The sequence below is a fragment of the Comamonas sp. HJ-2 genome (assembly GCF_053615495.1).
Genome location: NZ_JBSIFD010000020.1, coordinates 56,437 through 110,201, shown reverse-complemented (window position 1 = coordinate 110,201; position 53,765 = coordinate 56,437). Strand labels below are relative to the sequence as shown.

Annotated in this window: 64 protein-coding genes and 2 tRNA genes (2 of these 66 only partly in view); 57 read left to right on the top strand and 9 right to left on the bottom strand. The window is 59.9% G+C overall.

The window, feature by feature from the left end; genetic code table 11:
* The 8 genes in view from ACWGXF_RS17125 to ACWGXF_RS17090 are tightly spaced (at most 37 nt apart) and all read left to right on the top strand, a layout consistent with a single transcriptional unit that may run on beyond the window.
* On the top strand, positions 1-135 hold the final stretch of the coding sequence (locus tag ACWGXF_RS17125) for a phage regulatory CII family protein (protein ID WP_452102186.1). 354 nt of this gene lie to the left of the window's left edge; the window shows 135 of its 489 coding nt (coding positions 355-489); its start codon lies beyond the left edge, outside the window; it ends in the stop codon at positions 133-135.
* The gene (locus tag ACWGXF_RS17120) at positions 132-983 is read left to right on the top strand and encodes a hypothetical protein (protein ID WP_452102185.1); all 852 of its coding nucleotides are present in this window, start codon (positions 132-134) and stop codon (positions 981-983) included. The genes ACWGXF_RS17125 and ACWGXF_RS17120 overlap by 4 nt, the downstream gene beginning before the upstream one ends.
* Positions 980-1,546, top strand: a complete 567-nt coding sequence (locus ACWGXF_RS17115; protein WP_452102184.1) for a hypothetical protein — start codon at positions 980-982, stop codon at positions 1,544-1,546. The genes ACWGXF_RS17120 and ACWGXF_RS17115 overlap by 4 nt, the downstream gene beginning before the upstream one ends.
* The gene (locus ACWGXF_RS17110) at positions 1,543-1,935 is read left to right on the top strand and encodes a DUF1064 domain-containing protein (protein WP_452102183.1); all 393 of its coding nucleotides are present in this window, start codon (positions 1,543-1,545) and stop codon (positions 1,933-1,935) included. Before ACWGXF_RS17115 ends, ACWGXF_RS17110 begins: the two co-directional genes overlap by 4 nt.
* Positions 1,932-2,189: a hypothetical protein gene (locus tag ACWGXF_RS17105; RefSeq protein ID WP_452102182.1), complete on the top strand. Its 258-nt coding sequence runs from the start codon at positions 1,932-1,934 to the stop codon at positions 2,187-2,189. Before ACWGXF_RS17110 ends, ACWGXF_RS17105 begins: the two co-directional genes overlap by 4 nt.
* Complete coding sequence (locus tag ACWGXF_RS17100) at positions 2,180-2,425, top strand: DUF3310 domain-containing protein (RefSeq protein WP_325800456.1); 246 nt, start codon at positions 2,180-2,182, stop codon at positions 2,423-2,425. The genes ACWGXF_RS17105 and ACWGXF_RS17100 overlap by 10 nt, the downstream gene beginning before the upstream one ends.
* A complete protein-coding gene (locus tag ACWGXF_RS17095; RefSeq protein ID WP_452102181.1) occupies positions 2,415-2,675 on the top strand; it encodes a hypothetical protein in 261 nt (86 codons plus the stop codon). The genes ACWGXF_RS17100 and ACWGXF_RS17095 overlap by 11 nt, the downstream gene beginning before the upstream one ends.
* Positions 2,676-2,712: 37 nt before the next feature.
* Positions 2,713-3,147, top strand: a complete 435-nt coding sequence (locus ACWGXF_RS17090; RefSeq protein WP_452102180.1) for a hypothetical protein — start codon at positions 2,713-2,715, stop codon at positions 3,145-3,147.
* A gap of 638 nt (positions 3,148-3,785) precedes the next feature.
* On the opposite strand, the gene ACWGXF_RS17085 is transcribed toward ACWGXF_RS17090, so the two are convergent.
* Complete coding sequence (locus ACWGXF_RS17085) at positions 3,786-4,211, bottom strand: hypothetical protein (RefSeq protein WP_452102179.1); 426 nt, start codon at positions 4,209-4,211, stop codon at positions 3,786-3,788.
* Positions 4,212-4,385: 174 nt separating this feature from the next.
* Here ACWGXF_RS17085 and ACWGXF_RS17080 point away from each other — a divergent pair, with 174 nt between their 5' ends.
* The 29 genes from ACWGXF_RS17080 (at position 4,386) to ACWGXF_RS16940 (ending at position 26,251) form a co-directional block, all read left to right on the top strand.
* The gene (locus ACWGXF_RS17080; RefSeq protein WP_452102178.1) at positions 4,386-4,628 is read left to right on the top strand and encodes a hypothetical protein; all 243 of its coding nucleotides are present in this window, start codon (positions 4,386-4,388) and stop codon (positions 4,626-4,628) included.
* Positions 4,625-4,966 (top strand): HNH endonuclease, encoded by a 342-nt coding sequence (locus ACWGXF_RS17075; protein ID WP_452102177.1) that lies wholly within the window; start codon positions 4,625-4,627, stop codon positions 4,964-4,966. Before ACWGXF_RS17080 ends, ACWGXF_RS17075 begins: the two co-directional genes overlap by 4 nt.
* Before the next feature lie 16 nt (positions 4,967-4,982).
* On the top strand, positions 4,983-5,219 hold the full coding sequence (locus tag ACWGXF_RS17070; RefSeq protein WP_452102176.1) for a hypothetical protein: 237 nt from the start codon (positions 4,983-4,985) through the stop codon (positions 5,217-5,219).
* Between the two features lie 497 nt (positions 5,220-5,716).
* Entirely contained in the window at positions 5,717-5,938 is a 222-nt protein-coding gene (locus tag ACWGXF_RS17065) for a hypothetical protein (RefSeq protein ID WP_280030807.1), read from the top strand.
* A 31-nt stretch (positions 5,939-5,969) separates the two neighbouring features.
* A complete protein-coding gene (locus ACWGXF_RS17060) occupies positions 5,970-7,646 on the top strand; it encodes a terminase large subunit (RefSeq protein ID WP_452102175.1) in 1,677 nt (558 codons plus the stop codon).
* Positions 7,643-8,935, top strand: a complete 1,293-nt coding sequence (locus ACWGXF_RS17055; RefSeq protein ID WP_087864474.1) for a phage portal protein — start codon at positions 7,643-7,645, stop codon at positions 8,933-8,935. Before ACWGXF_RS17060 ends, ACWGXF_RS17055 begins: the two co-directional genes overlap by 4 nt.
* Positions 8,932-9,723: a head maturation protease, ClpP-related gene (locus ACWGXF_RS17050; protein ID WP_452102174.1), complete on the top strand. Its 792-nt coding sequence runs from the start codon at positions 8,932-8,934 to the stop codon at positions 9,721-9,723. Before ACWGXF_RS17055 ends, ACWGXF_RS17050 begins: the two co-directional genes overlap by 4 nt.
* A gap of 96 nt (positions 9,724-9,819) precedes the next feature.
* Positions 9,820-11,061, top strand: a complete 1,242-nt coding sequence (locus ACWGXF_RS17045; protein ID WP_452102173.1) for a phage major capsid protein — start codon at positions 9,820-9,822, stop codon at positions 11,059-11,061.
* Between the two features lie 48 nt (positions 11,062-11,109).
* Complete coding sequence (locus tag ACWGXF_RS17040) at positions 11,110-11,658, top strand: hypothetical protein (RefSeq protein ID WP_452102172.1); 549 nt, start codon at positions 11,110-11,112, stop codon at positions 11,656-11,658.
* 4 nt (positions 11,659-11,662) lie between these two features.
* Positions 11,663-11,992, top strand: a complete 330-nt coding sequence (locus tag ACWGXF_RS17035) for a head-tail connector protein (protein ID WP_452102171.1) — start codon at positions 11,663-11,665, stop codon at positions 11,990-11,992.
* Positions 11,992-12,315 carry a phage head closure protein gene (locus ACWGXF_RS17030; RefSeq protein ID WP_452102170.1) on the top strand — a complete coding sequence of 108 codons (324 nt, stop codon included), beginning with the start codon at positions 11,992-11,994 and terminating at the stop codon, positions 12,313-12,315. Before ACWGXF_RS17035 ends, ACWGXF_RS17030 begins: the two co-directional genes overlap by 1 nt.
* Positions 12,308-12,856, top strand: a complete 549-nt coding sequence (locus tag ACWGXF_RS17025; RefSeq protein ID WP_452102169.1) for an HK97 gp10 family phage protein — start codon at positions 12,308-12,310, stop codon at positions 12,854-12,856. The genes ACWGXF_RS17030 and ACWGXF_RS17025 overlap by 8 nt, the downstream gene beginning before the upstream one ends.
* Complete coding sequence (gene gp17, locus ACWGXF_RS17020) at positions 12,856-13,197, top strand: tail completion protein gp17 (protein WP_452102168.1); 342 nt, start codon at positions 12,856-12,858, stop codon at positions 13,195-13,197. Before ACWGXF_RS17025 ends, gp17 begins: the two co-directional genes overlap by 1 nt.
* A gap of 39 nt (positions 13,198-13,236) precedes the next feature.
* Positions 13,237-13,770 carry a hypothetical protein gene (locus ACWGXF_RS17015; protein ID WP_452102167.1) on the top strand — a complete coding sequence of 178 codons (534 nt, stop codon included), beginning with the start codon at positions 13,237-13,239 and terminating at the stop codon, positions 13,768-13,770.
* A gap of 102 nt (positions 13,771-13,872) precedes the next feature.
* Entirely contained in the window at positions 13,873-14,526 is a 654-nt protein-coding gene (locus ACWGXF_RS17010) for a phage tail tube protein (protein WP_452102166.1), read from the top strand.
* Between the two features lie 2 nt (positions 14,527-14,528).
* Entirely contained in the window at positions 14,529-14,924 is a 396-nt protein-coding gene (locus ACWGXF_RS17005) for a phage tail assembly chaperone (protein ID WP_452102165.1), read from the top strand.
* Positions 14,925-14,947: 23 nt separating this feature from the next.
* Positions 14,948-15,244, top strand: a complete 297-nt coding sequence (locus ACWGXF_RS17000; RefSeq protein ID WP_452102164.1) for a DUF1799 domain-containing protein — start codon at positions 14,948-14,950, stop codon at positions 15,242-15,244.
* Positions 15,241-16,809, top strand: coding sequence for a phage tail length tape measure family protein (locus tag ACWGXF_RS16995; protein ID WP_452102163.1), 1,569 nt, complete (start codon positions 15,241-15,243; stop codon positions 16,807-16,809). The genes ACWGXF_RS17000 and ACWGXF_RS16995 overlap by 4 nt, the downstream gene beginning before the upstream one ends.
* Positions 16,781-18,082, top strand: coding sequence for a phage tail tape measure protein (locus tag ACWGXF_RS16990; RefSeq protein ID WP_452102162.1), 1,302 nt, complete (start codon positions 16,781-16,783; stop codon positions 18,080-18,082). The genes ACWGXF_RS16995 and ACWGXF_RS16990 overlap by 29 nt, the downstream gene beginning before the upstream one ends.
* Positions 18,079-18,411, top strand: coding sequence for a phage tail protein (locus ACWGXF_RS16985; protein ID WP_452102161.1), 333 nt, complete (start codon positions 18,079-18,081; stop codon positions 18,409-18,411). The genes ACWGXF_RS16990 and ACWGXF_RS16985 overlap by 4 nt, the downstream gene beginning before the upstream one ends.
* Positions 18,404-19,096, top strand: coding sequence for a phage minor tail protein L (locus tag ACWGXF_RS16980; RefSeq protein WP_370466551.1), 693 nt, complete (start codon positions 18,404-18,406; stop codon positions 19,094-19,096). Before ACWGXF_RS16985 ends, ACWGXF_RS16980 begins: the two co-directional genes overlap by 8 nt.
* A 68-nt stretch (positions 19,097-19,164) precedes the next feature.
* Positions 19,165-19,878, top strand: coding sequence for a C40 family peptidase (locus tag ACWGXF_RS16975; protein ID WP_452102160.1), 714 nt, complete (start codon positions 19,165-19,167; stop codon positions 19,876-19,878).
* On the top strand, positions 19,875-20,423 hold the full coding sequence (locus tag ACWGXF_RS16970; RefSeq protein WP_452102159.1) for a tail assembly protein: 549 nt from the start codon (positions 19,875-19,877) through the stop codon (positions 20,421-20,423). The genes ACWGXF_RS16975 and ACWGXF_RS16970 overlap by 4 nt, the downstream gene beginning before the upstream one ends.
* On the top strand, positions 20,423-23,416 hold the full coding sequence (locus ACWGXF_RS16965; RefSeq protein ID WP_452102158.1) for a host specificity protein J: 2,994 nt from the start codon (positions 20,423-20,425) through the stop codon (positions 23,414-23,416). Before ACWGXF_RS16970 ends, ACWGXF_RS16965 begins: the two co-directional genes overlap by 1 nt.
* Positions 23,417-23,473: 57 nt before the next feature.
* Positions 23,474-24,298 carry a hypothetical protein gene (locus tag ACWGXF_RS16960; RefSeq protein ID WP_452102157.1) on the top strand — a complete coding sequence of 275 codons (825 nt, stop codon included), beginning with the start codon at positions 23,474-23,476 and terminating at the stop codon, positions 24,296-24,298.
* Between the two features lie 2 nt (positions 24,299-24,300).
* Positions 24,301-24,789 carry a hypothetical protein gene (locus tag ACWGXF_RS16955; protein WP_452102156.1) on the top strand — a complete coding sequence of 163 codons (489 nt, stop codon included), beginning with the start codon at positions 24,301-24,303 and terminating at the stop codon, positions 24,787-24,789.
* Between the two features lie 55 nt (positions 24,790-24,844).
* Positions 24,845-25,228 (top strand): hypothetical protein, encoded by a 384-nt coding sequence (locus ACWGXF_RS16950; RefSeq protein WP_452102155.1) that lies wholly within the window; start codon positions 24,845-24,847, stop codon positions 25,226-25,228.
* Positions 25,215-25,736 carry a glycoside hydrolase family 108 protein gene (locus ACWGXF_RS16945; RefSeq protein ID WP_452102154.1) on the top strand — a complete coding sequence of 174 codons (522 nt, stop codon included), beginning with the start codon at positions 25,215-25,217 and terminating at the stop codon, positions 25,734-25,736. The genes ACWGXF_RS16950 and ACWGXF_RS16945 overlap by 14 nt, the downstream gene beginning before the upstream one ends.
* Entirely contained in the window at positions 25,736-26,251 is a 516-nt protein-coding gene (locus tag ACWGXF_RS16940; RefSeq protein ID WP_452102153.1) for a hypothetical protein, read from the top strand. Before ACWGXF_RS16945 ends, ACWGXF_RS16940 begins: the two co-directional genes overlap by 1 nt.
* Before the next feature lie 280 nt (positions 26,252-26,531).
* On the opposite strand, the gene ACWGXF_RS16935 is transcribed toward ACWGXF_RS16940, so the two are convergent.
* From ACWGXF_RS16935 to ACWGXF_RS16925, 3 genes are all read right to left on the bottom strand, one after another.
* Complete coding sequence (locus ACWGXF_RS16935; RefSeq protein ID WP_012839614.1) at positions 26,532-26,900, bottom strand: hypothetical protein; 369 nt, start codon at positions 26,898-26,900, stop codon at positions 26,532-26,534.
* Positions 26,901-27,001: 101 nt separating this feature from the next.
* On the bottom strand, positions 27,002-28,072 hold the full coding sequence (locus ACWGXF_RS16930) for an adenosine deaminase family protein (RefSeq protein WP_012839613.1): 1,071 nt from the start codon (positions 28,070-28,072) through the stop codon (positions 27,002-27,004).
* 50 nt (positions 28,073-28,122) lie between these two features.
* A complete protein-coding gene (locus ACWGXF_RS16925) occupies positions 28,123-28,908 on the bottom strand; it encodes a sulfite exporter TauE/SafE family protein (protein ID WP_034355658.1) in 786 nt (261 codons plus the stop codon).
* A gap of 45 nt (positions 28,909-28,953) precedes the next feature.
* Here ACWGXF_RS16925 and ACWGXF_RS16920 point away from each other — a divergent pair, with 45 nt between their 5' ends.
* Positions 28,954-31,524, top strand: coding sequence for an ABC transporter permease (locus ACWGXF_RS16920; RefSeq protein ID WP_256628466.1), 2,571 nt, complete (start codon positions 28,954-28,956; stop codon positions 31,522-31,524).
* A 13-nt stretch (positions 31,525-31,537) separates the two neighbouring features.
* Here the strand turns inward: ACWGXF_RS16920 and ACWGXF_RS16915 are convergent, their stop codons facing one another.
* Complete coding sequence (locus ACWGXF_RS16915) at positions 31,538-32,413, bottom strand: LysR family transcriptional regulator (protein ID WP_034391633.1); 876 nt, start codon at positions 32,411-32,413, stop codon at positions 31,538-31,540.
* Positions 32,414-32,629: 216 nt separating this feature from the next.
* Here ACWGXF_RS16915 and ACWGXF_RS16910 point away from each other — a divergent pair, with 216 nt between their 5' ends.
* The 5 genes from ACWGXF_RS16910 to ACWGXF_RS16890 all read left to right on the top strand — a co-directional run bounded on the left by ACWGXF_RS16910 (position 32,630) and on the right by ACWGXF_RS16890 (position 38,411).
* Complete coding sequence (locus ACWGXF_RS16910) at positions 32,630-34,114, top strand: MFS transporter (protein ID WP_256631275.1); 1,485 nt, start codon at positions 32,630-32,632, stop codon at positions 34,112-34,114.
* The gene (locus tag ACWGXF_RS16905; RefSeq protein ID WP_003065899.1) at positions 34,104-34,508 is read left to right on the top strand and encodes a group II truncated hemoglobin; all 405 of its coding nucleotides are present in this window, start codon (positions 34,104-34,106) and stop codon (positions 34,506-34,508) included. The genes ACWGXF_RS16910 and ACWGXF_RS16905 overlap by 11 nt, the downstream gene beginning before the upstream one ends.
* A gap of 94 nt (positions 34,509-34,602) precedes the next feature.
* On the top strand, positions 34,603-36,693 hold the full coding sequence (locus ACWGXF_RS16900; protein WP_452102152.1) for a bifunctional 2',3'-cyclic-nucleotide 2'-phosphodiesterase/3'-nucleotidase: 2,091 nt from the start codon (positions 34,603-34,605) through the stop codon (positions 36,691-36,693).
* 97 nt (positions 36,694-36,790) lie between these two features.
* Positions 36,791-37,378, top strand: coding sequence for a LemA family protein (locus ACWGXF_RS16895; RefSeq protein ID WP_034391628.1), 588 nt, complete (start codon positions 36,791-36,793; stop codon positions 37,376-37,378).
* Between the two features lie 4 nt (positions 37,379-37,382).
* Positions 37,383-38,411: a M48 family metalloprotease gene (locus tag ACWGXF_RS16890; protein ID WP_012839605.1), complete on the top strand. Its 1,029-nt coding sequence runs from the start codon at positions 37,383-37,385 to the stop codon at positions 38,409-38,411.
* A 66-nt stretch (positions 38,412-38,477) separates the two neighbouring features.
* On the opposite strand, the gene ACWGXF_RS16885 is transcribed toward ACWGXF_RS16890, so the two are convergent.
* Together ACWGXF_RS16885 and radC are read right to left on the bottom strand one after the other, a co-directional pair.
* Complete coding sequence (locus ACWGXF_RS16885) at positions 38,478-39,134, bottom strand: Smr/MutS family protein (protein WP_202788490.1); 657 nt, start codon at positions 39,132-39,134, stop codon at positions 38,478-38,480.
* Positions 39,131-39,823, bottom strand: coding sequence for a RadC family protein (gene radC, locus ACWGXF_RS16880; RefSeq protein WP_452102151.1), 693 nt, complete (start codon positions 39,821-39,823; stop codon positions 39,131-39,133). The genes ACWGXF_RS16885 and radC overlap by 4 nt, the downstream gene beginning before the upstream one ends.
* A 113-nt stretch (positions 39,824-39,936) precedes the next feature.
* Between radC and ACWGXF_RS16875 the strand changes: the two genes are divergently transcribed.
* From ACWGXF_RS16875 to ACWGXF_RS16825, 11 genes are all read left to right on the top strand, one after another.
* Positions 39,937-40,407, top strand: coding sequence for an FKBP-type peptidyl-prolyl cis-trans isomerase (locus tag ACWGXF_RS16875; RefSeq protein ID WP_003052041.1), 471 nt, complete (start codon positions 39,937-39,939; stop codon positions 40,405-40,407).
* Position 40,408: 1 nt separating this feature from the next.
* Complete coding sequence (gene ispH / locus ACWGXF_RS16870; RefSeq protein WP_452102150.1) at positions 40,409-41,398, top strand: 4-hydroxy-3-methylbut-2-enyl diphosphate reductase; 990 nt, start codon at positions 40,409-40,411, stop codon at positions 41,396-41,398.
* Positions 41,399-41,580: 182 nt separating this feature from the next.
* Positions 41,581-42,897, top strand: coding sequence for a serine--tRNA ligase (serS, locus tag ACWGXF_RS16865; RefSeq protein WP_003065910.1), 1,317 nt, complete (start codon positions 41,581-41,583; stop codon positions 42,895-42,897).
* A 31-nt stretch (positions 42,898-42,928) separates the two neighbouring features.
* A tRNA-Ser gene (locus ACWGXF_RS16860) sits at positions 42,929-43,018 on the top strand.
* Positions 42,991-44,490, top strand: coding sequence for a phage integrase (locus ACWGXF_RS16855; RefSeq protein WP_452102149.1), 1,500 nt, complete (start codon positions 42,991-42,993; stop codon positions 44,488-44,490). The genes ACWGXF_RS16860 and ACWGXF_RS16855 overlap by 28 nt, the downstream gene beginning before the upstream one ends.
* Before the next feature lie 762 nt (positions 44,491-45,252).
* The gene (locus tag ACWGXF_RS16850) at positions 45,253-45,495 is read left to right on the top strand and encodes a hypothetical protein (RefSeq protein ID WP_452102148.1); all 243 of its coding nucleotides are present in this window, start codon (positions 45,253-45,255) and stop codon (positions 45,493-45,495) included.
* A gap of 61 nt (positions 45,496-45,556) precedes the next feature.
* On the top strand, positions 45,557-45,865 hold the full coding sequence (locus ACWGXF_RS16845) for a hypothetical protein (protein ID WP_452102147.1): 309 nt from the start codon (positions 45,557-45,559) through the stop codon (positions 45,863-45,865).
* A gap of 14 nt (positions 45,866-45,879) precedes the next feature.
* Complete coding sequence (locus tag ACWGXF_RS16840) at positions 45,880-46,173, top strand: hypothetical protein (protein WP_452102146.1); 294 nt, start codon at positions 45,880-45,882, stop codon at positions 46,171-46,173.
* Between the two features lie 341 nt (positions 46,174-46,514).
* On the top strand, positions 46,515-47,708 hold the full coding sequence (mobV, locus tag ACWGXF_RS16835) for a MobV family relaxase (RefSeq protein WP_452102145.1): 1,194 nt from the start codon (positions 46,515-46,517) through the stop codon (positions 47,706-47,708).
* 135 nt (positions 47,709-47,843) lie between these two features.
* On the top strand, positions 47,844-48,200 hold the full coding sequence (locus tag ACWGXF_RS16830; protein ID WP_452102144.1) for a hypothetical protein: 357 nt from the start codon (positions 47,844-47,846) through the stop codon (positions 48,198-48,200).
* Positions 48,201-48,404: 204 nt separating this feature from the next.
* Positions 48,405-48,481 (top strand) — tRNA-Arg (locus tag ACWGXF_RS16825).
* A gap of 124 nt (positions 48,482-48,605) precedes the next feature.
* On the opposite strand, the gene ACWGXF_RS16820 is transcribed toward ACWGXF_RS16825, so the two are convergent.
* On the bottom strand, positions 48,606-49,571 hold the full coding sequence (locus ACWGXF_RS16820; RefSeq protein ID WP_452102143.1) for a bifunctional enoyl-CoA hydratase/phosphate acetyltransferase: 966 nt from the start codon (positions 49,569-49,571) through the stop codon (positions 48,606-48,608).
* Positions 49,572-49,794: 223 nt separating this feature from the next.
* Positions 49,795-51,606 (bottom strand): sulfoacetaldehyde acetyltransferase, encoded by a 1,812-nt coding sequence (xsc, locus tag ACWGXF_RS16815; RefSeq protein ID WP_054075540.1) that lies wholly within the window; start codon positions 51,604-51,606, stop codon positions 49,795-49,797.
* A 134-nt stretch (positions 51,607-51,740) separates the two neighbouring features.
* Here xsc and ACWGXF_RS16810 point away from each other — a divergent pair, with 134 nt between their 5' ends.
* The 3 genes in view from ACWGXF_RS16810 to ACWGXF_RS16800 are tightly spaced (each overlapping or abutting the next) and all read left to right on the top strand, a layout consistent with a single transcriptional unit that may run on beyond the window.
* Entirely contained in the window at positions 51,741-52,565 is an 825-nt protein-coding gene (locus ACWGXF_RS16810; protein ID WP_012839593.1) for an IclR family transcriptional regulator, read from the top strand.
* Positions 52,558-53,541 (top strand): AAA family ATPase, encoded by a 984-nt coding sequence (locus tag ACWGXF_RS16805; RefSeq protein WP_039049712.1) that lies wholly within the window; start codon positions 52,558-52,560, stop codon positions 53,539-53,541. The genes ACWGXF_RS16810 and ACWGXF_RS16805 overlap by 8 nt, the downstream gene beginning before the upstream one ends.
* On the top strand, positions 53,538-53,765 hold the beginning of the coding sequence (locus tag ACWGXF_RS16800; protein ID WP_256628463.1) for a cobaltochelatase CobT-related protein. It continues 1,473 nt past the right edge of the window; only the first 228 of its 1,701 coding nucleotides appear in the window; its start codon is at positions 53,538-53,540; the stop codon falls past the right edge of the window. The genes ACWGXF_RS16805 and ACWGXF_RS16800 overlap by 4 nt, the downstream gene beginning before the upstream one ends.

The following is a 53,765-nucleotide window of genomic DNA, read 5'->3' as shown; positions in this document are numbered from 1 at the left end:
ATCTCGGATAACGAGCTGGCGCAGATCGAGCGCGAAATTGCTGAGGCCGAGGAAGTGCTGCGCAAGCTACGCCAGGCTGCCCGTGCTGTGAATGCGGCAGGCAAGCCTGCTGGAGCCGCGAGGGCTGAACGATGAGCAAGCTCCCATGGTTTCGCACCTACACGCGGATGGTCGATGACGACAAGCTCAAGCTGCTGGCCTTTGAGGATCGCTGGCACTTTGTGGCCCTGCTGTGCCTCAAGGGCGAGGGTCTGCTGGACAAGGGCGACACTCCTGCGCTGCTCATGCGCAAGGTCGCTGTGAAGCTGGGGCTGGACGTGCGCAGCCTTGAAGAGGTGGCCCGCCGCCTGGCTGAAGTTGGACTGATTGAGCAGGCCACCCTGCAGCCTTCCAAGTGGGCCGCTTTGCAGATGCGCAGCGACACCGACACAACGGCAGCGGAGCGCAAACGCCGCCAGCGCCAGCGCAAAAAAGACGCTGTTTCAGAGGAAGAAGAGGGTGGCCACGATGAGGTCACGGATGAGTCACGCGTGACGGGTACGAATGTCACGCGTACAGATACAGATATAGATACAGATAAAGAAGAGACAGTTAACGATTTAAAGGCTGTAGGTGCTGCTGACCGTGACGCTTCGCCTCCGGCTCAGCCAGAAGCCAGCAGCGGAAGGGGCAAGACTGCGACAGGAACACGCCTGCCCGAAGACTGGAAGCTGCCCAAGAGCTGGGGTGACTGGGCCATTGCCGAACATGCCGGCCTGACCGAGGAAGAGGTGCGCCGCCAGGCCGCGATGTTTGCCGACCACTGGCGCGCCAAGGCGGGCAAGGACGGGCGCAAGGCGGACTGGGGTGCGACATGGCGCAACTGGATCCGCCGTGCTACGGAGCTGACCACAAACCGCCGTCCATCCATGGCACCAGCGTCCGCCGCAGCAGGCAAGTACGCCGGCGCCGGCAAAGCCATCTTTGAGGGGATCGAGCTATGAGAAGCAGTCACGAAATCTCCAGCCTGGCATCGCGTGCCGTGCGCAGCGCCGGACAGCAGCAAGGCCAGCTGGCGCCGCGGCCCGAAGCATCGCAGCGCATCCGCAAGCTGTTTGTGGTGCTGCAGGGCGCCTACGGCACAGCATTCCTGGCCAAGTTCAGCAGCGGCGAGCTGAACGAACGCCGTGAGGACAAAGGGGTGCGGGCTGCGCAGCTGGTTTGGGATGCGGACTTGGCGAAGTTCACGGATGACGTGATCGAGGCAGCTTTCCAGAACATCAAGCGCGAATGCCCGGAGTTTCCGCCGAGCCTCCCCCAGTTTGAAAAGGTCTGCGAGGCCCTGACACCCCGCAAGACCTACTTTGAAGAGAGCGGCCTGCTGGCGCTGCCAGCGCCCAAGGTGGAGCGCCTGCTGGACGTACCGTTCGAGCTCAAGGGCGACGACAAGGACTGGGCTCGAAAGATCGTTGCGCGTATCAATCACGGTGATCAGACGGTAACGCGCCACACGCGCATGGCTGCCATGGAGACCCTGGGCATGCACCAGCGGGGTGCGGCTGCATGAGCAAGGGCATGAAATTGACAGGGCATGCTCTGAAACTGGTTCCCAAGACCCCAGGCTCCAAGTACGGCAACAGGAAGATCACGGCGGCTGATGGTGGCAAGTTCGACAGCTTGGCCGAGCTCCACCGCTGGTCACACCTGCAGATGCTGCAGCGCGGTGGCTACATCAGTGATCTGCGCCGGCAAGTGGTGTTTGAGATGGTCCCATCGGTGAAATTTGCTGGCGCTGCCCGTGCACGGCCCGCCATTCGCTACATCGCTGACTTCGTGTACCTGGAGAAGGGCATCGAGGTGATTGAGGATGTGAAGGGCGTGGAGACCCCTGAGTTCAAGCTCAAGCGTCACCTGATGAAGGCTCTGCTGGGGCGGGAAGTGCGGGTGATCAAATGACCCAGGCACTCAACCCCGCATTCTTTGGCAAGGTCGTGCCGCTGGCTGGCCAGCGCAAGCCGCCCAGCGCTTCGCGCATCACGCGGCTGGTGTGGCCGACCTATGAGCGCCTGAGCGATGGCCGCTATCTGATCGAGCACTGGATGGAGAACCGCTGCTGCAACCGGGTGCAGGTGGGCAGCAGCATGGTCTGCGTGGTCGATGACTACGGCAGTCTGGTGGCGGTAGAGGACAGGGGGCGCGCATGGTGGTGAAAAGCGCACTCGACACTCAGGCCGGTGGCAGCCATTACAAGGACTGCCGGATTCAGCCCATCGAGTTCATTCATGCCAACGGACTGGACTTTTTTCAGGGAAACATCATCAAGTACGCGACCCGGCACAAGGCCAAGAACGGGGCCGAGGATCTGCGCAAGGTGATCCATTACGCGCAGCTGGCGCTGGAGTTGCAGTACGGCGAAAAGCCCGAGGAGGGCGGCAATGCTCAATAGGCTGAATGAAAAAGAGCGCGCCCACCTGGCGGCCGTCAAGGAACTGCCCTGCAGTGTCTGCGACCAGGCCGGGCCCAGCGAGGCGCACCACATCGAGCAGCGCCAGCAATACACCGTTGTGGCCTTGTGCGAGAGCTGCCACCGTGGCCCGCTGATGGGGCTGCACGGCCAGCGCCGTATGTGGGCAATCAAAAAGATGAGCGAACTGGACGCGCTGAACGTGACCGTGCGTCGTCTGTTGGGTAACTGAAGCAATCAAAGAAAGAGAGGGGCTGATGCGTAGAGACTTGAATTTGAATGTGCCCCAAGACTTGCAGCAGGCCGAGGAGCTGCTGGAGAGGTACGGGCGATGGGCCCAGGATCGGTACAAGAAGCAGCGCTGTGCCAGCGCGGAGGGGAAGTATCGACCGCCGCCACAGGCCCGGAGTGATGACGAACCCCTGATCCCCTTCATGCCGGACTGGAGCGCGCGGCATGTCCAGCTGGCGCTGCAGTCCGTGCCAATGCAGTTTCGACGCGTGCTGTTTGCGATCTACATCCCCCAGAAGGAGCACCCGATGGAGGCCCGTCGACGCATGCGCCTCAAGCGTGATGTGTGGGACGGCAGTCGAATTGAGGGCTTGCGGCACTTCTGGAACATCTACCGCTTGCGCTACTTGACAAAGGGTGTCACAATCGCGCCTATTCTCCGCGACACTGAGTCGTGTGCCCTGGCTGCCTGAAGGTAGCCAGCGGCGTGACCAAAGCCCCAAGCCTTACTCGCTGGGGCTTTTCGTTTGTCTCCTTGCTGGCCGAAAGCCGGCAACTGCCGCCCTGGTTCTACCTCGGCGGTTTTTTTATTCCCGGTTCGCTGCCACCGAGCACGCCCGACGATCACGCACATTGCAATTGGGGCGGATCACTCGGGGCGGCACCTATCTCATAAATCCTCTGAGCTCTTACTGGGGTCAAGCCAGCCTTTGATGCTTTTAAAAATCCACAAGAGCGTGAACAGAGGAGTGCAAACTAGAACGCAGTTAAAAATGAACCCAAATGCATCTTTGTAGTCGCTGCTCGACATGCCGCGCATAAGTAGCAAGCAGAGCGATGCAGACATCCACAGAAGAACAAGGACTACGGTTCTTGGGCGAGAGAGTAGCCGCTTCCAAAGAGCAAACGTGCCTATTAAAACAATTGCCAAAGATGCAATTTTGAGAAGCTTAAAGGCGAATACAGACATTGCCGGAACTTTGGACTGAAGAAAGAAATGATAGGTTGTTCAAGCCCTAAGCTCCAAATTTTCAAGTCATCGCTGCCCGTGCTGGACGCTCGGCGCATCATGGCAAGGGGCGGGTGATGGATAAACGCGCTCTGTAGAAGCCTATAGGAATTTTTCCAGCAACTGGGTTAGTGCTGCCAACAATGCAAATAAAGCGGATAGCTGGATGAGAAGCTGAGCGCGAGATCTACAGCTTATTTCTTTAAGTAGCGACTCCAGAGTTTCAGCTCCCACCTGTTGAGCAGCCTGTGGGTTGTTGCTTCTAATTTCTTCAACATTGCACAGCTCTGCGTATTCGGAAGAGCTGAGTTCAACGCCTAGAGTTTTATTTTTCTCAGCTGTATTAATTAGTAGTCTTGTTAGTCTTTGATGCTTATTACCAAGTTCAATCACGATTGTTGCAATCTTTGTAACTGGGTCTTCGCCGAGCTTTGGAAGGGGAAGCGTTTTGGCTGCAGCATAAAGTGAGAGAGCGACGGAAAGCAGCGTGAGACTAATTGAGATGAGGAAAAGAGTCTTGCCGAGCATTTTGATCTTTGGAATAAAGAATAGGTTTCAATCTTATCGCGAGCATGCAGCATCAAACCAGCGCCACCTTCGGGTGGCTTTTTTGTTTCGCCGCCACCAAACGCACCCGGCAAAGCATGCATCACTTCGTGAGGTGTAAGGCTTGTGTGGCGGTCCTATTCACTGGAGTTCGCAATGCTCTACACCCCAGAGAACGCGCGCGGCGCGAGTGTCTTCGATGTGGATGCAAAGGAAGAAATCCGCAAGGTGCTGGAGGTCAGCACCAGTCAAGGATGGGTGAAGGTTCACAGGCACACCCTCGACACAGACTCGCGAGGTCGATTCCTCAGCGACAAGATCAGGTTCCGTTCTATTTACGCCATCCGCGGCGATGAAGCGGCGCCTTGCTTGTTTCACTGCTATGGGCGGCTGCCATGAGACGCTTGCCCCGCATTTCTGCTGCGCAAGTCCGTGTGCAGATGCTCAAGCCTGCCGCCCTGCAACAAGCGCAGAGGATTGGGGTCACCGCTCGTGACCGCGGTCGTGGGCGCCAAGCTGCGCGCCTGCGCATCTGGTTGCGTGATGGCCCCCACTGCGCTGCATGCGGCGAGTTGGTTGACATCACGCCCGGCACACATCGGCCCTTTGAGCTGGACCACATAGTCCCACTGTGGAAGGGTGGCCAAGACAACGATGGCAATAGGCAGTGCCTGTGCCCTGGTTGCCATAAAGACAAGACGACTGCTGAAGCAGCGGAGCGGGCTGGTGCAAGATAGCGGCATGGAGGCTGCGATGAGTGCGAACGAGATATGGCAAGAGGTGCAATGCGCACAGGGCGACCACGATAGATTCGGAGACGATCTGCTGGTGCTTGGGCAGCGCTTTCATTGCCATATGTGTGGCGGTGAGCATGTGGCCAATCCCGGCACGGTTGAGACGCTGATCGAAATTGATGGCGTGATTGACTATCCAGAACTGCCAGAGACGGCGGAGCAACTGGCAGCACTCAAGGTCATGGCTTCATCGTGATCGAAGCGCCAGCGCCCGCCTGACGCGGCCTGATGGCATCGAAAGGGGAGGGGGTGGTCAAAAGGTCGGAGCCCTCCGGACCGGATACCGCCCTGTTCCGCACGCGCACAAAAATGCCCTCTGTTTGATTGTTTTTCGGCAGTCTGGCGCCTCAAGAGTTGCGTGTAAGTTGTTGTCGTTAATGGAAATTAATGGTCTTTGAATTCCGGCAAGACCGATATTCAAAGAAGTAGGAAATCAAAGAATCAAAGAGGTGAGCCATGCCAAGAGGGGGCTCTCGGCCCGGTGCTGGCCGCCCAAAAAAGACCGCACCCACGGCGCCTACCGTTGAGGCGCCTGCAGCGACTGGCGGTAAGTACAAGAGGCGGGCGCCGCCTGCCGTGGATTCCGAGGGATTCAAGACAGAGGATGCGCCGCAGAGCTGGCCGTTCGGCAAAGATCGGCCAGCACCTCCACCAGCTCCGGCGCCGGCGCCGGCTCCGGATGTGTCTGGCCTCATGCCGCTGGATTACCTGTTGTCGGTGATGCGTGATGAGGAGCTTCCGCAACCCATACGCATGCAGGCAGCGACGCTGGCTGCGCAGTACTGCCATGCCAAGCCTGCGCCTAAAACCGCGAAGCAGGAGGCAGAGGCCAAGCGCAAGGAAGGTTTGCAATCCGGCCGCTTCGGCCGCCGTCAGCCGCCCACGCTAACAGCGGTCCAGGGCGGAAAGTCATAGCCAGTTTCTGGCGTCATCGCCGGAGACCGATATGGAATGGACGACCTCATGCATTGATTGGGAGCGGCGAATAGTCGCGGGCGAGAGCCTGATTGTGTCGCCGCCACTTTTCCCTGATGTGGCTGATGAGGCCTGGGAGATCTGCCGACAGTTCCGCCTGATGGATCTGGGTGGAGTCACGATTGGCGATGTGGCCAGGCCTTGGTTGCGCGACTTGGTGCGAACCATCTTCGGTGCAGAGAGTCCGGAGGGGCGCAGGCTGATCAATGAATACTTCTTCATGGTCAGCAAGAAGAACGCCAAGAGCACGATTGCCGCGGCCATCATGTTGACCGCGCTGCTGATGAACTGGCGCGATGAGGCCGAGCTGCTCATTCTGAGTCCTACTCTCGAGGTGGCAAACAATAGCTACAAGCCGCTGTCGGCCATCATCAAGGCTGATGAAGAGCTGTCCAGCATCCTGAAGGTGCAGGACTATCACAAGCTAGTCACTCACAAAGATACCGGCGCATTCCTCAAGGTGGTGGCTGCCGATGAAGCGACCGTAACCGGCAAGAAGGCCGGCTTCGTGTTCGTGGACGAGTTGCATGAGTTCGGAAAGAAGGGGCGCGCATCGAACATGCTGCTGGAGGCCACCGGCGGCCTGGCGTCACGGCCCGAGGGATTCGTGATCTATGCCACCACACAGTCGGAAGAGCCGCCTGCAGGTGTTTTCAAAGAAAAACTGTCCTACGCCAGGCGTGTGCGCGACGGCGAGAAGGTGGATCGCCGCTTTCTGCCGGTGATCTACGAGTTTCCCGATCACATGCTCAAGGCTGAGGAGCACAAGGACTTGGCCAATGCCTACGTGACAAACCCCAACTGGGGCGCGTCGGTGGACAAGGAGCGCATTGAGCAGCTGTACAGCCAGGCGCAAGAGGCCGGCGAAAAGGGTCTCAAGGAGTTCTTTGCCAAGCACTTGAACGTCGAAGTGGGCATGAACCTGCGCAACGACCGTTGGGCGGGCGCTGACTTCTGGCTCGCTGCAGCCATCCCGGTTTTCACGCTCGAGGAGCTGCTGGAGCGCTCTGAGGTCGTGACCGTGGGTATTGACGGCGGCGGCCTGGATGACTTGCTGGGCCTGGCCGTCATCGGTCGAGAGATCGATACAGGGCGCTGGCTGGTCTGGGGGCGAGGCTGGATCCACAAGATTGCCATGGAGCGGCGCAAGTCGGAGGCGTCCAAGTATCAGGACTTCATCAAGGCAGGAGACCTGGTGTTGGTCGAAGAAGTCGGCCAGGACGTGGACGAGGTGGTCGCCATCGTGGGCCAGATCGAGGAGTCCGGTCTGTTGGACAAGGTGGGCGTGGACCGCTTGGGCCTGGGCGCCATCTATGACGCCCTGGTGGGTACCGACGAGGAACCCGGGCCGATCCAGGCAGAGCAGGTGGTGGGCATTCCTCAAGGCTATCAACTCAATGGGGCCATCAAGACCGCCGAGCGGCATGTGGCCGCCAAAAAGATGGTGCACGGTGGCATCGCCCTTTTGGCATGGTGCGTGGGCAACGCCAAGACCGTGCTACAGGGCAACGCCGTCACGATCACGAAACAGGCCAGCGGCACTGGAAAGATTGACCTGCTGATGGCCATGTTCGACGCCGTGTACCTCATGGCTCTCAATCCGGAGGCGAAGGCCGGCCCGGCCATCTACTCCATGGAGCTGGGATGACACACACTTTCAATATGACGGCTGCCAACCACGGCAGCCGAGTCCTGGGCGACTGGATTGCGGGCCGCGAAGGCGCAGCAGAACGGGCCGGCCTGCTGGCGCTGGGCGAGAACGAGGTAACCAGCAGCGGCACATCCATGCAGGAGCTGGCCAACCTGCTCGGCGCCTCCAGCCGATCCGCCGCCGGCGTGCGCGTGACCCGCGAGGCTGCCATGCGCGTTTCAGTGGTTTATGCGGCCGTGGCGCTGGTGTCCGGCGCCATCGCTTCGCTGCCTATCTCGATCTACGACCGCGCAAGCCGCGAAAAGATTGACCATGATTACTGGTGGCTTCTGAATGAGCGCGCCGGCGAGCAATGGTCTGCCTTCACGTTCTGGGAGTACATATCCAGCTCCAAGCTATTCGAGGGGGACGGATTTGCAGAGCTGGTGCGCTCGAGCGTGCGGAGCTCCAAGGTCATCGCTTTGAAGCCTCACCACCCGCTGAGCGTGGAGCCATTCAAGAAGGGCGACCGGGTGCTCTACCGGGTCAATCCGACTGATGGAGGCCCGGCCTACACGCTGGATAGTGCCGACATGCTGCACTTCCCCAGCCTGGGGTTCGACGGCCTGCGCAGCCCGAGTCCGATCACGTTTGCGGGCCGGGAGGCCATCGGTGCGGCCATCGCCGCCCAGGACCACAGCAGCCGGTTCTTTGCATCGGGCGCTAACTTTGACTATGCGCTCAAGACCTCGGGCCGCCTGAACGACAAGCAGCTCAAGGAGCTTAAGGCTTCGCTGCTGGCTCGTATCCAGAACGGCGGGCGCGGCCCGCTGATCCTGTCCGGAGGCCTGGAGCCCGCGCAGTTGTCCATCAACAGCAAGGATGCGGAGATCCTGGCCACGCGGCTTTTCAACGTGGAGGAGATCTCGCGCATCCTGGGCGTGCCCCCTCACATGATCGGACACACCGACAAGCAGACCAGCTTCGGTACCGGCATCGAGCAGCAGGGCATCGGCTTCGTGCGCTACACGCTGGAGCGCCATCTGTCACCCATCAGTCAGGAGCTGAATTACAAGCTCTGGCCGATTCGCTCTCAGGTGTTCCTCGAGCACTTGCGTGAAGCCCTGGAGCGCGCGGATCTGAAAAGCCGCTACGAGGCCTACCGCATCGCCATGGGTCGTGCCGGCGAAATGCCGTTTATGGATGCCACTGAGGTGCGGCGCAAGGAGAACATGCCGCGCAACGACAGCCTGGCACGCAACCCGGGCGGCAGCCCAAGCAAAGACAACGGGAATGAAAAACCATGAGCAAACGACTGCTGCAGCTGCTGGCTGAAAACCGCCGCCCTTTCGAGCCCATCGAGAGCAAGATCATCTCGGCCAACAGTGACGGCCAGGCCGCGATCTATCTGTATGACCCTATCGTGGGCGACCGCGCGACGGCTGAATGGTGGGGCGGCGTCTGCCCCCAGGACTTCGTGCCCGCACTGCGCGCCCTCGATGCCGAGGAGATCACCCTTTACACGAACTGCCCCGGCGGTGATGTGTTCGCAGCCGAGGCCATGTGCCAGGCGCTGCGCGAGCACAAGGCCAAGATCACCATGCAGATCGAGGGCTACGCCGCCAGCGCGGCCACGGCCATCGCCTGCGCATGTGATGAGGTCGTGGCCACTGCCGCCTCCAAGTACATGATTCACCAGACTTGGACCATCGCCATCGGCAATGCCGACGATATGGACCATGTGGCCGAGCTGCTGCGCAAGTGCGACGGCACCATGTACGACGCCTACGAGGCGCGCACCGGCCAGGCCCGTGACCAGATCGAAGCCTGGTGCAAGGCTGAAACCTGGTTCACTGCCGCCGAGGCCGTCGAGGCTCGCTTTGTCGATCGCGTGCTGGAGGCCAGCCCGAGCGCCCGCGCCGCCGCCCGTCACTGGAATCTCTCGGCCTACAGCAACGGACCGCGCAGCGAAAGCCCGGCGCCCCCAGCCAAGGCGCCCCAGGAACCACCGGCGCCGACCATCGCCTACGCCACCCAAGACCACCGCGACCGCCAGCAGCAGCGCATGCGCATGCTGGCCCGTACCCGTCAGTAAAGCGCCTCGCGCAACTGAGACAGCCGCCCTTGAGGCGGTTTTTTTACGTCCTCTACGACCTGCGCGAGCGGTCACAACTGAAATGAAAGGCTCACCATGAGCAAACTTGCACAACTGCGCGCCCAGCGCGACGCCAAGGCCAAGGCAGCCGCCGAGCTGAACGCCAAGACTCCCGCCGACCAGCGCATGCCGGCAGCCGACGCATCGGCACTGGACACGATCCTGAACGAGATCGAGGCCATCGATGACGAGATCGCCCGAGAAAACCGCCTGACCCAGGTGGCCGGCGATGAGCATGCCGAGCATGAGGCAGCGCTCAACGCGGCAACCAATGGCGGCAACAACTCTAACGAAGCCCAGGCGCTGCGCGCCATGCTGGTGGGCGGCCTGTCCAATCTGACGCAGGAGCAGCGCTCCTCCATGGCAGCCCGCCAGACCGGCGATATTCGCGGCGCGATGTCCACCACCGTGGGCACGGAGGGCGGTTACACCGTGGCCACTGAGTTCAGCCGCACGCTGATCGAGGCCATGAAGCAAATGGGCGGCATGCGTGCCGTTGCTACGGCCATTCAGACAGGCACCGGTGCTCAAATGCTGTTTCCGACTGCGGACTCCACTCAGGAGGAGGGCGAAATCGTTGGCCAGAACGGGCAAACCAGCAAGCAGGACACCACTTTCGGTCAAGCGGCTGTCGATGTCTATAAATACAGCTCCAAGAGCATCGGCGTGCCTTTCGAGCTGCTGCAGGACTCGTTTATCGACATCGAGGCCTACCTCAAGAATCTGCTGCGTCTGCGCTTGGGTCGCATCCAGAACCGTCATCAGACTGTCGGTACCGGTGTCGGCCAGCCATTCGGCGCCGTGACTCGCTCTACCGTGGGCAAAGTCGGTGCCACCGGTCAGACAACTGGCGTCACCTATGACGATCTGGTGGATCTGGAGCATTCCGTGGACCCGGTCTATCGTGCGCTCTCCGGCTGGATGTTTCACGACGACACGCTCAAGATCCTGCGCAAGATCAAGGACGCCCAGAATCGCCCCATCTTCGTGCCTGGCTACGAGCAAGGTAACCCCGGCGGCGCACCTGACCGCCTGATGGGCAAGACCATCACCATCAATCAGCACATGGCGCCCATGGCCGCCAATGCCAAGTCCATCCTGTACGGCGACTTCAGCAAGTACCTGATTCGCGACGTGATGGATGTGACGCTGTTCCGCATGACCGACTCGAAGTACACCGAGGTTGGCCAAGTCGGTTTCCTGGCCTTCTGCCGCTCTGGCGGCAACCTGCTGGATGTGGGTGGCGCAGTCAAGCACTACGCCAACTCGGCCACCTGATGAACCCAGGTCCCGGCTTCGGCTGGGGCCGCACCTGAAGGAATCGACATGGCAAAGAATGACACCAAAAAGACTGCGGGCGCCGCGGCTCCTGATGCGAAGGAAGCCCAGGCCGATAAGGACGCCCAGGCAGTAGCCACGACAACGGGCGCGACAGAAGGCGCTGCAGGCGCAGCGCCCTCTGATGCATCGCCTGCAGCGAATGAACTGGCTGGCCAACCTGAGAATACGGCCGAGCAGCCCCAGGCAGAGTCTGCCGCAGGCGCGGCAGATGCTGTGCAGCAAGTTGACCGCGTGAGCGATACGCGGATCGAGGAGCTCGCGGACGCGCTGCTGGCGCGCGCCCAGGATAGCGGCGCGCTTGCCCCGCCTGCATGGCCGGCTCAGCTCTTCGATGTCCGCGTCCTTGCTCCCGTCACCATCGGCGGCGTGCGCTATCAGCCCAACACTGTGCTCGAAGGCCTGCCGCTGGCGCTGGTCGAGGCTCATATGGGCAGCATAGATCCTCACCCCGAGGCTGTGGACTATGCCCGCGCCAATGATGGGGAGGTGGTTCAGTACCAGGGGCCGGACCAAGAAGACGAAGGCCAGGACTAGACCCATGCAAAAGATGGACCTCGCCTACGCCAAGGGACATCTGCGCATCGACCCCGACGACACCGAGGAGGATGCGCTGATCTCGGGATGGATCCAGGCTGCATATCTGGCCATCGAGGGCAAGATATTCTGCAAGCTCTACGAGGACGAGGCAGCCATCCCCGAGGGCTCAACCGGCATCGTCATCGATGAGGGCATCCAGACCATCGCCCAGTTCATCCTCGGACACTTCTATGCCAACCGGGAAGCCGCGGCCCCCGGCCAGGCTGCAGAGATCCCGATGGGCGTGGACTGGCTTCTCGATCCCTACATCAACACCGCAGGGGGATTCTGATGCTCAAGGCCGGAATCTTGCGAGACCGCATCCACATCCAGCGCCGTCTACCAGGTGGTGGTGGGCTTGGGCAGCCTTCCAATAGCTGGGAGGCGGTGGCCAGCACCTGGGCGAACATTCGTTATGCATCCGGCAGTGAGACCATCCGCTCCGGACAAATAGCGAGCAAGGCCCAGGTGAGCATTCGCATTCGTTGGCGCACTGGTATCACTGCCGAGATGCGTGTTCTGTCACGGGGCGTTGAGTACGCTATCAAGGCCGTGCTGCCGGATCATCAGCGTCGCGAGTATGTTGATCTGGTCTGTGAGGTGACCAATGGCTAGGGGAGCAAACTCCCTGATTGCCGCAGTTGATCTTTCGGGGGTTGAGTCGCTGTTTGATGATCTGGGAGACGCAGCTGAGGAAGCAGCCCGGCCTGCGGCACAGGCTGCCGCCCAGGTGTTCTACGACACAGCGAAGGCCAACGTCGGCAGGATCAAGAAGCTCTCGGGCAACCTGGACAAGGCCATTTATCAGGCGTTCTCTCCAGAGAACAGCGGGCAGGGCGTTGCTGAATATCACATCAGCTGGAATGCCAAGACCGCGCCGCACGGCCATCTGCTGGAGAACGGCTTTTGGCAGCGTTACCAGGTGGTGATGACCCGAAAGGGCTGGGTGACGCTGGCGCGGCCGGAGAGCGCCGGCAAGAAGAAGCCGCGGCGCAGAGCCAGTCAGGCCGAGAAGGATGCGTACTACCTGCCCCGTCCGGGCGGGCCGGTCTACATCCCGGGCAAGGCTTTCATGCGCGGCTCTCTGCGCGCGGAGCCGGCTGCTGTGCTGGCCTCGGCTGATGTGCTTTGGCAAGCGTTGGAAAGGGTGAAGTGATGGACGAAGCTCTACACGCAGCCATTGCGGCCGTAATCCCGAGCTGCTACGGCACTGTGGCCCCGGCTAACGCGCAAACGCCTTATGTGATCTGGCAGCGCTTTGGTGGCGATACCAGCGAATACCTGGACAACGAGGATTCTCAGGTAGACGCCGCCGATGTGCAGATCCGGATTTTCAGCCAAGATATTCTGGAGCCGAAGCGACTGATGCCGCAACTGGTGAGCGCGCTCCGTCAGCACCCAGAACTGACCATTCGGCCAGTCGGAAACGTCCGCGATGACTTCGACCACGATATGAATCTGTTTTCAGCAGATCAGGATCTGTTAATTTCTTACTGATTGAATTTGATACGATGCTGCAAATTTATCGGAGGGGTGATGAGAGTTGCAATTATGGCTGGCGCTGCTTCTTTTTTGGTCGGCTGCGTAACGCCGGGTCCAGTCCAGCAGACTATTAAAGTAAATGAGCCCTTTGACAAGGTTGAAGCATCAGAGATGATTTCTGAGGGCAGCGTAACACTGAGTGGTACAGCTTTTCTTCGTCAGCAAGGCGGTGGCGTGGTCACGTGCGCTGGCAACGAAGTGCGCCTGCTGCCTGCGACCAAATATGCCTCTGAGCGAATGGCTGGTATTTACGGAAAGGCATTTGTTCGGGATGAGATTAAATACCTGAACGTGTATTCGCCACGGTTAAGAGCCATAGTTCAGCCAAACCCTCCTGAATACATGCAGTACACACGTACAACCACATGTGATGCGCAAGGGAATTTTGAGTTTCAGGGCGTTAAGGACGGACGGTACTTTGTCATTTCTCGAGTAATTTGGCGAGTTCGCATGGACGAAGGCGGTATGTTGGCTTCCTTGGTCGCTGTCCAGAATGGCAAAGCCAGCCGAATAATCATGTCCAAGTGATTTAGTTAAATCCGCCTTCGGGCGGTTTTCATTTGCCCGAAAGGGCTATTACCCGCCACGGGCAACCTGGCGGGTTTTTCTTTGCCTGAAAGGGGCACAACCATGCGCAAAGTTCCTCTGCCCGATGGGGCAAAACTCTATCTGTACACCGCTGCTCTTACTGCCCTGGCTGCTGGTGCCATGTCCAATGCCGCACATGCGGTGGTGACAGTGGCCAATGATTTGCAGGCCAAGGCTGTAGTCGTCATCACCAGCGAGGACTACCCTGAGCTGGAAGGTCGTGTGGCCCGCGTGAAGGCCGCAACGGTCGACAGCGTGACTCTGGACGGTGTTGATACCAGTGATCTCACAAAATTTCCGGAGGGTGGTGAGGTTTCGCTGATCCCTTTGGTTGCCGACAAATGGCAGCGCCTGCCGTATGTGCCCAGTTTCGGGTTGAGCGGTGGCGAGCTCAAGACTGGCAGTAGCAGCTATCTGGACGTTGAAGACGAGCAGGAATTCAGTCAAGGCCGCTCGGCGCGACGCCTGGAATACACCCTCAGCTGGAAGCAGGATGGCGTGGCCCGCGCTGCTTTGAAGGCTGCTAATGGCCTGGAGACCGTGCACCGCTTGGACTTCAAGGAAGGCTCTGCCAGTTACTACGTGGGCGAGCTGGCCTATGACGATGTGCCCAGCACAGAAAAGGGCAGCGAGCAGACCACCAAGTCCACGTCTCTGCTGCGTGGCGCTCCGACCACTCTGGCGAAGGCTGCTTGATCATGAGCGAGCAGATCGCACGCCAGATCGTGCTGGGACAGCGGCCCAAGGGCATCGTTCATTCCCTCAAGGTTGCCATGCCGGACGGCACCGAGGGCTTGCTACCTGTGACCTTTCGATACCGCGACCGCGTGGAGTTCGGTGCATTCCTCGACGGCCTTTTTTCGGTGGAGCCACCGGCTTTCGATGTTGCCGCAGGTCAGCCGTCCACTCAGCAGCAGCGCGGCGTGGTGCAGATCAATGGACAGTATCTGCACAGCTGCCTGGAAGGCTGGGGCCTGGATGCGCCGTTCACCCTGGATAGCTGTATTCAATTGGCAAGTGAGCTGCCAGCAGCTGCCCAGGCCGTGATGAACACCTACAAGCAGCTGTGCATGGAGGGCCGCTTGGGAAACTGATTGCGGCAGCGCGTGCGCGATACATGCAGCTCCCGGATGCCCAGTACCTCAAGGAATGGGGGCTGCCGGTGAGCCAGTACGCCGACATGTTCAACGTCAAAGTCTGGCCCGAAAACTGGACTGCCTGGTGCCTGTTCGATGCCCTGCAAACGCAGTGGCGTGTCGGCGCCGGCGGTGTGGTGGGGCTGGACTACGGCGTGCTGGCCGACGAACTACGCGCCCGCGAAATCCCCCATGAAGACCACGACCGGCTGCGCGCCGAGGTGCGCGTCATGGAGGCTGCCGCACTTCAAGAAATCTATGCTGAGGCCGAAAAATGAGCGATACCGACCGCCGTAAAGTCCAGATTGAGGCCTCGCTAGATGCCACGGGCGTGCGCGAGGGGGCGGATGACGCTCTCAAAGCCGTCAAGGGCATGGCCAACGGGATGGAGAGCGAGGGCCAGCGCGGGGCGAGGGGCATGAAGCTGCCGGAGGAGCAGTCGAAGCAGACCTCTGCGGCAATGTCTCGTGCCGAAAAGAGCATGGTCGGCAGCATCCAGCGCGCCACTGCCGCCATGCAGTCTGGGGGCAAAGCTGGAGCCGACTACTACGACATGCTGGCAAAGCAGCGTGGAATCTCAGGTGACGTCCTCAAGCCCTATATCGACCAACTGCGTCAGGCTGAGGCGGCGCAAAAGCGCCTGAGCCAGTCGGGCGACTACGTCATGAGCGACCGCGCCAAGGCTGCAGCTCTGCGTGGCGTGCCTGCGCAGTTTCAGGACATCATCGTGTCGTTGCAGGGCGGACAGAATGCAATGACTGTGGCCCTGCAGCAGGGCTCGCAGCTGATGACCATGCTGGGTGGGGCGGGGGAAGCAGCAAAAGCGCTGGGCGGTTATGTGCTGGGCCTGGTGAATCCGTTCACGCTTGCCGCCGTAGCAGCTGGCGTCTTCTCTTATGGTCTTTACTCGGGCGCCAAAGAGGCCCATGCATTCCTGGTCGTGCTGCAAAAGACTGGCAATCAGGCCGGCACCAGCGTCCAGCAACTGGTGGACATGTCCGCTGCCATGGATAACGTGGCAGGCATTACCCAAGCCAAAGCGGCCGAGGCCCTGGTCACATTTGCAGCGAATGCGGGTGTGGGGGCTGACCGCCTGCAGCGCTACACCACGACAGCGATTGAGTGGGAGCGTGCCACCGGGCAATCCGTGGAGGAGGTGGCCAAGGACTTCAAGAAGTTGGGCGAAGACCCCGTCAAGGCGGTGCTTGAGCTGAACAAGCAAATGGACTTCCTGACGTCGGCAACCTTTGAACAGATCAAGTCGTTGCAGGAAGTGGGGCGCGAGACGGATGCCGCCCGCGTGGCCCAGGACGCCTACGATTCGGCCATGGCCGGCGCTACCAGCACGATCACCGCCAACTTGGGGTCGGTTGAAAAGGCCTGGATTGCCATCCGCAATGTGGGTGCCGAGGTGATCGACATGATCAAGTCTCTCGGCCGTCAGGAGGGCATGCATGCTGTGGTGGAGCGGCTGCAGAAGGAGGTCAATGACTACCAGGACCGTGGCCCGACCAACTCTGTGACCGAGAGCACGGGCAGCTATGCCAAGGGCCTCAAGACCCGTCAGAACAGGCTTGACAAGGCGCGCGAGATGTTGGGGCTCTCGGAGTCGGCCAACACTTATGTGCAAGGCTCTCGGGAACGTGAGCAGGCACTTATCAATCTGAGTGCTGAAGCCAGCAAGCACTATGACAAGCAGACGCAAAAGCGCCTGGAGCTGGCCGCTGCTGAGAAGAAATACGGAGAGGCCGCCAAGACCAGCGCAGAGGCCCAGAAACAATATGACCTGGTCGTCGCCGGCATCAATAAGAAGTATGAGGAGAAAGAGAAGAAGGGGGGGTAGCACGGCGCCTGCTTCCCGTCGCCTTGATCTTTCAGAGATCCAGAATGCTGCCCGCGAAGAAGTCCGCATCATTGACGGCAAACAAAAGGATCTGGAGCGCCTGCGCCAGTCCGGGCTGATTGATGACCAAGGCTACTACAGCCAAAGGCGCGACCTGATCCAGCAATCCAGCAAGGTGGAGGAGGCTGCTCTGCAGGAGCAGATAGCCCGTCTACAGCAGGAGAAGGTCAAGGGCAGTGATGCGCTGGCCGTCAAGAAGCAGATTGCGGATACCGAGTCCAAGCTCGCAGCAAAGCGCCTGGAGACTGGGGAAAAGCTCAAGGCTCTGAGCCATGAGGAAACCATTGCCTCTGATCGCCAGCGCATGGCAATGGAGTCTTTGGCGGAGTCGCACAAGCGTGCCATGGAGCAGATGCGGGAGCAGCAGCAGCGCACTATCAGCGCGGCATGGATGGGCACCAAGGATCGCCAGCGTGCTGAAGGCATATGGAGTATCAAGGACAGCTACCTTGCAGAAGAGCGCAACTTGCGCGACCGGCGCATGTACACGCCGAATCTCTCCAAAGAGCAGCAGGCACAGATCGATCAGCGCTTGGCTGACCTAAAGGCGGAGAAGGAAGAGCGAATCCGCATCGCTGAGGCCACCTATGCAGAGCTGGACCACCTGCAGACAAGGTGGGAGTTGGGTGCCAGTTTCGCGCTACAGAACTATGTCGACCAGGCCGCAAATGTGGCGCAGCAGACGGCCGATGCCTTCACCAATGCATTCAAGGGCATGGAGGATGCGCTGGTCAACTTTGTGATGACGGGCAAGCTGGATTTCAAGTCCCTTGCCAATTCGATCATTGCTGACCTAGTGCGGATTCAAGCTCGCCAGATGCTTGCAGGCCTGGCTACGGGCGCGCGTGGCCTTCTGGGCTTTGCCACGGGCGGCTACACGGGCGACGGCGGCAAGTATGAGCCGGCTGGTGTGGTGCACCGTGGCGAGTACGTCATCAATGCTGAAAGCACCAAGCGTGTCGGCCTCGGCTTGCTCAATCGCCTCAATGGTTACGCCGAGGGCGGGCTGGTGGGTGGGCCGCCATCAATCGCCCGCCAGGCGGGTAGCGGTGATGCAGCTGGCGGGGATGTCCATGTCTCCGTGACGGTGGATGCCAGGGGCTCCAGCGTGAAAGGCGATGACGCCAAATCCAACCAGCTCGGCAAGATGATCGGCAGCGCCGTGCGCGAGGTCATTCTGCAGGAGAAGATGCCCGGAGGAATGCTTTCATGAGTACTTTTAACTGGCGCCCGAATAGCGGGCCGACTCAGGCCAGGCAGCCCAAAGTCAGGACGGCGGCGTTTGGCGATGGCTATCAGCAGCGCGTGGCCAGCGGCATCAACGCCAGTCCGCGCAGCTGGTCGCTGCAGTTCACAAGGCGTGAGGCGGATATCGATGCGATCGAGGTGTTTCTGAATGCCCATAACGGCGTGACCTCCTTTGACTGGCAGCCGCCCACCGGCTTGCCGGGCAAGTGGATCTGCCGATCCTGGTCGCGCACAGTCACGGTCAGAAAGGTGCAAGGCCTGGAAGCCACTTTTGAGGAGGTGTTCGGTGATTGAATCCGATGTGCAAAAACTCAATCCGGGTGCGCTGGTCGAGATGTTCGAGCTAGATGCTACCGCCGTCGGTGGCGATGTGCTGCGCTGGCATTCCGGGGTGAACTTCGTTGGCAACGACTTGGTGTGGAACGGGAAGCTCTATGCGCGCTTCCCGGTTGAGGCCTCGGGTTTCGAGAAGTCCGGCAAGGGCCCCATGCCGCGCCCCAGGGTGCGGGTAGCCAATGTCTCCGGCTTGATCGGTGCGTTGGCGCGCGGACTGGATGACTTGATGGGGGCCAAGGTCACGCGGCGGCGCACCTTTGTCAAGTATCTGGACGCAGTCAACTTCCCCGGCGGTGTGAATCCACAGGCCGACCCGAACTGCGCATTCGCCGATGAGATCTGGTTCGTGGACCGCAAGGCCAACGAGAACGGGGTCTTCATCGAATTCGAGCTGGCGGCGGCCTTTGATGTGCGCGGTGTCAAGCTGCCGAGGCGCCAGTGCATCCAGAACTCCTGTATCTGGATTTATCGCGGCCCCGAGTGCGGCTACGCCGGCGGCCCGGTAGCTGACAAAAACGATGTGCCCACCACCAATCCCGCCAAAGACGGCTGTGGCAAACGCCTGGCCAGCTGCAAGGCCCGCTTTGGCGCTTATGCCGAATTGCCCTTTGGCGCCATGCCAGGGGTGGGACTGATCCGCTGACTGTGCCGGCCTGTCCGACGCTTTCTGAGTTCAACGCCAGCTTAGTCGCTGGCTTTTTTGTTTGTGCCATGAAGCCTACCGAATCCATCCTGGCCGAGATCCGCTCCCATGCCGAGCGCGAATATCCGCGCGAGTCCTGCGGGCTGGTCATTGTGTGCAAGGGCCGCCAGCGCTACGTGCCGGTGCGTAACATCGCCGATCGCAACGAGCATTTTGTGATGCACCCCCTGGACCAGGCTGCAGCCGAAGACTTGGGCGAGGTGGTGCTGGTGGTGCACTCGCACCCCAATCTGCCGCCACTGCCGTCCCAGGCCGACCTGGTGGGCTGCGAGGCCTCGGGCCTGCCGTGGCTGATCGTCAACTGGCCGACCGGGGCGATACACCAGTTTGCGCCGTCCGGCTATGTGCCGCCGCTGTACGGGCGCGAGTTTGCCCACGGCGTGCTCGACTGCTACTCGTTCATCCAGGCCTACTACCAGCAGACGTTGGGCTTGGTTCTGCCGGATTTTGAGCGCGACGACGAATGGTGGCTCAAGGGCCAGAGCCTGTACCTGGATGGATTTGCCTCTGCCGGCTTTGAGCAGGTGCAGGGATCGCCTCAGCAGCATGACGTGTTGCTGATGCGGGTAGCCGCACCCGTGCCCAACCATGGCGCCGTGTACCTGGGCGATGGCTGCATAGGGCAGCACCAGATGGGGCGCCTGTCCAGCCGTGATGTGTACGGCGGCTGGTACGAAAAAATCACCACGCATGTTTTGCGCCACAGGAGCTTGATGCCATGAAGACAGTGATGCTGTACGGCTTTCTGGGCCGCCAGTTCGGTCGCGTGCACCGCTACGACGTGCGCACGCCGGCCGAAGCGGTGAGGGCTCTGTCCGTGACGTTGCAGGGCTTTCGCCAGGCCCTGATCGATGGTGGCGCCTACCAGGTGCTGATTGGCGGCAAGAGCAATATTGGCCGTGAGCAGTTGTGTGACCCGGTATCGGGCCGCGAAACCATTCGCATCATTCCCGTGGTAGCGGGGGCGGGGCGTGGCATTGGGCAAACCATTCTTGGCGCTGTTTTAGTGGTCGCAGGTTACTGGACGGGCAATGCTTATCTAGCCAATACAGGGATAGCGATGATGATCGGCGGGGTATCGCAGATGCTATTTGCGCCAAAACAGACAAGCGGCCCCGCAGACCGCCCAGAGAACAGACCAAGTTTTTCGTTTGACGGCGCCGTCAACACGGCCGCTCAGGGCAACCCTGTCCCCGTCCTGTATGGCGGGCCTTTGATCGTCGGCTCGCAGGTGATCTCTGCCGGCTTGTCCGTGGAGCAGATCTAATGCGACAAATTCGTGGAGCGGGCGGTGGTGGCAAGGGCGGCGGTGGCGGTGGCGGCCGCACGCCTGTCGAATCCCCCGACAGCCTGCGCTCGCGCCAATATGCGCGGGTGCTGGATTTGGTTTCCGAGGGCGAGGTCTCGGGCCTGGTCAATGGCCTGCAGTCTGTGTACCTGGATGACACCCCGGTTCAGAATGCTGATGGCAGCTACAACTTTACAGGGGTCACCCTGGACACGCGGCCCGGCACGCAGTCCCAGTCCTATATCCCCGGCTTTGGCGCCGTGGAGTCTGAAACGGCGGTGTCTGTGGCCGTGACGGCGGCGCTGCCCGTCGTGCGCTCTATCAGCAATGCCAACGCCAACGCGGTGCGCGTGACGGTCTCGGTGTCGCAGCTGAGCCAGCAGAACATAGAGAACGGTGATGTGAGCGGCACGTCCGTGACCCTGGCCATCGACGTGCAGACGGTTGGCGGCGGCTATGTGCAAATGGTCTATGACACGATCAGCGGCAAGACCACTAGCCGCTACCAGCGCTCCTATCGCATCGATCTGAGCGGCAGTGGCCCCTGGGATATCCGTGTACGCCGAATCACTGCCGACTCCACCACGCAGACGCTGCAAAACGCCACCTACTGGGACAGCTACACCGAGATCATCGACGCCAAGCTGCGCTACCCCAACTCGGCGCTGGTGGCGCTCTCGGTGGATGCCGAGCGATTCCGCTCCATTCCGAGCCGCGGCTACGAGATGCGAGGCGTCCATGTCCGCATTCCGAGCAACTACAACCCGGCCACCCGGGTCTACAGCGGGGTCTGGAACGGAACCTTCACCACAGCCTGGACTAACAACCCTGCTTGGTGTTTCTACGATATGTTGACCTCGGCGCGGTACGGCCTTGGCGCTTTCATCCAGGCACAGCAGGTGGACAAGTGGGCGCTGTACCAGATTGCCCGGTATTGCGACGAGCTGGTCAGCGACGGTTATGGCGGAAAGGAGCCGCGTTTTACCTGCAATCTCTATCTGCAGACCCGCGAGGAAGCCTATAACCTCGTCAATACCTTCGCTTCGATTTTCTGCGGTCTGAGCTTTTGGGCGGGCGGCTCCATTGTCACCACCCAGGACGCGCCCTCGGCTCCGGTGAAGCTGTTCACGCCGGCCAACGTGATCGATACCGACGCTGGTCCATTCAGCTACAGCGGCTCCAGCATCAAGACCCGGCACACCGTGGCGCTGGTGACATGGAACGATCCGGCCGACCGCTACCGCCAGAAAATCGAGTATGTCGAAGACCCGGACGGTATCGCTCGCTACGGCGTCGTGCAGACTGAGGTGGTTGCCATCGGCTGCAGCTCGCGCGGCCAGGCGCACCGGTTCGGCCGGCGCATTCTGTATGCCGAGCGCATGGAAACCGAGGTCATCGCGTTCCGCACGGGGCTGGACGGCTTAGACATTGTCCCGGGCGACATCATCCAGACTAGTGACCCGGTGCGCGCTGGCGTGCGCATGGGCGGGCGTGTTCTCGCCGCCACGCCTGGCGCCGTGACCCTGGATGCACCGGTCACGCTGGAGCCTGGCAAGGCCTATACCCTGTGGGTAACCTTGCCCGACGGCTCGGTACAAAGCCGCGCGGTGTCGACGGCCGCAGGTTCTGTTGGTGAGCTGAATGTCACGCCCGGCTTTAGCGCGGCACCCCAGGCCATGGCGGTGTGGGTGCTGGCTGCCGTCGACCTGGTTCCCGAGACCTGGCGCGTGGTGTCCGTCACCGAGAGCGACGGCACCCAGGCCGATATCACGGCTCTGGCCTACCGGGCCGACAAGTACGCAGCCATCGAGCGGGATCTGATTTTGGAGCCACTGCCGACCAGCTCGCTCGATACCGCGCAGGCGGCGCCCACGGATCTGACGATCGCCGAGTCGCTGTACCTGATCACCCCCGTGGTGGTCGGTGCACGCATGACCGTGTCCTGGGCGGGGTCGGCCGCCTACTACGAGCTGCAGTACCGCCGCCAAGGCGGCAACTGGCAGATCCTCTCCAGCAGCACGCCGTCGGTCGATATCCAGCCGGTGGAGGCTGGCTACTACGATTTCAGCCTGGTGGCCGTGAATGCGCTCGGACGGCGCTCGCGCCCTGTGCTGCTGGCCAAGGAAATCCAAGGCAAATACGCTCCGCCTGACGATGTGAGCGGCTTCACGGTGACCAAGGTGTCGGGTGTGGCCATGGCCAGATGGGTACAGCACCCGGATCTGGATGTGCAGATTGGCGGCCGGATTGTGGTGCGCTACTCGCCGGTCATTGGCGATGTGGGCTGGAATGATGGCTATGTGGTGGAGGAGTTTCCGGGGGCGACGATATCGGGCCTCATGCCTTTGATGACGGGAACCTACTTTGCCAAGGCTTTGGACTCGTCGGGCAACTGGTCCCGCAATGCCATCTCGTTTGTGGCAACTGAGGGCATGGTCACCGGCTTCATCACCGTAGCCACCACCGTCCAGGCCCCCGCCTTTGCTGGCACAAGGACCGGTGTTGCGGTGGTCAGCGGGGCGCTGCAGATCGATGGATCCGTACTGGTCGATTCGATGGCGTCATCCATGGACGAGTGGTCGGTGATGGATACGTTGGGGGGCGTGGCGGGAGAGGGCGGCTACGACTTCAGCGCCGTGATGGATTTGACGACGGTTGCCACGCGCCGGTTCGAGGTGGACATTGCTGCGCGCAGCTTTGATATGGGCGACTTCATCGATGCCCGCGAAGCGCTCATAGACGCCTGGGATTCAGTGGACGGCGACGTGATCAATGACTGCGACGTGACCTTGTATGCCGCCACCACCCAGGACGACCCTGCCGTCGCACCGGTCTGGAGCGACTGGACACCGTTCTTTGTGAGCGACTTCACCAGCCGTGCCATGAAGTTCAGGCTCGAGTTCGTGAGTGGTCAGCCGACCCACAACATCGCCGTATCGCGGCTCACTGTAAGGGCCAAGGTCCCTGCATGAGCCCTTGTCACTACCCATCATCCCGCTTCGCGGGGCCTTTTAAATCCAAGGAAGTGCATGCAACACAAGTATGAAATCCCCAATCAGGCGGGAGCAGGGTTCCGGGCCGATCTCAACGAAGCGCTGGCGGCCATCGCCAGCAACAACAGCGGTCTCACGGAGCCCATCCAGACCTTCGCATACCAATGGTGGGCGGACACCACGACAGGGGTGCTTAAGCAGCGCAATGCAGGCAATACCGAGTGGGTGCCTGTTTTTAATATGAACCTGGGGCACGCGTTCAGTGCTGGATTTACCGCTGTGCCGGCGACATACATGGGTATGGAAATTGTTGTCACATCTCCGCATCTGCGCAAGATGGTGTGGAACAGTGCTCAGAAAAAGTACATCCGTGCGCCTTGGCACCGAGCGGGAGACATCCACTTCGCATATGCGAATGTGACCAGTTGGCCTGGCGCACTTCCCCTGCGTTCCGACCTCGTCTGGAACACGGCCGATTACCCGGATCTGGCTGCCTTGCTCGGAGTGGTCGGCCCTACGTTCACGTTAGCTGAGGCGCGGGCCCGCGTGCTGCGCGCTCTAGATAACGGGCTGGGCATCGATGCTGGACGCACCTGGGCTTCGCTGCAGGAAGACGCCATTCGCAATATCACCGGTGAGATGTACCTTCGCGATGGTTCTGCGCGTGGCATAGGTCGGCCTGAGGGTTACTCAGGAGCTCTAACAGCCTCGACCACGACCGGAACCATCGCGAACCCGTCGCTGGGAGGAACGGAGACCGGGCAGCGCGGTATTACACGATTTGACGCTTCGCTGGTCACTCCGACCGCCTCTGAAATCCGTGTCAAGAGTATCGCCTTTAACATTTTTGTGGACTACTGAACATGAGCGATCTAATCCATTCATTTGACCAAGCTGGCTACTACACAGGAAGCGCCGACCGCCCCATTGATCCGGTGCGCGGTGAGCCCGCGGCGGTCAATGAGGCCGTGGCCACATTGGATCCGCTGCCTCAGTTTGATGACCAAACCCACCGGCTGCGCCGCGTGGGTGGGGTTTGGGCGCTGGAGATGCTGCCGGAGCCGGAGCCGGAGCCGGAGCCTGAGCAGGAGCCTGAACCAGCATCTCAAATTTGGCCGATCTTTACGGGCAATGCGAAGCTCGATCTGTTTACGCCTGAGGAGCAACTGGCTGTCGTCACGGCCACGATGCAAGACCCTGTGGTCAAGCTGCTCTATGACCGACTGCTGGGGGCGGCGTACTGGAGCTACGAAGACCCCGAGACCGAGCAAGGCCTGGCTGTGCTGGTCGATAAGGGCCTACTGACGCTCGAGCGTAAGGCGGCCATCGTTGCCGAGATGCAGCCGCGCTGAGCCAACATCAATGCGAACAGACCCGCTTTGGCGGATTTATCACCCGGGGAGGGTTATGGAACCAACAACAAGTACTGGCGCCGCTGGCATTGCCGGCTGGAAATTGATCGGCGGCCTGGCCGGGCTGGGAGCCATTGGCGCAGGCCTGGCAGCCATCGTCGTGATGTGCATCACAACGCCGCGAGATCCCAAGGAATGGGCCGTAGGGATCATTAGCACGGTGATGGCCAGCGTTGCAGGGGGCTCTGCAGTTGTGCAGTACCTGGGCATCCAGCATTGGGCAAACAGCCACTTTGGACTGATTGCTCTGCTGGGTCTGTGCTTTACCTGTGGCCTGCCTGGTTGGGCCCTGGTGCGGTGGATCTTCAACGCGATTCGCAAGCGCGAAGGGCAGGGGATTGATGAATTGATCAAGGAGGCTCGTGATGGACTTCGATAAAGCATTTGACCGCCTGATCGGTCATGAAGGCAAGTTCACCAACAATCCCAAGGACGATGGCAACTGGACCGGCGGAAAACAGGGCAGGGGTGAGCTCAAGGGCACCAAGTTCGGCATTGCCGCCAACACCTATCCGCACTTGGATATCAAAAATCTGACCGTAGAGCAGGCCAAGGTCATCTACCGTGAGGACTTCTGGGACGTGATCGGCAAGGCGCACCCGTCTATCAAGTTCCAGCTGTTCGATGCGGCCGTAAACCATGGGCGCGGAAACGCTATCCGCATCTTGCAGCGTGCAGTTCAGGTTGCCGACGATGGCGCATGGGGGCCGCGCTCTCAGGCGGCGCTCGACGGCATGCAAAACCTGCGAGGCCATAACGATGTGCTGCTGCGCTTCATGGGATACCGCTTCAAGTTCTGGGCCAGCCTGGCCAAGTTCGACACCTTCGGGCGTGGCTGGACGAACCGCGGCGCCGACAACCTGCTATTCGCGGCGGAGGACAACTGATGCCGGCCCGCGCTCCGGCTATCGCTTATGGGCTGCTGCTCGTGCTCGCATTTGCTGCAGGCTGGCTCGTCAATGGTTGGCGTGCCGATTCGCGGATTGCGCGATCTGAAAGCACACAAGCCAAACAGAACGCAGACCAAGCTCAGCAATCGCAAGTAGCTACTGAAAACAAAGCGGTTGCCGTGGTCACGCACGGAGCCGCTCAACAGGAAAACACCCATGACTACACGCAAGAAATGGCCCGCCTGGAGGCTGGCCGCACTGCTGATGCTGCCCGCATTGCAGGCCTGCAGCACGACATCCGAGCAGCAGCCACTCGCAACGCACAGCTTGCCAGTGATGCCGCTGCCTACCGAGATCTCGCAGATCAGCATCAGCGACTCGCAGACATCGCTGCAGAAGGCGCGGAAGTGGTTAGCGAGCTTAGCGGCCTGGTCCAAAAGCGAGATGCTCAAGTAGGGCTGCTGAGCGGTCAGATTGCTGCAGACCGCAGGCTGCTCGCACAGATCCAATAAAGACAAAACGCCCCGATACCAATCACGGTATCGGGGCGTTTTTCTTGTTTGGTGTGGCTGAAATTTTGCGGGAGGCCGGAAAGGCCTGCAACGTGTCACCTAACTGATAGTTAAGTGATTGATTTCATTTGTGTGAAAAACACGCTATCAACAGGCTTCAACTCCTGTGCGATTGATGCTGCAAGTTATTGATTTAAGTGATTAAATGCCTGTGATTAACTCGTTTTTGCGTGTCCGCTTCCGGTGCAGACCATGAGAACGCGAACGGGTTTGGCGGCAGTCATGGCTGATCTTTCACTGTGGCTTGTACCTCGGCCATCCTGGTTTCCAGTGTGCGGATCTGGGTCTTGAGCTGGCGCATGCTGCTTTGCATGGTCACGCCCAGCAGGCGACGCATGCCTTCGAAGAACAGCACCATGAAAAGCACCACGGGCAGGACACCCCAGCGCAGCCAGGGCGAAGCCTGGTTGATCCAGGCGACGGCGCAGACCACCACGGCCATGGCGACAGCAAGATAGTTCCATTTCCTCGAGCTTTGCATCTTGCTTTCGTACTTCTGCGCGGTGGCTTCGAGCTGCTGTTCGGTGACTCTGAGTTTGGCAATGGACGCCTGAATCTCTTCAAGGCTGGAGGGCTTGTCTGACGGCATAGGGCAGATGGTCGTTAAGAGAAGAGGCGGGTGTTCTGCCTGCTTGAATTGATTTTGATAGCTGAAGGCACTTTATGGGAAAGCGCTGCAGCGATATTTGATTAGAAGTGGTGTGTGCTGCTCAATGCATCGAACTCTGCGCTCCACTGCTGGCGCAGGCTGCGCTTTTCGCTCTCGTCTATCCAGGCCGCATCGATGCCGTTGAGCATGAAGTCCCTGAGGTCGGCAATCGAAAAACCAAAGTCGCTGACCATCTTGGTCCAGGCCCCTGTGGGGTCCACATGGTGCAGCGTGGGGTCGTCGGTGTTGGGATGCACGCGAAGGCCCAGGCCGGGCATCTGGCGTATCGGGTGGTCCAGCGCCCAGCGCTCGGGTGCCAGCGTGCGCAGGTAGTAGGAATTGGTCGGCACCACGGTGAACACAATGCCCAGATCGGCGCAGCGCCGGGCCAGCTCGGGGTTGTCGATGACGGTGTAGCCGTGGTCGACGCGGTCCACCTTGAGAGTCTCTATGGCCGTTTGCAGATTGTTCCAGGGCAGGCCGAACTCGCTGGCATGGGCTGTGGTCTTGAGGCCGTTGCGACGCGCCAGCGCATAGGCTTCGACAAACAGCTCGGGCGGGCGCTCGTTTTCGCGGTAGTCGATGCCGATGCCGGGCACATCGTCGTGGCGGTTGTCCAGCATCCATTGCACCATCTGCACGGCGGCCTCGGCCGGGGCTTCGCGGTCGATGGACGGCACCAGGCGGCCACGTATGCCGCAATCCTTTTGCGCGGCTGCGGCGCCGGCCAGGATGGCTTGCTGGGCGGCGGCATAGCTCATGCCCGAGCATTGCACCGTGCCCGTGGGGTTCCAGAAGAATTCGGCATAGCGCACATGGTGGGCAGCGGCATCCTGCAGATATTCATAGGTAATGCGCTCCAGATCGGCCGGCGTCTGCAGCAGCCACTCGTCGAGTGCGCGCAGCACGCGCAGCACGCCCACGGGCTTTTCGCCGCGCGTGTAGAAAGCCTCGATCTCTTCGGCAGTCAGCGGCGCCTTGGCGCGCTGCACCAGTTCGATGAAGGTGTTTTTTCTGACCGTGCCCAGCAGATGGCAGTGCAACTCCATCTTGGGGATGGCGTGGGCAAAGGCGGTCAGTTCAGGTGTGGGGGCAGTAGGCGCGGCATTCATGCCGCAGATGGTAGTGGCTTGCGATCAGCCTTGCCGTAGGCAGTTTTACGTTACGGTGCCAGGAACAGCCGCGGCACGGACGCCGCCAGCATGGCGATGCCCGAGCAGGTCAGCAGGCTCAGCACGATCTGGCGAAAGCGGGCATCGCTCACGCCTTTGTAGACGCGGGTGCCGAAGATCACGGGCACCAGCACGGCCGGCAGCACGATGGCGAACGAGGGCCACATGGCGGGCTTGACCAGGCCGGTGGCCAGATAGCTGGCCATGGTGACGGCCAGCACCGAGAGGTTGAAGTTCTGGATCACCGTGCGTTGCACATGGCGCTCAAAGCCGCGCAGCGTGCACCACAGCGTGGGCACGGTGCCGCTGAAGCCGCCCAGCCCACCCATGGCGCCGCCGATCAGCCCCGCAATCGCATCGCTGCAGCGGGCCAGCAGGCCGCCGCCCAGCGTCAGCCGGGGCAGGTGGGCGCTGAGCAGCATGGTGGGGCACCACAGCACCAGCAGGCAGCCCAGGCCGAACTTGAACCAGTCCATATTGAGATGCGGCATCACGGCCACGCCTATGGGAATGCCGGCCAGACCGCCCGCGATGAAGGGCAGCAGCGACTTCCAGTGAAATTCGCGCCGCACGGTGAAGGCCGCAATGATCTGCCCCGTCAGCGAGCCGAACACCGAGAGCACGGCGGCCAGCTGCGGCTCCAGCACCCAGGCCCAGAACGACATGGCCACCATGCCGAAGGCAAAGCCCGACAGCCCCTGTACAAAGCCTGCCACCGCAGCCCCCAGGGCCACCACCAAGATCACTTCCACGTTCTGGCCTCCGTCTGAAGGCATCGATTATCGTCCCGCTCAAGCATGGCATTGCCATGCAGTTCTGGCATGGCGGCAGGCCGCTGCGCTATCGTGCAGACCATGCAAGCATCATCTGTCTGGATTCTGGGGCTGCGCAATCTCTGGCGCGATCTGCGCGCTGGCGAGCTACGCCTGATCATCGTGGCCGTGCTGCTGGCCGTGGCGGCACTGAGCTCGGTGGGTTTTTTTGCCGACCGCCTGCAGGCCGGCCTGCAGCGTGACGCCCGCCAGTTGCTGGGCGGCGATGTGGTGGTGGTCAGCGACAACCCCGCTCCCGCGGTTTTTATGCAGCAGGCCAGGCAGCAGGGGCTGCAGACCGTGGCCACGGCCAGCTTTCCGACCATGGCGCGGGCCGCTCAGGAGCAGGGTGGTGCCAGCCGTCTGGTGGCGCTCAAAAGCGTGGAGCCCGGCTACCCGTTGCGCGGCGTGCTGCATCTGAACCAGGGGACGGGCCAGCCGGATCTGGAAGTGCGGGCGATTCCCGAAAGCGGCCATGCCTGGGTCGATGCGCCGCTGCTGGAGGCGCTGGGCCTGAAGCTCGGCGACAGACTGCTGCTGGGCGATGCGAGCTTTCATATCTCGCACATCATCGCCATCGAGCCCGATCGTGGCGCGGGTTTCATGAGCTTTGCCCCGCGCGTGATGATCAACAGCGCCGACCTGCCCGCCACGCGCCTGGTGCAGCCGGCCAGCCGCATCACCTATCGACTGGCCGTGGCTGCGCAGGCAGACGCCGGGCGCGGCGCAGAACGGGCTGCGCAAGACTATCTGGGCTGGGCGCAGGAGCTGGCCAAGAGCCTGCATGGCGTGCGTGTGGAATCGCTGGAAAGCGGCCGCCCCGAAATGCGCCAGACCCTGGACAGGGCCGAGAAGTTCCTGAGTCTGGTGGCGCTGCTATCGGCGCTGCTGTCGGCTGTGGCCGTGGCACTGGCGGCGCGTGCTTTTGCCAACAGCCATCTCGATGCGTCGGCCATGCTGCGCGTGCTCGGCCAGAGTCAGCGCCGTATTGCCCTGGCCTATGTCGTGGAATTCGTGAGCATTGCCCTGGCCGCCAGCGCGGCCGGCGTGCTGCTGGGCTGGGCCGTGCACCATGTCTTCATCTGGCTGCTGGCCGGACTGGTCGAGTCCGCCCTGCCTGGCGCGAGCCTGTGGCCCGCATTGTTCGGCATGGGCATGGGGCTGACCCTGTTGCTGGCGTTTGGCCTGCCGCCCGTGCTGCAGCTGGCCCAGGTGCCACCGCTGCGCGTGATGCGGCGCGATCTGGGGGCACTCAAACCCGCCTCATGGCTGGTGCTGGGCGTGGGCGTGACGGGGTTTGCGGCCTTGCTGATGGTGGCTAGCCGAGACATCAAGCTGGGCCTGATTGCCGTGGGCGGCTTCGCCGTCGCCGTGTTGCTGTTCGCGGGCCTGGCCTGGCTGGCCGTCAAGCTGCTGCGCCAGGTGGTCAATGAGGCCACGGCGCCGCGATGGCTGGTCATGGCCACGCGCCAGGTCTCGGCCAAGCCCGTGTATGCCGTGGTGCAGGTCAGCTCGCTGGCCGTGGGGCTGCTGGCCCTGGTGCTGCTGGTACTGCTGCGCACCGATCTGATTGCCAGCTGGCGCAAGGCCACCCCTGCCAATGCGCCCGACCGCTTTGTGATCAATGTCCAGCCCGATCAGGCGCAGGACTTTCAGGCCGCGCTGAAAAAGGCTGGCGTGCACAGCTATGACTGGTATCCCATGATTCGCGGCCGGCTGATCGCCGTTAACGACAAGGCTGTCAGCCCCGATGATTATGAGGAGGATCGCGCCAAGCGACTGGTGGACCGGGAGTTCAATATCTCCGCTGCCGAAACCATGCCGGATCACAACCAGATCGTGGGCGGCCGCTGGCAGGCGGGCGAGCAGGGCGCGATCAGCATGGAGGAAGGCATTGCCAAGACCCTGGGCTTGAAGCTGGGCGATACGCTGCGCTTCGATATCGGCGGCGAGGAAAGTGAAGCCCGCATCACCAGTCTGCGCAAGGTGGACTGGAGTTCCATGCGCGCCAACTTCTTTGTGATCTACCCCGTGCAGCACCTGGAGAACGTGGCCGTGACCTATCTGGCGGCCTATCGCGCGCCCGATATCAAGGGCTTTGACAATGCGCTGGTCAATGAATTTCCCAACATCACCAATGTCGATCTGAGCAGCACGCTGGCCCAGGTGCAGCAGGTGATGGACCAGGTCATACGCGCCGTGGAGTTTCTGTTCGGCTTCACGCTGGTGGCGGGGCTGGTCGTGCTGTTTGCTTCCGTCACCGGCACGCGTGAGGAAAGAGCGCGCGAATACGCCATCATGCGCGCCGTGGGAGCCAGGTCGGGCCTGCTGCAGCAGGTGCAGAGCGCCGAGCTGGCCGGAGTGGGCCTGATGGCCGGCTTTCTGGCCAGCTGCGTGGCCCTTGCCGTGGGCTGGGCGCTGGCGCGCTGGGTGTTTGATTTCGAGTGGAATGTGCTCTGGTGGGTGCCCCTGGTGGGCGCGCTGGCGGGCGCATTGCTGGCCTGGCTGGCCGGCTGGTGGGCCTTGCGCGAGGTGGTCAGCCGCCCCGTGATGATCACGCTGCGCCAGGCGGCGGAATAAGAATGTTCTAAGGCTAGCCCTTGAACAGCCGCTCGCTCGCAAAGTCCACAAAAGCCCGGACCTTGGGCGAGAGCTGGCGACTGGAGGGCCAGAGTGCCGAGAACTGCCCGCTATGCGTGAGCTGCTCGGCCAGCACCTGCTGGAGCTCGCCACGCGCCAGTGCGTCGCGGGCCAGGAAGTCGGGCATATAGGCCAGGCCCAGGCCTGAGACGGCTGCGCCCAGCATGGCTTCCATATTGTTGCAGACCAGGGCGATGGGCATGGCCGGCAGTCCGGGCAGCATCCACTCTTCGAGCTTGCCGCTGTTCAGAAAGCGATAGCGCAGGCTGCTGTGTCCGGCAAGGTCGGCCGGCGTCAGCGGCAGGCCGCGCTCGGACAGATAGGCCGGCGAGGCTGCCAGAATGAAGCGAAACGGCCCGAGTCGGCGGGCCACCAGCCGCGAGTCGGCCAGCTCGCCGCTGCGGATGACCACATCGAGGCCGGCTTCGACGACATCGACCAGATGGTCGTTGAAGTCCAGATCCAGCTCCACCTCGGGATAGCGGGCCTGAAATTCGGGCAGCACGGGCAGCAGAAAACGGTAGCCGATAGTGGGCAGGCTCACGCGCAGCCGGCCGCGTGGCGCCTCGGCAGCGGCCTGCATGGCGGCGCGTGCATCGTGCAGCTCGTCGAGGATGCGCCGGCAGCGCTCGTGGAACAGGCTGCCTTCCTGAGTGAGGCGAACCTGGCGCGTGGTGCGATGGAACAGGCGCAGGCCTAGCTGCTGCTCCAGGCGCGCCACGTTCTTGCCCACGGCCGAGGCCGAGATGCCGAGTGCGCGACCGGCCTCGGCAAAGCTCAGAAGATCGGCGGCACGTACAAAGGACTCAAGTCCGCTGAAGCTGTCCATGGTAATTGGCAACCTTTGGTTGGGATTGTGGGGAGTTCTAACGCTATTTTCGTTTCATTGGAGAGCTTTTATCTTTCATGTCTGATTGATTCACGACGCCAGCCCTCCATGTCTTGCCCCACTTCCCCATCCCGCCCGCACGCGGACCTTTCTTTTTGCACCCGCCGCGCATCGCCTGTCTGGGTGCTGCTGTCGGTCTGCCTGGCCGCGCTGGCCATGCCGCTGAGCTTTACCGGGCCGGCCGTGGCGCTGCCGGCGCTGCGTGAGGCTCTGGGCGGTGGCCCTCTGGCGCTGAACTGGGTCACCAATGCCTTCATGCTGAGTTTCGGCTCCACTCTGATGGCGGCAGGAGCACTGGCCGACATCTACGGGCGGCGGCGTGTGTTTCTTGCGGGGCTGGCAGCCGTGGTTGGCAGCGTGCTGCTGCAGGTCTGCCTGCAGGGCAAGGGGGCCATCATCGGCTTCGATCTGCTGCGGGCGCTGCAGGGACTGGGGGCGGCTGCTGCACTGGCGGCAGGCACGGCAGGCCTGGCCCAGGCCTACGATGGTGCCAGGCGTACCCGGGCTTTCAGTTTCGTGGGTACCTCCTTTGGTGTCGGGCTGGCCTTCGGGCCATTGCTGTCGGGCTGGTTGCTGCAAAGCTGGGGCTGGCGCAGCGTGGTGCTCAGCGCAGCCGCCGCGGCATTCGCTGCGCTGCTGCTGGGTCTGCACCATATGCCGGAGTCGCGCAATCCGCAGGCACAGCGGCTGGACCTGCCGGGCGCGCTGTCGTTCACGCTGGCGCTGGCCCTGCTGACCTGGGGCATGCTGCAAGTCCCGGAAACGGGCTGGTCGCATGGCCGCACATGGCTGCCGCTGGCGGCCGCCCTGCTGGCGGCAGCGGCCTTTGTACAGATCGAGCGACGCAGCCCCCATCCCATGCTGGATCTGTCGCTGTTCCGCTATCCGCGCTTTGTCGGTGTGCAACTGCTGGCCGCTGCGCCCGCGTATGGATTTGTCGTGCTGCTGGTGCTGCTGCCTCTGCGTTTTATCGGAGTGGAAGGTCTGGCACCGCTCGCGGCCGGGCAGCGCATGTTCGTGCTGTCGCTGCCCATGCTGTTCGTACCGCTGCTGGCGGGCTGGCTCTCGCGCTGGCTGTCGGCGGCCCTGTTGTGCGGCGCGGGGCTGCTGGTCTGCGCCGCGGGCCTGCTGTGGCTGGGGCGCTGTGCGCCAGACTCGGACCTGACGCAGATGGCCGCGCCGCTGCTGCTGATCGGTCTGGGCATAGGACTGCCCTGGGGACTGATGGACGGGCTGGCCGTGACGGTGGTGCCGCGCGAGCGTGCCGGCATGGCCACGGGCATCTTCAGCACCGTGCGTGTGGCAGGCGAAGGCATTGCCCTGGCCGTGGTCGGGGCGGCGCTGGCAGCGCTGCTGGCGCGGGAGCTGGCGGTCATCTGGCCGTCCATGCCGCATGGCTCGGCCGTGGCCCAGATGCTGGTCACCGGAAATATGCAGGGAGCGCTGGCGCTGATGCAAGACGCATCAGCCGCCGAGCTGCTCAAGGCCTATGGCCTGGCTTTTGCCAGCTTGCTCGATGTGCTGGCCTGCGTGACGGTACTGACGGCCATTGGGGTTTTCGCATTCCTGCGCTTGGGTACGGACATGCAGCATGTCCGACAATCGGGACTGACTCGCAAAGCCGCTACACATGCAGATTGAAGAAAAGCCCCCGTTTGACACCCCCTACGAATGGATAGGCGGGGAAGAGAAAGTCCAGCAACTGGTGACCCGCTTCTATGACCTCATGGATCTGGAGCCCGGCTACAAGGAGCTGCGCGCCGCCCATGGCAGCACGCTGGCCGACGCGCGCCAGAAGCTGTTCTGGTTTCTCTGCGGCTGGCTGGGCGGCCCCGACTATTATCAGGATCGTTTCGGCCATCCGCGTCTGCGCATGCGCCATATGCCGTTTTCCATCGGCATCCAGGAGCGCGACCAGTGGGTGGCGTGCATGGATCAGGCCATGGGCGAGACCGAGGTGCCCGAGGCCTTGCGCACGCGTCTCAAGGCCAGCTTCATGAACACGGCGGACTGGATGCGCAATCGCGGCGCCTGAGTTCCTGAGCCCAGTTTCAAAGCGTCAAATTTCCTTCACGATGCTGTAAGAAGCCCTGCCGACACTGCCTGTTTTTCAACAAGCAGGGTCAACCATGCAGGATTTCGATTTGCCTGGCGCAAAGCTGCGCTCGGGCGGTTTCTTCTCGGCATTGCAACAACGCCGCCATGTGCTGACGGCCGTGGGCTGTGCCGCATTGCTGGCTGCCTGCGGCGGCAGCGACGACAGCAGCACAACGCCTGTCAGCGCGCAGCCTGCCACGGCGACGCTGGCCGTTCTGGAGACCACGGACCTGCACTTCAATGTGCGCAGCTATGACTATTTCAAGCTGGCCGAGGACAAGACCTATGGCTTCGAGCGCACGGCCACGCTGATCCGTGCGGCTCGCAAGGAATTTGCCAACACGCTGCTGGTGGACAACGGCGACACCATTCAGGGAACGGCCCAGGCCGACTACGAGGCCGAGGTCAAGCCCATCCCCTGCACGCAGCAGCTGTCCATGTACAAGGCCATGGGCGCGTTGAGCTTTGACGCGGGCACGCTGGGCAATCACGAATTCAACTACGGCCTGCCCTTTCTCAACCAGGTGCTGGGCGGCGGTCTGGATGTGGATGGCGTGGATGCCAGCCAGAAATGCGCGGGCAACGGCTATCCAGCCGTACTGGCCAATGTCTACAGCAGCAAGACCAGGAAGCCGCTGGTTCAGCCCTATGCCGTGCTGGAGCGCACCATGGTGGCCAAGGGCAGTGACGGCAAGGAAGTCAAGCTGCCCATCAAGATCGGCGTGATCGGCTTCACCACGCCGGGCATCATGAACTGGGACAAGCGCTATCTCGAAGGCAAGGTCTACACCGAAGGTGCGGTGGAGGCTGCCGGCAAATACGTGCCAGAGTTGCGCGCCAAGGGTGCCGATGTGGTGGTGGCGCTGCTGCACGGTGGTCTGGACGGCTCGGCCTATTCGGCCACCATGGAGAACCCCGGCCTGTATCTGTCCAAGGTGGCGGGCATCGACGCCATGGTCATGGGCCATCAGCACAGCGTGTTCCCCGACTTGTCGGCCAAGCCTGCCTACAGCCAGAACGGTGTGGACAACCAGGCTGGCACCATCAACGGCGTGCCTGCGGTCATGGCCAGCTCCTGGGGCAAGGCTCTGGGCGTGATCCAGCTGCCGCTGCAATGGGACGGCAAGAAGTGGAGCGTGGCCAAGACCGGCAGCAAGAGCGAGCTGCGCAACATCCAGAACAAGGATGCCGCGGGTGCCACGGTGTTTGTGGATGCCGACCCGGCCGTCGCGCCGCTGATCGAGGCACAGCATCAGGCGGCCATCAGCTACGTGAAGACGCCCATAGGCAGCACTGACTTCCGCATGAGCACGCTGTTTGCCGATGTGGGCGACCCCGGTGCCATCCAGATCGTCAACCAGGCCCAGCAGGCTTATGTGGCCAGCTACATCAAGGCCAATCTGCCCCAGTACGCCAGCCTGCCCGTGCTCTCGGTGAGCGCGCCGTTCAAGTCCGGCTTCCAGGGCGGCAAGGACTTCACCGATGTGGCTGCCGGCTCGCTCGCCATCTACAACGCGGCCGACCTGTATCTCTACCCCAACACCGTATACGCGGTGAAGGTCAACGGCGCCGACATCAAGAGCTGGCTGGAAGCTGCAGCCAAGCGCTTCAACCAGATCGACGTGAACAAGACCGCCGAGCAGCCCTTGATCAGCAGCTTCCCGGGCTACAACTTCGATATGTTCACCACCGCCGATGTGCAGTACGAGATCGATGTGACCCAGCCGCTGGGCAGCCGTATCAAGAACCTCAGCTATCTGGGCAAGCCCATCGATACGGCGCAGGAGTTTGTGATCGCCACCAACAACTACCGGGCCACCAGCGGTGCCAGCTTCATCCCCAAGCTCGACGGCTCGTCGGCCATCTGGGCATCGCCCGATGCGAACCGTGATGTGGTGATCGAGTATGTGCGCAAGAATCCGCAGATCACCAGAGCGGCCAATGGCGCAGCCAAGAGCTGGCGCTTTGCCAAGGTGACGACGGCCGGCCCGGTGGTGTTCAGCTCCGGCACCAATGCCTTGAGCGTGGCCCAGGCGGCAGGCCTGACGGGAGTGTCTGTGCTGGCGGCCGATGACGGCTCGGGCAAGGGCATGAGCAAATACCAGCTCGATCTATCCAAGTAGGCGGCGTTGCCGCAATGACTGCCGCCGTGGCTCCAGAGGCCACGGCGGCTTTTTTCTGGGACTGGCTATGATGCGAGAAAATTTTCAGGGAGAGGGTATGACGGCATATATCGCGCTGGCAGTGGTTGTGGTGATCGTGATCTGGGCAATTGCCCTCTACAACCGCTTGCGCACGCACAAGAACCAGGTGGAGAACGCGTTTGCGCAGATCGACGTGCAACTCAAGCGCCGTCATGACCTGATTCCCAATCTTGTGGAGGTTGCACGCGGCTATATGCAGCACGAAGCCCAGACGCTGGAGGCTGTGATTCGAGCACGAGGCGAGGCCGTCAGCGCTGCCGACAAGGCCCGTCAGTCGCCGGGCAAGGCGCAGGCCATGGGGGCTCTGATGGCTGCGGAGCAGGTGTTGGGCGGTCAGGTGGGCCGTCTGATGGCGCTGGCCGAGGCCTATCCCACGCTCAAGGCCGATGCCCGCATGCAGCAGCTCAGCGAAGAGATCACCAGTACCGAGAACCGCATCGGTTTTGCGCGTCAGTCCTATAACGACGAGGTGCTGGAATTCAACAACCAGGCCGGACAGTTCCCGGATCTGATCGTGGCGCGGCTGGTGGGTTTTGTGCATATGGACATGCTGGCTTCGACCCAGAGCGAGCAGGAGCGCGCCGTTCCTCAGGTCAGGTTCTGAGCGCATGCGTTTCTGGGAGCGACAGCGCCATGCCAGGCGGAGCACGCGCTGGTTGCTGCTGGTGTTCGGCCTGTGCGTGTTGGCCGTGGTGGCATCGGTGCACCTGGGCCTGATGCTGGCCTGGTGGCTGGGCACTCTGGCATTCGGCGGCTGGGACTATCCCACGGGCTTTGCGGCTGTGAATATCGGCGTGACCTTGCTGCTGGTGCTGGGCGGCTGCTGGATAGAGCTGGATCAGCTGCGTCACGGTGGGCGCCAACTGGCTCAGCGCGTGGGTGCGCGCGAGGCCAGGCCCGGCAGCTCGCTGGCCGAGCAGCAACTGTGCAATATCGTCGATGAAATGTGCATTGCGGCGCACTGGCCTGTGCCCCAGGTCGCGGTGCTGGCGCGGACCGAGGCCATCAATGCCTTTGCGGCGGGCTGGGATGCGGAAGATGCCGTCATCGCCGTGACCCAGGGTGCGCTGGACCAGCTCAGTCGCGAGGAAATGCAGGGCCTGGTGGCGCATGAGCTATCGCATCTGCGCGAGGGCGACACGCGCCTGAACATGCAGCTGGCCGGCATGGTCTACGGCCTGGAGCTGATTCACAACTTCGGCCAGAACCTGCGCGAGCGCGACAGCATTCTTACGCAATGGTTCGGCCTCTTCATCCAGGCTGCGGGCTTTGTCGGCTGGCTCGGCGGCCAGTTGCTCAAGGCCGCCGTATCGCGCCAGCGCGAATACCTGGCCGATGCCCGCGCCGTGCAGTGGACGCGCAGCAAGGACGGGCTGGGCGGCGTGCTGCGCAAGGTGCTTACGCAGCGTGAGCTGGCCGAGCAGCAGTACGGCAGCTGGCAGCAGGATGCGCGCAGCCACCAGGGGCTGGACAAGCGCATCGTGCAGCATATGCTGCTGGCCGAAACACCCCATGCCAGCCGCCTCGAAGACTGGCTGGAATCCCACCCAACGGTGTCCGAACGCATACGCCGCATCTACGGCCGCGATATGCGGCCGCTGCCCTTGCCGCTCAATACCGTGCCGCAGGGGAGATAAGCTGTTTCAGGCCTGAAACCCAATGCACATAGGTGCAGGTGGCTATCAGATTGAATCCTAAAACAGTTAGAACAGCTTGCGCTTGCCCGGCTGCAGCAGCACCACCAGCGCGCCCGCGCCACCCTCGGCCGGGCGGGCCTGGACAAAGGCCAGCACTTCTTTTTTCTGGACCAGCCAGCGCTGCACCTTGCCCTTGAGCACGGGGGTGCGGCCCGGCGATCCCAGGCCCTTGCCGTGGACGATGCGCACGCAGCGCACGCCCGTGCGGTGCGACAGCCGGATGAACTGGCCCAGCGCCTCGCGGGCTTCGTCCGAGCGCAGGCCGTGCAGGTCCAGCTGGCGCTGAATGCTCCAGTGGCCGCCACGCAGCTTGCGGGTCACGTCGAGACCGATGCCGGGGCGGCGAAAGCTCAGCTGATCGTCCACGTCCAGCAGGGTGCTGACGTCGAACTCGTCGCTCATGGCTTCGCGCAGCACATTCTGTTCGTCCAGCACCATCTGCAGCGGCAGCGGGGAGGGGGCCGGCTCCAGAAAGCTGACTTCGTTGCGCGAGCGCAGTGGCGTGACCTTGCCGACGCTGAGCGCAAACAGATTGCGTTCACGCTCGCGCGCTGCACGAGCCTCGGCCTGGGCGAGGGCCAGGGTTTCGGCCTGTTCGCGCATCTGCTTGAGATGGCGGGAGATGCCGGCCAGATCCTGCAGCGAGCGGTGTGCGTGGCTCATAGCAGACCCTCCTCGGCCATGGAGCAGTCAGCGCCCGGCCCGACGATGATGTGGTCGAGCACGAGAACATCGATCAATGCCAGGGCGGCCTTCAGTGTGTTGGTCAGAGACCTGTCGGCACTGCTGGGCTGCACGCTGCCGCTGGGGTGGTTGTGCGCGAGGATCACCGCGCCGGCCTGATGGTGCAGGGCGCGCAGCACGACTTCACGAGGGTAGACGGAGGTTTGCGTCAAGGTACCGCGAAACATTTCTTCAAGAGCCAGCAAGCGGTTCTGACTGTCCAAAAACAGCACGGCAAACACCTCGTGCGGCCTGGCCGCCAGATGCAGCTGCAGATAGTGCTTGACGGCTTCGGGGGAGGAGAGCACTTCCCGCTCGCGCAGTTGCTGCGCCGTGGCACGGCGGGCCAGCTCCAGCACGGCCATCAGCTCGGCGCGCTTGGCCGGGCCCAGGCCTTTGACGGCTGTCAAAGCCTGGTAGTCGGCGGCCAGCAGCCCGGCCAGACCGCCTGTTCCCTGGTGATCACCGGGTAGCTCCAGCAGCTCCTGCGCCATCTGCAGCACCGTCTTGCCGGCCATGCCGGTGCGCAGAATGACGGCCAGCAGCTCGGCATCCGAGAGCGCAGCCGCGCCCCGCTGCGCGAGCTTTTCGCGCGGCTGGGCATCCAGGGGCAGGTCTTTGATGGGCATGGGCGTCAGTGCTCGCTTGCACAAGGGGGGAGGGGCGGGCCGTCCAACTCAACGCAGCCGCGAAGAGGTTATAGGCTCGCTCTTACAATGCAGCCCAGTTTATCGGGACTTTCATGACCACAAGCGCAACCCCTTCGGATCTGCCCGTCGTGCAGGCAGGCTCTTTTCTCACGCTGCATTACCGCCTGGCGGGCCCTGCGGGCGATGTGATCAATACCTTCAACGAAAAGCCGGCGACGCTGTCGCTGGGTGCGGGCGAGCTGTCGCCGGCCATGGAAGACAAGCTGATCGGCCTGGCCGAGGGCACGCACACGACTTTCGAGCTGCCTGCAGGCGAGGCTTTTGGCGAGCGCAACCCCGACATGATGCAATGGGTGGCCCGCAAGCTCATGAACGAGCTCGGCGACCCGCATGAGCAATACACCGCTGGCGATGTGGTGCAGTTCCCCACGCCCGACGGCAGCGGCAGCTACGCCGGCGCCGTGGTGCAGGTGCGCGAGGACGGCGCCGTGCTGTTCGACTTCAACCACCCGCTGGCCGGCCAGCCCGTGACGTTTGAAGTGAAGCTGATCGGGGTACTTTGAGGTGGTAGGAGCCAAGGAAGTCCTGCTGGCCGAGCCGCGCGGCTTTTGCGCCGGGGTGGATCGCGCCATCGAGATCGTGGAGCGGGCGCTGGCCAAGTTCGGCGCGCCCATCTACGTGCGCCACGAGATCGTGCACAACAGCTTTGTGGTCAACGATCTCAAGGCCAAGGGCGCCATCTTCATCGAGGAGCTGGACGAGGTGCCGCCCGGCGCCACGCTGATCTTCTCGGCCCACGGCGTCTCCAAGGCCGTGCAGCAGGAGGCCGAGCGCCGCGGCTTTGCCATCTTCGATGCGACCTGCCCGCTGGTCACCAAGGTGCATGTGGAAGTCGCCAAGCTGGCCAAGGAAGGCTACGAATTCCTCATGATCGGCCACAAGGGCCATCCGGAGGTCGAAGGCACCATGGGCCAGCTCTCCGAAGGCATTCACCTGGTCGAGGACGAGGGCGATGTGGCCAAGGTGGCGCCGCGCCAGACCGAAAAGCTGGCCGTGGTGACGCAGACCACTCTGTCGGTCGATGATGCCGCAGGCATCAAGGCCGCCATCAAGGCACGCTTTCCGCTGGTGCGCGAGCCCAAGCAGCAGGACATCTGCTATGCCACGCAGAACCGCCAGGACGCCGTGAAGGTGCTGGCACCCCAGGTGGATCTGGTCATCGTCGTCGGCAGCCCGACCAGCTCCAACAGCAATCGCCTGCGCGAGCTGGCCGATCGTCTGGGCACGCCCGCCTATATGGTGGACAACGCGCTCGAGCTCAGGGAAGAGTGGTTTGCCGATGCGGCCCGCGTGGGCCTGACCGCTGGTGCCTCGGCGCCCGAAGTGCTGGTCGACGAGGTCATCGCCCGCATCCGGCAACTGGGGGCCGTCGCCGTGCGCAAGATGGACGGCATCGAGGAAACCATCAAGTTCCCGCTGCCCAAGGGTCTGAAGATCGACGCGGCCACGGGCCTGGAGATCGAAGTGCGCAAGGCGCCCGAGACCGGACATTGAGTCATGGCAAGCTGACTGCTTGCAACTTCATAGCGCCTTGCGCATGGTATTCAAAGATTCCAGATGGGTTTTATCTGAAAATCTATGAATGGCCTGCGCAAGGCGCTTTGCTTTTGATAGCTGACTGCTGCCATCCCCCGTGTATCGGCCGGGTGCGGCCAGTCGCTCTAAAATCCCCCTCTATGCTCGACATTCAACTTCTCCGCAAAGACCTGGATTCAGTCGTCGCCCGACTGCAAACCCGCAAGAACCCCCAAGCCTTCCTGAACGTGGAAGCCTTCAAGGCGCTGGAATCCGAACGCAAGTCCATCCAGACGCGCACGGAGGAGCTGCAGTCCAAGCGCAACCAGCTGTCCAAGCAGATCGGCATGTTGATGGGCAAGGGCGAAAAGGACGCCGCCGAAGCCGCCAAGGCCGAAGTGGCCGCCATGAAGACCGAGCTGGAACAATCGGCCACGCGCCTGGACCAGATCCAGACCGAGCTGCAGGCCATGCTGGCGGCCGTGCCCAATCTGCCTCATGAGTCCGTGCCCGTGGGCGCCGACGAAGAAGGCAATGTGGAAGTGCGCCGCTTCGGCACGCCGAGGAATTTCGACTTCGAGATCAAGGATCACGTCGATCTGGGTGCGCCCATCGGCCTGGACTTCGAAGCCGGCGTCAAGCTCTCCGGTGCCCGCTTCACCGTGATGCAGGGCCAGATCGCGCGCCTGCACCGTGCGCTTGCCCAGTTCATGCTGGATCTGCAGACCGAGCAGCATGGCTACACCGAATGCTATGTGCCTTACATCGTCAACAGCGATTCGCTCAAGGGTACGGGCCAACTGCCCAAGTTCGAAGGCGATCTGTTTGCTGCCCAGAAGGGCGGCCAGGATGCCGAGCCTCTGCCCGATACCGCGGCTCTGTACCTGATTCCCACGGCCGAAGTGCCGCTGACGAATCTGGTGCGCGACGAAGTGCTGGCTGAAGACCGCCTGCCCATCAAGCTGACCGCACACAGCCCCTGCTTCCGTTCCGAAGCCGGCTCCGGCGGTCGCGACACGCGCGGTCTGATCCGTCAGCACCAGTTCGACAAGGTCGAGATGGTGCAGATCGTGCATCCCGAAAAAAGCTATGAAGCGCTGGAAGAGATGACCGGTCACGCCGAAGCCGTGCTGCAGAAGTTGGGTCTGCCGTACCGCGTGATGAGCCTGTGCACGGGCGACATGGGCTTTGGCTCCGCCAAGACCTATGACCTCGAAGTCTGGGTGCCGGCACAGGGCACCTATCGCGAAATCAGCTCGGTCTCCAACTGCGAAGCCTTCCAGGCGCGCCGCATGCAGGCCCGCTTCAAGAATGCGCAGGGCAAGAACGAACTGGTGCACACGCTCAATGGCTCCGGCCTGGCTGTGGGCCGTACGCTGGTCGCCGTGCTGGAGAACTATCAGAACGCCGACGGCTCGATCACCGTTCCCGAAGCACTGGTTTCGTACATGGGCGGCAAAACTTTGCTGAAGGCCTGATTTTTTAGGCTACAATAGATGCTTCGACACAGGAGAGGTGGCAGAGTGGTCGAATGTACCTGACTCGAAATCAGGCGTACGTGCAAACGTACCGTGGGTTCGAATCCCACCCTCTCCGCCAAGCGCCATAAGTCTTTGATTTTTAAGGACTTATCGCTGAAACGGCTTCAAGGATGTATATCAAAAGATGTACCAAACTTGAAGCCTTTTCTTTTTTCTCGGGGCATAAAGCACTATGTCCGCTTCTTTGTTCCTACTGCGCTACAGGAACACTTCAAGAAGAAATATCTTGTCTTCGCTCTCGGCTCAGGTGCAGGGCATGAAATCAGGTTGAAAGCCCATCAGCTTGAACACGAGCTAACGAACCACTGCAACAGCTTGTTGCAGAATGATGGAATGAAGAATTCAAGGCATAGGCGCAAATTAACAACCCAAGAATTTGATGTGTCGTTTGATGACGATGGCATTCATTTCAGTGACATAGACAGCGATGAAGACCTAGAGAGAGCTAAAGAGCTTTTAGTATTTGCTAACTCTTTACCTAAGAAGCCTCGTGTCCTTTCTCCTGAAGAGAAGAAACATCAAGAGAAATTAAGAGCAATGGCTGATGCTCTCGCTAAGCTACAAGCACCCAAGCAAAAGAAAGAAAAAGAAAAAGAAAAAGGCTTAAAGCTCATGGGCTTGGTTGATAAGTACTTTCTGCTGAAATCTCACCTATTACCCGCGACTGCACAGTCATATAAAAATTGCTGTCAAGAGTTTCAAGATTTTTTAAAAAATCCAAACATTACTAACATTATGGCTAGTGATGTGTCACGGTTTCAAGAGCATTTAGCAAGAAAAAATAACTCAGTAAGAACTATTGAAAATAAAATCGGCCTACTGAGTTCGTTGTTTAATTTTGCAATTAAACAATCGCATTACTTCGCAGAGAATCCAGCCCAAGGAAGAGCACTGCTGACTAAAAAACAAAGAATCGCACGAGGTTATGAAAGCTTTGAGTTAGAAGAAATCAAGCAGATTTTCACGGCAGAAGAATTTACACGAGAAAAAGAACGTGACCCTGATTTCTATTGCCTGTGCATTTTGGGTTTAGTCACTGGTTGCCGTGTAGGCGAACTGTCAAGCCTTAAGAAAAGCGATTTTAAGAAGACCCCATCAGGTACAGATTATTTGACTATTAGAGTTGCTAAAACCCTAGCTGGTGTTCGCAGTGTTCCATTTCATTCAGGAATTTTAGAACTAGGCTTACAGGAGTTTATAGACAGTAAAAAAGATAATGTATTTAAATATACAGACCGAGAGGGTAAAGGTGCGGGGAATGCCTCTGGCAAGAAGTTTACAAGACTTCTTGAGACATTAAAGCTCAAACGAGAGAAACTAGTTTTTCACTCATTAAGAAAATACTTTAATGATTATCTGCTAAAAAATGATGTTCCTTATGAACCTAGGTGTCAATACATTGGACATGAAATTGATGATACTAATGTGAAATCATACACAAAGCAGTTTAGTGAGGACGAACTGCTAAGGTATGTAGAGAAATCACAAAAAGATATTTTAATTGCCTGTAACTTGACTTTAAAAAAATAATACTGTAAAAAGAAAAGGGTAAGCAGTTTACCAGACTACCTACCCAGTTAAAAAGCATCGCATTGCTCAGTAACTCTTTAAACAAGTATAGATATACTAAATTAAAAAGTCAACAGAATAACCAATACGATGCTTAAATTTAAAGCATCGTTTTTTTTTCAAAAGCATATTTAAAACAATAAAGCACATATTAAATATAACTTTATGCGTCCGAAAGCACGATTCAAGTTATAGCTAAAAATGGTCAGAATGAGAACTGCACAAAGCCATACCTAAGACAAGTCAAACAGGGTGCAGGTAGTAAGGACACTACGAATTGATAAATTGCGACAGTCCAAGTAATCCCAAAAGAAAGGGAAAGAAATTTGTTCGCGTGGCGGTAGATGTGCATAAAGTACACGATTTACAAAAAGCCTGAAGTCCAAGCCTGTTTTTTTATAACGGGTAAGGGAAAACTTTGGGCGGATCGTGTGCTAAAGCGAAGCTAAAGCTAAAGCTACTGCGTAGCTTAAGTAAGAAAAATGCCTATATAAGACAAGTAAAGACTAATGCGAAGCTAAAGAGAAAGCTAATAGCGAAGCCAAAGAGGCTGTAAGCCATTTTTTATACAAAGTATAAAAAAATCTACCGACCCGCAATTTCAGTTAAGCCCCAACATGGGGCTTTTTTTATTTTCGTTCAAAAATTTGACTATTAAAAATAATTCGCTAAGTTAAGTTAAGTAGAGCAGTTCTACTAAATTTACAAAGGATTAAAAAATGGGTGATTTACAAAACTAAAGCAATGCTTGAACTGGAAGAAGAGCTAAAAGATATACAGCTATCTTTTAATATTAAAACAGTTCACTTGAAAAGCTGCGAAAGCTATAACGAGCAGTTGAAAAAGGAGTTTTGGTGGTGGCACAAAACTTACTACGAAGTTTCATATGTGGAAAATGGCGAAAAAGAAATTAAGGCTATCAAACACTTGAGCAGAGCATTTCATACTGGAGGGGACGAAGAATGATAATAGAGAAAACAGAAAAAAAACTGCCAAGTATGCGGAGCAGAAAGGCCGGTATAAATATATGGATGCTCAAACAATTGGCGATGTAGCCAAATCATTTACCTACGGATTTTCGCTTTTCCCTGCGGTCCTGATGGCATTTTGCATAGTATCTGGCTTAGTGCTTTGCATTAAAGGGATTTTAAAGCTCAAGGCGCATAGCGACACAAAAGGCCAGGTAAAACTCTCTGAAGCTCTTTTATATGTTGGTGCTGGTACTGCACTCCTGTGCATCCCAGCAGTTTTAACGGTAGGCAAAGAGGTTATGGGTGTTGGAGAAACCAACGCAAAAGACGTACTTAAATACGTGGAAAAACAAGAAAAATATTAAAAAAGGATTTAAATATGAATAAAAATAAGAAATGGGCGAAAAAATCAAGAAAAGAGTTTATGAAAGATTTAGCGATATTAGTTCAGTCTTTTAGTGATAACTTAGAAGAATATAGAAAGCTTGAATTTTCAATAGATGAGATAAAAGAGTTTTGCGAGTTAGATTTTGCAATTCACAGAACGATAATGCTGCAAAAATACGAAGATTATCTTACTTTTGAGCAGTTTATGAAAATTATTCATGAGTTAATGGAGAAATATCCAGAAAATTATAGCAAGAGCTATAACAACAATAACCCGCAGGGTTAAAAATAATATCGCTTTAGCGTGGGGGTATTTGGATGTTTAGATTTATGCAATTCCTTGCATAAATCACTGCACCAAAGGTGCAGTAAATCCCCTGGCAGGGGGTAGGGGGTGGAGCATATCTATGGTATTTGGGTGTTTATTGAATCTTCGATATACACTCACTATACCGAATTGCTACGCATTCGGTGTTCGCCCTTCGGGAAATACCACTGGCATACTGCCAGTAAATACAAAATACACTACCGCGTTTCACTTGGTGGGTCATTAATTTAGATGGCCTATCCATCTAAATAAACGACCTTTAAAAAGTCACTTTCATAACATAATAATAAGGATAATATATGGAAGCATTCGCAATATTAAGAGCTGAGAAAATCAGCCAAGAAAAAGAGACAGCAGTTCACAATCATAATTTGAGAGCCAGCTCAACTAAAAAGGAAAATAACATAGACTATAAAAAGAGCCATTTAAACAAGTTAATTCTTGGAGACTCCCACACAGTCAAATCGATAAATCAAAAAATAGAGGCACTTGGGCAAAAAAAGAAAATGCGAAGCAATATCAATAGAGCTATTGAACTCGTATTAAGTGCCAGTCCTGAACACTTCTACGATTTTGAGAAATCAGGAATGACTCGCGAGGAATGGGATAAGTTAATTCCCGCTAACTTTGAAGGAAGGATGGATAAATATTGGTCAAGACTTAACGAAGTTAAAAGTCATTTGAAAATAGACAATTTGAAGCAATGGCTAGAGGATTCCAAAAACTGGGTAGTTCAAGAGTTTGGGGATAACATTGTTAATGTGATTGCTCACTTTGATGAGAAGACGCCTCACCTACATATGGTATGTACTCCAATAGTTAACGGCAGATTATCCGCAAGAGATTTCTACACGCCAGAGAAAGCACGCCATTGGCAAGCTTCATATGCACTTGCCACTGGCTTAAAAAAAGGCATATCTAGCGATAAGAAACACGAAGACCTCAAGAGCAAAAACTTTGAAGCTGGAAAACTAGAAGGGTACGACCTGGGTCGAATAGAAGGCTATGACTCAGGGAAGGTTCAAGGACACCAAGAAGGCTACGACGAAGGCCACTCACAGGGCTACCAAGAAGGAAGCGACGAGGGAAGAGCAATGGGCTTTGAGGATGGCAAACGCAAAGGCTACGAGGTAGGTAAAAAGAAAGGCTTTGACCGTGGCTATGAAAAGGGCTATGCAGATGGCCAGGAACAAGGAAACCAAGGCGCAAGGACAGTAGGCAACTTCTTTGCAACTGTGAAGGACAAGCTCAGTGGTCCGACTGAGCGAGAACAGCAAGCAATTGCAGAAGCTCAGAAGAAAGCACAGCAAGCTGAAGAAAAAGCACAGAGGACCCAGAACAGGGCAGACAACAGAGTGACGACTGTTGCAGATGAACTGAGAGCAGAGAAGCTCAGGACTGAGCAACTGGAGAAAGAGTTACTTGACACGCAAGCCAAGCTTGAAGCAATAGCTACAGTCAATATACCAAAGCAAGGTCTAAAAATTAAGTGATTACTTGCAAACAATTGGGCCAACGGTTGCTCTGGGTGAAATTCCTAGAATGAGCATCAAGAATCATTTCTATAAGTTATAGTTTTTCAGTAGTAGAAGTTTTACGACTCTTTTCTAAATCCAAAAAATATAGTTATGTTCCTTGGCATCGCTCTTCTAATTCTTGCTCTATTTTTCCCGCCAGCTTGGTTGGCACTTATTGCATATATTGCCTATCTGGTTTTAACAAAAAAGTCAAGAAGAAATAGAATTATCATCTACGAAATTCGCAGATTGATTATGGAAAGTAAAGAGCAGGCAATTATTGAATCTCTCTACTATGAGGCGGCTAAGAGCTTTGCTGCGGACCATGGTGCCCAAATGTCTCCGTACAAAAATGATCCAGAGGACGACTGCTTGCTCGTAGATCTGACCGTGGATGGACGTGACTACCGAGTTTGTTTCCAGCGTTGGGAGTTGGGAGGCACGTTGCTTAGTGTTTCGCCAAGCTAACCTGATATGTCTTATATCTTATAGAAGAGTGCTGGCAACCTACGTTGTTAGCACTCTTTTTTACTGAAGTCAACTTTCAAAAAATTGTGTGTACTAGTTTATGTACCAAAAAATTGGGTTACAATAGACGCTTCAACACGGCAAGTGATTGTTTTAATTAACATTCTTGATGGGGTGGAACATTGTCCCACCCTCTCCGCCAATGCGGCTGTAGCTCAGCTGGATAGAGTACTTGGCTACGAACCAAGGGGTCGTGGGTTCGATTCCTGCCAGCCGCACCAAACGTTAAGCCTCAGAGTAGAAATACTCTGAGGCTTTTTCGTTTCTGGCGTCTGCGGGAGATAGGCGTTTGACAGAAAGGCCCGGACACAGCAGTGTCCGGTCGGGCCTTGATCAGGTCTTGCTCTATGCCTGCATCCCTGCGCTGGCCAGCACGGCCAGGGCGCAGGAAGCGATGCGGCTGGCCACGGAGTCGGAGCGGCTGGTCAGCACGATGGGCACGCGCATGCCCAGAACCAGGCCCGCGCATTCGGCGTCGGCCATGTAGACCAGCTGCTTGTAGATCATGTTGCCGGCTTCCAGATTGGGGGCCAGCAAGATATCGGGGCGACCGGCGACATCGGAGACTATGCCCTTGTTGTGTGCCGAATGCAGGGAGATGGCGTTGTCGTAGGCCAGCGGACCATCAAAGATGCCGCCCGTAATCTGGCCGCGGTCGGCCATCTTGCACAGGGCTGCCGCATCGATGGTGCCGGGAATGGCCGGGTTGACGGTCTCCACCGCCGACAGCAGGGCCACGCGCGGCTGGACTATGCCGATGGCATGGGCCAGATCGACCGCGTTCTGGGCGATGTCGCGCTTTTCCATCAGGCTGGGGAAGATGTTGACCACGCAGTCGGTCATCAACAGCGGGCGGTCATAGCCGGGGATGTCCATGATGAATACATGGCTGGCCCGGCGGCTGCCGCGCAGGCCGGCTTCGCGCGCCACGGCCGCGCCGAGCAGATCGTCGCTGTGCAGGCTGCCCTTCATCAGGGACCGGGCCTGGCCATCGCGGCACAGGGCTGCGGCCTGGGCCGCAGCGATGCGAGGGTCGTCCGCCGTGGAGTGGATCTCGGCGGCAGACAGATCGAGACCCGCAGAGCGAGCCGCGGCTTCGATGCGCTGACGCGGTCCTACCAGCAGTGGCCTGATCAGGCCGGCCTCCGCCGCTTGCAGGGCCGCCTGCACAGAGCCGGTATCGCAGGAGTAGGCCACGGCCACGGCGACCGGACCTTTGGCGCGGGCGAGCTCCTGCAGGTGCTGCAGATGAGGGCGAGGCGTGGCGGGCGCGTCGTCGGCGGCCACGGCAAGAGAGAGTGGGGGAGTCATGAATGCTCCTGCGGGAAGTACAGGGCCCGGCGCGAGCAACGCAGGGGGGCTGGGAGTCGGCTTTCGAGGGCCTTGTGCTTTACCCAAGGCGCATGAAGCTGGCGCGGCCCGACCAAGGGACACCGAGGAAGGGCCGCCCCGCACCGAGGGTGTCGTCCCCCTCCCCCGCGCAGCGGGTAGAGAGGGGGAAGGCGCGCAGCGCCTCAGGGGGTGTCAGACGGCGTCAGACAAAGTCCTTGTACTTGTCCAGCATGCGCACAGGCTTGGACAAGGCGTCGCGGCGGAAGGGATCGCCGAGCTCGCGGGTGCACATGATCTCGATCACGCAGGTCTTGCCTTCCTTCATCTGCATGTCGATGGCTTTTTGCAGTGCCGGGCCCACGTCCTCGATGTGATCCACCACGATGCCTTCGGCGCCCATGGCCTTGGCGATGTCGGAGAAGCTTTCGCTCTCCAGCTCGCCGGCCACGAAGCGGCGGTTGTAGAAGTCCACCTGGTTCTTCTTTTCCGCGCCCCACTGGCGGTTGTGGAACACTACGGCGGTCACGGGAATGTCGTGGCGCACGGCGGTCATGATTTCCATCATGCTCATGCCCCAGGCGCCGTCACCCGCGTAGGCAATGGCCGGGCGATCGGGTGCTGCGCACTTGGCGCCGATGATGGTGGGCAGGGCATAGCCGCAGTTGCCGAAGCTCATGGGAGCGAAGAAGCTGCGCGGTTCGTCGAAGCGCAGATAGCTGTTGGCCACCGAGTTGATATTGCCGATGTCGGTGGACACCATGACGCGCGCCGGCATGGCTTTTTCGAGTTCGCGCAGCACCTGGCGGGGATGCAGATAGCTGCCGCCGGTCGGCGTGCGTTCGCCCTTGGCCTCTTCGATCATGTCCAGGCTGTAGGGGTCGCGCTCGTGGGTCCAGCCGTCGAGCTCCTTCTCCCAGGCGGCTTTTTCCGTGGCGATGGTGTCGGCGCGCGCTGCCTTGGTGGCATCGCAGCCCAGTGTCACATCGGCCAGGCGCCTGCTCAGTTCGGCCGCCACGGCCTTGGCATCGCCGTTGATACCCACGGCGATCTTCTTGACCAGGCCCAGATTGGTGTGATCGGCCTCGATCTGGATGATCTTGGCGGCCTTGGGCCAGTAGTCCATGCCATGCTGGGGCAGGGTGCCGAAGGGACCCATGCGCGAGCCCAGCGCAATCACCACGTCGGCCTGGGCGATCAGCTTCATGGCGGCCTTGGAGCCCTGGTAGCCCAGAGGGCCGGCCCACAGCGGGTGCTTGGCAGGGAAGGCGTCGTTGCGCAGATAGCCTGTGGCCACGGGTGCGCCCAGGCGCTCGGCCAGTTGCTTCGCTTCCTCCACGGCATCGCCCATGACCACGCCACCGCCGGCCAGGATCACCGGGAACTTGGCAGTCTTGAGCAGCTCCACGGCGGCCTGCAGGCTGGCTTCGCCGCCATGGCCGCGGTCCACGCGCATGGGCTTGGGGATCTCGCACTCGATCTCGCCGTAGAAGTAGTCACGCGGAATATTGAGCTGGGTCGGGCCCATCTCGGACATGGCGCGGTCGAAGACGCGGCCCGTGAACTCGGCCATGCGCTTGGGGTTGCAGACATGGCCCTGGTACTTGGTGAACTCCTGGAACATGGGAAGCTGATTGGCTTCCTGGAAGCCGCCCAGGCCCATGCCCATGGTGCCGGTCTCGGGGGTCACGATCACCACCGGGCTGTGCGCCCAGTAGGCTGCGGCAATCCCGGTCACGCAGTTGCTGATGCCGGGGCCGTTCTGGCCGATCACCACGCCGTGGCGACCCGAGACGCGGGCATAGCCGTCGGCCATGTGGGCCGCACCTTGCTCATGCACCACCGGGATCAGGCGAATGCCTGCGGGGGCGAAGATGTCCATGGCATCCATGAAGGCGGAACCCATGATGCCGAACATCTCGCTGACGCCATTGGCGACACAGGTTTCCACGAATGCTTCCGAAGGGGTCATCTTGTGAACGCCTTCAACCACTTTACGATTGTCCGTTGCAGCCATCTCTGCCTCCTTGAAAATTTGAAACCCATGGTTCCGAAAAAAGAAATAACGATGTCAGTCTATGGCATTTTTTTGTTTTCGTGCAAATAAATTTCTTTTTATGGAATAAATTGACTCGAAAAATGGAAATTAATATGATCGACAACGATATGAAGCACAGCGAAGACACCCCCTCGGCTCGCCTGGACGGAGACACGCCCAATCTGCGTTTGTTCGCGCTGCTGGAGGCCGTGGCGCAGAAGAGCCAGCCCTTCACCTTGCAAACCATGGTGGAAGAGACAGGCTTGCCCAAGCCGACCATGCACCGCATGCTTGCGCAGCTGGAGGGCGCCGGAATCCTGCAAAGAGATGGCAACGGTCGCCACTACGGCACGGGCCAGCGGCTGATGCGGCTGGCGGAGAACGTGTTGCTCAACAACACCACGCATGGCGCGCGGCATGCGGTGCTGACCCAGCTAGTACGCGAGCTCGGCGAGAGCTGCAACATCACGGCTTTTTCGGGCAGCGAGGTGCTGTATCTGGACCGCGTGGAGACGCCGGCGCCGCTGCGCTTTTATCTGCATCCGGGCTCGCGCGTGCCCGCGCACTGTTCGGCCACGGGCAAGCTGTTCCTGAGCCAGATGTCGCCAGCCCAGCGCCGCCGGCTGCTGGCCAATGTGCCGCTGGAAGCGTTCACCGGCAATACGCTGACGACCTTCGAGGCGCTGGACCAGGAGCTCGATCAGGTGCGCGCCCAGGGCTATGCCTTCGACAACGAGGAGTTCCTGCCCGGGCTGCTGTGCCTTGGCGTGCTGGTGCCCGCACCCCATGGCAACTCCAATATGGGGCTTGCGGTGCAGGCGCCCATCATGCGCTTTTCCAAGGAGAAGGCCTTGTCCTTTCTTCCCAAGCTGCAGGCGGCCGTCGCGGCGATCGCCCGCATTAACGATGACGTTCCACCGGAAGCCGATGATGACTGACCTGAGCCTGCTGCAGCCCACCCGTACCGTCAGCGTGCGCGATGTATTTGGCATCGACACGGACATGAGCGTGCCGGCTTTTGCCGAGCCGGGCGAACATGTTCCCGCCATTGACAAGGCCTACCGCCTGAATCCGCAGGTGACGCAAGCCATTTTGGCGGGCTTCTCGCACAACCGGCGCGTCGTCATTCAGGGCCTGCACGGCACGGGCAAATCCACGCATATAGAGCAGGTGGCCGCCAGGTTGAACTGGCCCTGCGTGCGAGTGAATCTGGACGGTCATATCAGCCGCCTGGATCTGGTGGGCAAGGACAGCATCGTGCTGCAGGATGGCAAGCAGGTGACCCAGTTCCAGGAAGGCATTCTGCCCTGGGCGCTGCAGCGGCCCGTGGCCATGGTGTTTGACGAGTACGACGCCGGACGCCCCGATGTGATGTTCGTCATCCAGCGGGTTCTGGAGCGTGAAGGCAGCTTTACCCTGCTCGATCAGAAGCGGGTGATCCAGCCGCATCCCTGTTTTCGGCTGTTTGCCACCATGAACACTCTGGGACAGGGCAATCTCAACGGGCTCTATCACGGCACGCAGCAGCTCAACCATGCCCAGCTCGATCGCTGGAATCTGGTCACCAGCCTGAACTATCTGCCCCCGGCCGAGGAGGCGGCCATCGTGCTGGCACGTGTGCCGGAGCTTGCCACGACCGATGGGCGTCGCAAGGTGGACGCCATGGTGGCGCTGGCCGGGCTGACACGCAAGGGCTTTGCAGTGGGGGATCTGTCCTTGCTGATGTCTCCGCGCACGGTGATTACCTGGGCCGAGAACATCGCCATCTTCCATGACCTGAAGCAGGCCTTCGAGCTGTCATTCCTCAACAAATGCGAGCCTGCAGAGCGCGCCATCGTGAGCGAATATTTCCAGCGCTGCTTTGCCCAGGAGCTTATGCAGCCCGCAGAACCAGCACTGGCGTTTCTGGCATGAGCGCCGGGACCTCCGGCCCTGCCTCGCTGTCCCGCATGGAAGCCTGGGGTGGCGCCATGCTGCGCGCCGTAACCGGCGACGCCGGCCTGCAATGGAGCGGTCAGACGCTGTACCGCGGCACCACTCCCATACCCCAGGCGGCGGCCCATCATAGCCAGGTGCCGGCGCAGCAGACGGATCAGCGCGGCATGCTCGACAGCATGGGACTGCGTCTGCATTGGAGC

Coding starts and splice junctions, on each gene's coding strand:
- ACWGXF_RS17120 (WP_452102185.1), top strand. CDS start 132: ATGAGCAAGCTCCCATGGTTTCGCACCTACACGCGGATGGTCGATGAC.
- ACWGXF_RS17115 (WP_452102184.1), top strand. CDS start 980: ATGAGAAGCAGTCACGAAATCTCCAGCCTGGCATCGCGTGCCGTGCGC.
- ACWGXF_RS17110 (WP_452102183.1), top strand. CDS start 1,543: ATGAGCAAGGGCATGAAATTGACAGGGCATGCTCTGAAACTGGTTCCC.
- ACWGXF_RS17105 (WP_452102182.1), top strand. CDS start 1,932: ATGACCCAGGCACTCAACCCCGCATTCTTTGGCAAGGTCGTGCCGCTG.
- ACWGXF_RS17100 (WP_325800456.1), top strand. CDS start 2,180: ATGGTGGTGAAAAGCGCACTCGACACTCAGGCCGGTGGCAGCCATTAC.
- ACWGXF_RS17095 (WP_452102181.1), top strand. CDS start 2,415: ATGCTCAATAGGCTGAATGAAAAAGAGCGCGCCCACCTGGCGGCCGTC.
- ACWGXF_RS17085 (WP_452102179.1), bottom strand. CDS start 4,211: ATGCTCGGCAAGACTCTTTTCCTCATCTCAATTAGTCTCACGCTGCTT.
- ACWGXF_RS17080 (WP_452102178.1), top strand. CDS start 4,386: ATGCTCTACACCCCAGAGAACGCGCGCGGCGCGAGTGTCTTCGATGTG.
- ACWGXF_RS17075 (WP_452102177.1), top strand. CDS start 4,625: ATGAGACGCTTGCCCCGCATTTCTGCTGCGCAAGTCCGTGTGCAGATG.
- ACWGXF_RS17070 (WP_452102176.1), top strand. CDS start 4,983: ATGAGTGCGAACGAGATATGGCAAGAGGTGCAATGCGCACAGGGCGAC.
- ACWGXF_RS17065 (WP_280030807.1), top strand. CDS start 5,717: ATGCCGCTGGATTACCTGTTGTCGGTGATGCGTGATGAGGAGCTTCCG.
- ACWGXF_RS17060 (WP_452102175.1), top strand. CDS start 5,970: ATGGAATGGACGACCTCATGCATTGATTGGGAGCGGCGAATAGTCGCG.
- ACWGXF_RS17055 (WP_087864474.1), top strand. CDS start 7,643: ATGACACACACTTTCAATATGACGGCTGCCAACCACGGCAGCCGAGTC.
- ACWGXF_RS17050 (WP_452102174.1), top strand. CDS start 8,932: ATGAGCAAACGACTGCTGCAGCTGCTGGCTGAAAACCGCCGCCCTTTC.
- ACWGXF_RS17045 (WP_452102173.1), top strand. CDS start 9,820: ATGAGCAAACTTGCACAACTGCGCGCCCAGCGCGACGCCAAGGCCAAG.
- ACWGXF_RS17040 (WP_452102172.1), top strand. CDS start 11,110: ATGGCAAAGAATGACACCAAAAAGACTGCGGGCGCCGCGGCTCCTGAT.
- ACWGXF_RS17035 (WP_452102171.1), top strand. CDS start 11,663: ATGCAAAAGATGGACCTCGCCTACGCCAAGGGACATCTGCGCATCGAC.
- ACWGXF_RS17030 (WP_452102170.1), top strand. CDS start 11,992: ATGCTCAAGGCCGGAATCTTGCGAGACCGCATCCACATCCAGCGCCGT.
- ACWGXF_RS17025 (WP_452102169.1), top strand. CDS start 12,308: ATGGCTAGGGGAGCAAACTCCCTGATTGCCGCAGTTGATCTTTCGGGG.
- gp17 (WP_452102168.1), top strand. CDS start 12,856: ATGGACGAAGCTCTACACGCAGCCATTGCGGCCGTAATCCCGAGCTGC.
- ACWGXF_RS17015 (WP_452102167.1), top strand. CDS start 13,237: ATGAGAGTTGCAATTATGGCTGGCGCTGCTTCTTTTTTGGTCGGCTGC.
- ACWGXF_RS17010 (WP_452102166.1), top strand. CDS start 13,873: ATGCGCAAAGTTCCTCTGCCCGATGGGGCAAAACTCTATCTGTACACC.
- ACWGXF_RS17005 (WP_452102165.1), top strand. CDS start 14,529: ATGAGCGAGCAGATCGCACGCCAGATCGTGCTGGGACAGCGGCCCAAG.
- ACWGXF_RS17000 (WP_452102164.1), top strand. CDS start 14,948: ATGCAGCTCCCGGATGCCCAGTACCTCAAGGAATGGGGGCTGCCGGTG.
- ACWGXF_RS16995 (WP_452102163.1), top strand. CDS start 15,241: ATGAGCGATACCGACCGCCGTAAAGTCCAGATTGAGGCCTCGCTAGAT.
- ACWGXF_RS16990 (WP_452102162.1), top strand. CDS start 16,781: ATGAGGAGAAAGAGAAGAAGGGGGGGTAGCACGGCGCCTGCTTCCCGT.
- ACWGXF_RS16985 (WP_452102161.1), top strand. CDS start 18,079: ATGAGTACTTTTAACTGGCGCCCGAATAGCGGGCCGACTCAGGCCAGG.
- ACWGXF_RS16975 (WP_452102160.1), top strand. CDS start 19,165: ATGAAGCCTACCGAATCCATCCTGGCCGAGATCCGCTCCCATGCCGAG.
- ACWGXF_RS16970 (WP_452102159.1), top strand. CDS start 19,875: ATGAAGACAGTGATGCTGTACGGCTTTCTGGGCCGCCAGTTCGGTCGC.
- ACWGXF_RS16965 (WP_452102158.1), top strand. CDS start 20,423: ATGCGACAAATTCGTGGAGCGGGCGGTGGTGGCAAGGGCGGCGGTGGC.
- ACWGXF_RS16960 (WP_452102157.1), top strand. CDS start 23,474: ATGCAACACAAGTATGAAATCCCCAATCAGGCGGGAGCAGGGTTCCGG.
- ACWGXF_RS16955 (WP_452102156.1), top strand. CDS start 24,301: ATGAGCGATCTAATCCATTCATTTGACCAAGCTGGCTACTACACAGGA.
- ACWGXF_RS16950 (WP_452102155.1), top strand. CDS start 24,845: ATGGAACCAACAACAAGTACTGGCGCCGCTGGCATTGCCGGCTGGAAA.
- ACWGXF_RS16945 (WP_452102154.1), top strand. CDS start 25,215: ATGGACTTCGATAAAGCATTTGACCGCCTGATCGGTCATGAAGGCAAG.
- ACWGXF_RS16940 (WP_452102153.1), top strand. CDS start 25,736: ATGCCGGCCCGCGCTCCGGCTATCGCTTATGGGCTGCTGCTCGTGCTC.
- ACWGXF_RS16935 (WP_012839614.1), bottom strand. CDS start 26,900: ATGCCGTCAGACAAGCCCTCCAGCCTTGAAGAGATTCAGGCGTCCATT.
- ACWGXF_RS16930 (WP_012839613.1), bottom strand. CDS start 28,072: ATGAATGCCGCGCCTACTGCCCCCACACCTGAACTGACCGCCTTTGCC.
- ACWGXF_RS16925 (WP_034355658.1), bottom strand. CDS start 28,908: ATGCCTTCAGACGGAGGCCAGAACGTGGAAGTGATCTTGGTGGTGGCC.
- ACWGXF_RS16920 (WP_256628466.1), top strand. CDS start 28,954: ATGGCGGCAGGCCGCTGCGCTATCGTGCAGACCATGCAAGCATCATCT.
- ACWGXF_RS16915 (WP_034391633.1), bottom strand. CDS start 32,413: ATGGACAGCTTCAGCGGACTTGAGTCCTTTGTACGTGCCGCCGATCTT.
- ACWGXF_RS16910 (WP_256631275.1), top strand. CDS start 32,630: ATGCCGCTGAGCTTTACCGGGCCGGCCGTGGCGCTGCCGGCGCTGCGT.
- ACWGXF_RS16905 (WP_003065899.1), top strand. CDS start 34,104: ATGCAGATTGAAGAAAAGCCCCCGTTTGACACCCCCTACGAATGGATA.
- ACWGXF_RS16900 (WP_452102152.1), top strand. CDS start 34,603: ATGCAGGATTTCGATTTGCCTGGCGCAAAGCTGCGCTCGGGCGGTTTC.
- ACWGXF_RS16895 (WP_034391628.1), top strand. CDS start 36,791: ATGACGGCATATATCGCGCTGGCAGTGGTTGTGGTGATCGTGATCTGG.
- ACWGXF_RS16890 (WP_012839605.1), top strand. CDS start 37,383: ATGCGTTTCTGGGAGCGACAGCGCCATGCCAGGCGGAGCACGCGCTGG.
- ACWGXF_RS16885 (WP_202788490.1), bottom strand. CDS start 39,134: ATGAGCCACGCACACCGCTCGCTGCAGGATCTGGCCGGCATCTCCCGC.
- radC (WP_452102151.1), bottom strand. CDS start 39,823: ATGCCCATCAAAGACCTGCCCCTGGATGCCCAGCCGCGCGAAAAGCTC.
- ACWGXF_RS16875 (WP_003052041.1), top strand. CDS start 39,937: ATGACCACAAGCGCAACCCCTTCGGATCTGCCCGTCGTGCAGGCAGGC.
- serS (WP_003065910.1), top strand. CDS start 41,581: ATGCTCGACATTCAACTTCTCCGCAAAGACCTGGATTCAGTCGTCGCC.
- ACWGXF_RS16845 (WP_452102147.1), top strand. CDS start 45,557: ATGGATGCTCAAACAATTGGCGATGTAGCCAAATCATTTACCTACGGA.
- ACWGXF_RS16840 (WP_452102146.1), top strand. CDS start 45,880: ATGAATAAAAATAAGAAATGGGCGAAAAAATCAAGAAAAGAGTTTATG.
- mobV (WP_452102145.1), top strand. CDS start 46,515: ATGGAAGCATTCGCAATATTAAGAGCTGAGAAAATCAGCCAAGAAAAA.
- ACWGXF_RS16830 (WP_452102144.1), top strand. CDS start 47,844: ATGTTCCTTGGCATCGCTCTTCTAATTCTTGCTCTATTTTTCCCGCCA.
- ACWGXF_RS16820 (WP_452102143.1), bottom strand. CDS start 49,571: ATGACTCCCCCACTCTCTCTTGCCGTGGCCGCCGACGACGCGCCCGCC.
- xsc (WP_054075540.1), bottom strand. CDS start 51,606: ATGGCTGCAACGGACAATCGTAAAGTGGTTGAAGGCGTTCACAAGATG.
- ACWGXF_RS16810 (WP_012839593.1), top strand. CDS start 51,741: ATGATCGACAACGATATGAAGCACAGCGAAGACACCCCCTCGGCTCGC.
- ACWGXF_RS16805 (WP_039049712.1), top strand. CDS start 52,558: ATGACTGACCTGAGCCTGCTGCAGCCCACCCGTACCGTCAGCGTGCGC.